The sequence below is a fragment of the Novosphingobium sp. 1529 genome, from assembly GCF_040544855.1.
In the GTDB taxonomy this organism is placed as follows: domain Bacteria; phylum Pseudomonadota; class Alphaproteobacteria; order Sphingomonadales; family Sphingomonadaceae; genus Novosphingobium; species Novosphingobium capsulatum.
In genome coordinates, this window is sequence record NZ_JBEPKW010000004.1 from 1 (window position 1) to 57,671 (window position 57,671).

The following is a 57,671-nucleotide window of genomic DNA, read 5'->3' on the forward strand; positions in this document are numbered from 1 at the left end:
GTGAAAACACCGTCGATGACGCGCCACTGCATCATGCCGCCAGCGAACAATCAAAACCGATCAGACCGGAACAGCGACCTCATGAATAAGACGGGTTAGAACTTTCCCCAGCAAACTGGAATGCCAAAACCTTCTCCCTGCCGCCTTTATATCCAATCGTATGGACACACACCTCACGACGACGATCTTGATAGACGCAAATAACCTGCTGGCGCTTATGCATAGCTGCGAGAATAGTTGAATAGCTTGCGCTCGGCATTTTCATTTCCGATCATGTTAAAACATTGTCGTAAATTACCGCAACAATGCGTTACAAGCTATCTTGGATTACGGTAAATTAGAACTATACCGTCCCAAATTTAGACAAGCGGCGATTAAGAAGTGGCCGAGATTTAAATCAGCCCAAGCGCCAGTCCCAGCCGAGCGGGTCGCCATCCATCGCGTCCACGCCCTGGGCCGCCAGTTCGTCGCGCAGCGTGTCGCTGCGGGCGAAGTCCTTGGCGGCGCGGGCTTCGTGGCGGGCAGCGATGCGCTGCGCGATCTCGTCCTCAGTGATCGTAGCCGCCTTGGGGCGCAGGCGCAGGGCGGTGCGATCGAGCGTGAGCAGGTTGAGGCCCAGCACCGCGTCAAACGCGGCGATCGCCGCCAGCTTGAGCGCCGGATCGATCTTCTTGAGCGCCACCGCCTCGTCCAGCACGGTAAGCGCCACGGCGGTGTTGAGATCGTCGCTGATCGCGGCGTCGAAACGCTCGACCAGCGGCGCCAGCTTGGCATGGCTGCGCCAGGCGCTGGTATCGACGCCTTCTTCCGCACGCTCTTTGAGCTGGACCACGGCCATGACCATGCGCTTCAACCGCGTCAGCGCCGCGCCCAGGCCTTCCCAGGAAAATTCCAGCTCGCTGCGATAATGCGCCTGAAGGCACATCAGGCGATAGGCGAGCGGGTGATAGCCCTTGTCGATCAAGAGTTGCAGGCGCAGGAACTCGCCCGAAGACTTGCTCATCTTGCCCGAGCGTTCGACCAGGAAATTGTTGTGCATCCACATGCGCGCGCCCGAATTGGCCGGGTCAGCCAGGCTGCCGGCGCAGCAGAACGCCTGGTTTTGCGCGATTTCGTTGGGATGGTGGATCTCGCGGTGGTCGATCCCGCCGGTGTGGATGTCGAACGGAAAGCCCAGCAGCTTGCCCGACATGACCGAGCATTCCAGGTGCCATCCCGGCGCACCGCGGCCCCACGGGCTGTCCCATTCCATCTGGCGCGTCTCGCCCGGCGGGGTCTTGCGCCAGATCGCGAAATCGGCCTGGTGGCGCTTGCCCTCGACCTGCTCGATCCGCCCCTCGCCCTCGTCAGTCGCGGCGCGGGCGAGCTTGCCATAATCGGCCACGGTGGAGACATCGAAATAGAGCCCGCCGGGCAGTTCGTAGCAGTGCTTGTCGGCAATGCTTTGGGCAAATTCGATCATCGCCGGCACATAATCGGTGGCGATCGACCAGTGCGCCGGCTGGCGAATGCCCAGCGCGTCGATATCGGCCCAATAGGCCTGGGTATAATGGCGCGCGATATCCCAGATCGATTGCGCATTGGCCCGCGCGGCCTTTTCCAGCTTGTCTTCGCCGGCGTCGGCATCGTCGGTCAGGTGGCCCACGTCGGTGATGTTGATGACGTGGGTGAGCGCATAGCCCTTCCACGACAGCGTGCGGCCCAGCACATCGGCAAAGACATAGGCGCGCATGTTGCCGATGTGGGGATAGTTATAGACCGTCGGCCCGCAGGAATAGACCCGCGCTTCGCCAGGATGGACCGGCACGAACGGTTCGAGCGCGCGGGTAAGGCTGTTGAACAGCATGAGCGGGGCGGATTGGTCGGTCATGCCGCGCGCTTTGCCCCGCGTGGGGGTGTGCGGTCAAGGTTGGGGGTGGGCCATTCCTCTCCCCATCCTCTTCAGAGGAGGGGGTCGGGGCGTGGTGGATGCCCGGCGCCAGGGTTCGCACCACCCCCAACCCCCTCCTCTAAAGAGGATGGGGCTTTACACCCTGCTAAACCCGTTCGGGCTGAGCCTGTCGAAGCCCCGCTCCTACCGAACGCTCAATCCACCTCGAACAGGTCGGCCAGCTGTTCCACGATCGTGCCGCCCAGTTGCTCCACGTCCATGATCGTCACGGCGCGGCGGTAATAGCGGGTCACGTCATGGCCGATGCCGATGGCGACCAGTTGTACCGGGCTCTGCTTTTCGATCCAGTCGATCACCCGGCGCAGGTGCTGTTCCAGATAGCCGGCGTGGTTGACCGACAGCGTGCTGTCATCCACCGGCGCGCCATCGGAAATCACCATCAGGATGCGGCGATCCTCCTGCCGGGCGAGCATGCGGGTGTGCGCCCAGAGCAGCGCCTCGCCGTCGATGTTTTCCTTGAGCAGGCCTTCGCGCATCATCAGGCCCAGGTTCTTGCGCGCGCGGCGCCAGGGCTCGTCAGCCTTCTTGTAAACAATGTGGCGCAAGTCGTTGAGACGGCCGGGATGCGCCGGCTTGCCACCGGCCAGCCACGCCTCGCGCGATTGGCCGCCCTTCCAGGCGCGAGTGGTAAAGCCGAGCACTTCAGTCTTCACCCCGCAGCGTTCCAGCGTGCGCGCCAGGATATCGGCGCTGATCGCCGCGATCGAGATCGGCCGCCCGCGCATCGAGCCGGAATTGTCGATCAGCAAGGTCACGACGGTGTCCTTGAACTCGACTTCGCGCTCGATCTTGTACGACAGCGAATGGCCCGGCGCGATCACCACGCGGGCCAGCCGCGCGGCATCGAGCAGGCCTTCCTCCTGGTCGAAATCCCAGCTGCGGTTCTGCGCGGCCATCAGGCGCCGTTGCAGGCGGTTGGCCAGGCGCGTCACCACGCTTTGCAGCCCCTTCATCTGGTTGTCGAGGTAGGCGCGCAAACGCGTCAGCTCTTCCTCGTCGCACAGGTCGGTAGCGGCGATCACCTCGTCGAAACGGGTGGTATAGGTCTTGTAGTCAAAATCCTCGGGCAGGTCGGTCCACGGACGGTTGGGCCGGGTGGGCAGCATGCCCTCCTCGCCCTCGTCGGCCATGTCGGCGTCGGCGGCATCATCGGGGCGATCGGCCTCTTCCTGCTGATCGCCATCGCCCTCCCCGTCCGAGGTATCGCCGGCCTGCTCGACCGGTTGCTGGTCATCCGCGCTGGACTCGGACTCTTCGGGCTTTTCGGTGCCGTCGTCCTGTTCGTCCTCGCTGTCCTCGTCCTCGTTCTCGTTCTGCTCAGGCGCAGCGGCCTGGGTCAGATCGAGATGGCCGAGCATCGAGAGCGCCAGCTTCTGGAATGCCTTCTGGTCTTCCAGGCTGCCGGCAAGGTTTGCCATGTCGTCGCCGGCCTTGGCCTCGATCCAGCTGCGCACCATGTCGGTGCCGAGCTTGGCCAGCGCCGGGATCGGCGCTCCGGTGAGCTTTTCGCGCAGCAGCAGCGAAAGGGCGGTGGGCAGCGGCACTTCTTCGGGCTTGGTCGCGCGGCTGATCGGATCGGCGCTGACCCGCTGCGCGGTCAGGGCATCGAGATTGCCGCGCATGCCCTGATAGCCATCAGAGCCGAGCACCTCGTAACGCACCCGCTCCACCGCATCATAGCAGGCACGAGCGAGCATTTCCGCCGGCGCGCCGGCATTGTGCAGCGCATCGTTGTGATAGCGCAGGCGCAGGGCCATGGAGTCGGCGGCACCACGCGCCTGGGCCACCTGCTCTGCCGGCAAGGCGCGGCCGGGCATGGGCACGCGCATCAGCTTGCCGGTCTGGCTGGCCTGGTCCGATGTCCATGCCACTTCCACTTCGGGCTGTTCCGCAAGGGCGCGGGACGTGCCGGTGAGAACGGAGCGGAAGGTATCGAGCGGGGATTCGGCAGCCAAGAATCAATCCAGTTTTGCAAATTGCGCCCCGGCCACAGCGACCGGGGCGCGTGTCTTCATCAACCGATAGATTGGCCGGTCTTGGCCCAATCCGCAAGGAACCCTTCGATGCCCTTTTCGGTCAGGACATGCTTGAACAGGCCCTTGATCACCGCCGGCGGCGCGGTGATCACGTCGGCGCCGATGCGCGCGCTTTCCAGAATGTGGATGCCATGGCGGATCGAGGCGACGAGGATTTCGGTCTCGTAGGCATAGTTGTCATAGATCAGGCGGATGTCGCGGATCAGGTCCATGCCGTCAAAGCCGTTGTCATCGTGGCGGCCGACGAAGGGCGAAACGAACGTGGCGCCAGCCTTGGCCGCAAGCAGCGCCTGGTTGGCCGAGAAGCACAGCGTGACGTTGACCATGGTGCCATCGGCGGTCAGCTTCTTGCAGGTCTTGAGACCGTCGATCGTCAGCGGCACCTTGATGCACACGTTGTCGGCGATCTTGCGCAGGATTTCGGCCTCGCGCATCATCCCGGCGTGATCGAGCGCGACCACTTCGGCCGACACCGGCCCGTGGGTGAGGTGGCAGATTTCCTTCGTCACCTCGATGAAGTCGCGGCCCGACTTGGCGATCAGGCTCGGGTTGGTGGTCACGCCATCGAGAAGCCCGGTGGCGGCCAGATCGGCGATTTCGGCGGTATCGGCCGTGTCGACAAAGAACTTCATGAGGGATTGTCCTGCGCAAGGGTTATGATTTGATAATGGCGTTAACACCATAACGGCGAATCTGGCGCGGGCTATAGGGCAGCCCCATCGCGCTGTCAGGCCTGCTTGTGCGCCATACCCCGATCAACGTTGGCGCAAAGGCCGCGTTCCCCATTTGCCCCATGCGTTAGGCGGCGTGGACAAATTCCACAACGCCACGGTTGCCCTATAAAAGGCCCTGGCGAGGCGTGAGGACGAAGCCAGAGTGGGCCTCTTGCAAGGCCGAGCAACGCTGCCAGGGCCTTTTATAGGGCAACCCCTGCGGGGCTGGACCAAAAACCGCCATTTCCGCGTCGGCTCGTCGCGCAATATTCCCGATATTACGCTTCCTCGCCTCCTCGAACTGGCGGTTTTTGCCTCCAGCCGTGTCGATGTGGAATTTGTCCACGCCGCCTAAGCTGCCTATATGCACGGGGTGATGAGCCAGCCCCCGCCGCGCAGCCAATCCCGCCGCATCCGTTGCGTGGTGTTCAACGCCGCGCTGGGGCCGCTCGACTACAAGGTGCCCGCACATCTCGATGTGGTGCCGGGCCAGGTGGTGGTCTGCCCGCTGGGGCCGCGCCAGATTCTGGGCGTGGTATGGGAAGAAGACCGCCTGCCCAGTGCCGACGTGCCCGAACACAAGCTGCGCCCGATCCTGGGCGTGGTGCCGGTGCCGCCGCTCGGCGCGCCCCTGCGCCGCCTGATCGAATGGTGCGCTGATTACTACATGGCCCCGCTTTCGGCCGTGGCGCGCATGGCGCTGTCGAGCACGGCGGCGCTGCAAGGCGGCAGCACGGTGACCGAATACCGCCTGTCCGGGCGCGAGCCGGGCCGGCTGACACCGCAGCGCGCGCAGGCGATGGACCTGCTGATCGACCAGCAGGCGACGATCCGCGAACTGGCCGAAATTGCCGAGGTTTCCGACGGCGTGCTGCGCGGCATGGTCAATGCCGGCCTGCTCGAACCCGTCACGGTCGATGCCGATCGCCCCTACCCCGCCGCCGATCCGCGCCATGCCGTGCCGGAATTGACCCCCACCCAGGCGCAAGTCGCCGGGCGGCTGGTAGAGGCCGTGGCGGCGCGGCGCTTTGTCACGTTCCTGCTCGACGGGGTGACCGGATCGGGCAAGACCGAGACCTATGCCGAGGCGATTGCCGCCGCGCTGGAACAGGGCCGCCAGGTGCTGGTGCTGCTGCCCGAAATCGCGCTGACGCAAAGTTTCCTGGCCCGGTTCGAGGCGCGCTTTGGCGTGGAGCCGGTCACCTGGCATTCCTCGCTCAAATCATCGGAACGGCGCCGCGCCTGGCGCGCCGTGGCGCAGGGCCGCGCGCAAGTGGTGGTCGGCGCCCGCTCGGCGCTGTTCCTGCCCTTTGCCGCGCTGGGCCTGATCGTGGTGGACGAAGCGCACGAGGTTTCGTTCAAGCAGGACGATGGCGTGCGCTACAACGCGCGCGATGTGGCGGTAATGCGCGGACATTTCGAAAGCATCCCGGTGGTGCTGGCCAGCGCCACCCCCGCGCTGGAAAGCCTGCATATGGCCGCCAGCGGGCGCTATGAACGGCTGGTGCTGCCCAGCCGGTTCGGCGGCGCTGGCCTGCCCGATATCCGCATTCTCGACTTGCGCGAGCAGGCGCCGGAACGCGGCCACTGGCTCGCCCCGCCGCTGGTGGAGGGCCTGCGCGAGCGCCTGGCCAAGGGCGAGCAGAGCCTGCTGTTCCTCAACCGGCGCGGCTATGCCCCGCTCACGCTGTGCCGCACCTGCGGCTATCGCTTCCAGTGCCCCAATTGCTCGGCCTGGCTGGTCGAACACCGCCTGTCGCAGCGCCTCGCCTGCCATCATTGCGGGCACGAGGTGCCTACGCCCCGCGCCTGCCCCGAATGCGGCGAACCCGATTGCCTGGTCGCCTGCGGCCCGGGGGTGGAGCGCATTGCCGATGAAGTGGCCACGATCCTGCCCGAGGCACGCGTGGCCCTTGTCACTTCGGACACGTTGACGAGTGCGGCCAAAGCGGCCGAATTCGTGGCCCAGGCAGAGAACAAGGCCATCGACGTGATCGTGGGAACGCAACTGGTAACAAAGGGCTATCACTTCCCCGACCTGACCCTGGTGGGGGTGGTCGATGCCGACATGGGCCTGGAAGGGGGCGACTTGCGCGCGGCCGAGCGCACCTATCAACAGGTGGCGCAGGTTGCCGGGCGCGCCGGTCGCGGGGAAAAGCCTGGTGAGGTGCTGATCCAGACGCGCCATCCCGATGCCCCGGTGATCGCCGCGCTGGCCAGCGGCGATCGCGACGCGTTCTATGCCGCCGAAACCGAGGCCAGGCGCGAGGCCCACGCCCCGCCGTTCGGCCGCTGGGCCGCGATCATCGTGTCGAGCGAGGACGAGGCCGAAGCGCGCGACGCGGCCCGCGCCATCGGCGGCACCGCGCCGCGCCTCGACGACGTGATGATTCTGGGCCCCGCGCCCGCCCCGCTATCGCTGCTGCGCGGGCGCTATCGCTATCGCCTGCTGGTCAATGCCCGCCGGTCGAGCGAGGTGCAAAAGGTGATCCGCCAGTGGCTGGAGCCGTTCCGCTTTCCCCAAGGGGTAAGGGTGGCGGTGGATATCGATCCCTACAGTTTCGTTTGAGCGGTCATGAGTAGCGGCCCCGTCCTTGTCCCCGTGCTGGGGGACCAGCTTTCCCATGGCCTGTCGAGCCTGGCTGATCGCACGCCCCAGGATACCATAGTGCTGATGATGGAGGTGTGGGACGAGACGCAATATGTGCGCCACCACAAGGCCAAGATCGCGCTGATCTTTTCGGCGATGCGCCATTTCGCCCAGGAACTGCGCGATAACGGCTTTACCGTCGATTACGTGAAACTGGATGATCCCGGCAACACCGGCAGTTTCACCGCCGAGGTGCAGCGCGCGATCCGGCGCCATGCCCCGCGCGGCGTGCAGATCACCGAGCCGGGCGAATGGCGCGTGCGCGAAATGATCACCGCCTGGCGCGATACGCTGGGCGTGCGGCTGCGCGTGCTGCCCGATACCCGCTTTGTCTGCCCGCTGCCTGATTTCTTCCAGTGGGCGGCGGGCCGCAAGCAATGGCGCATGGAGTATTTCTATCGCGAGATGCGCCGCAAGACCGGCCTGTTGATGGACGGCGACAAGCCGGCGGGCGGCAAATGGAACTTCGACGCGGAAAACCGCGGCGGCCCCGACGCGGAGTGCCGCCCGCCGGCCGTCTCGCACTTTGCCCCCGATGCCATCACGCAAGAGGTGATCGCCCTGGTCGAGGCGCGCTTTGCCGGGCATTTCGGCAGCCTCGATCACTTTGCCTGGCCGGTTACGGCGGCGCAGGCCGCCCATGCCTTTGACCGGTTCCTGAAAACGCGGCTGCCGCTGTTCGGCCGCTATCAGGATGCGATGATGGCGGGCACCGACACGATGTATCACGCCGTGATCAGCCCGGCGCTCAACATCGGGCTGATCGATCCGGTGGAGATGTGCCGCCGCGCCGAGACCGAATGGCGCGAGGGCCGCGCCCCGATCGAGGCGGTGGAAGGCTTCATCCGCCAGGTCATCGGCTGGCGCGAATATGTGCGCGGCATCTATTGGCTGACCATGCCCGACCTGAGCGAGGCCAACCAGCTGGGCGCCACGCGGCCCCTGCCCGAATTCTGGTGGACCGGCGAAACCGACATGGCCTGCGTGGCCGATTGCGTGCGCGCCACGCACAAGAATGCCTATGCCCACCATATCCAGCGGCTGATGGTCATGGGCAATTTCGCGCTGCTCGCCGGGCTGTCGCCGCAGGACGTGGCCGACTGGTTCCTGGTGGTTTACGCCGATGCCTTTGAATGGGTGGAACTGCCCAACGTGGCCGGCATGGCGCTGTTCGCCGATGGCGGCAAGCTGGCGTCGAAACCCTATGCCGCCAGCGGCGCCTATATCGACCGGATGAGCAACTATTGTGGCGACTGCCGCTATGACGTGAAGCGCAAGGTGGGCGAAGGCGCCTGCCCGTTCAATGCGCTCTATTGGGATTTCCTCGCCCGCAACGCGGAACGCCTTGCCGGCAACCCGCGCCTCGCCAACCCCTACGCCACCTGGCGACGCATGAGCGCCGACAAGCAGGCCGAATACCGCGACAGCGCGGCGGCCTTTCTAGAAACGCTGGAGCCGGCGAAGAAAGGTTGGGCGCGCGCCTAAGGTGCGGCGCCGAACAATTCCTGCGCGACGTGCCCGGTTGTCATGCCTAAGATCGCGCTGCTGCGCTGGCATGGGGGCCAGGTTGCCGCGTGAGGGAGTACAAGCATGACAAAAGCGCTGTTGCTGGGCGGTGCGCTACTGCTGCTGGGATGTGGCAGCACAGGCGTTCTGGCGCGCCCGGCAAATGCCGATGGTGTTCCACCCGGCGCGCAGGCGCTGATCCGCCATTTCCACATGGAAAACATCCCGCACGAAGGGCCCTGGTTCATCCAGACCTTCAAAAGCAAGGATGAAGTCGGCGGCGCCCTCGCTGATCGCTATCCCGGCACGCGCTGGGCTTATACCGCAACCTATCTGATCCTCACCCAGCGTGACTTTTCCGCCATGCACCGGCTCGCCACCGACGAGATGTGGCACTTCTACGGCGGCAATCCGGCCCAGTTGCTGCTGCTCTACCCCGATGGCCATGGCGAGGTCAAAATCTGGGGCAGCAATGTTCTGGCGGGCCAGGAGCCGCAGATCCTGGTGCCGCGCGGCACCTGGATGGGGGCGATCCCGATCGGCGCGCCCCGCAGCGCCTACAGTTTTGGCGCCAACACCCTGGCGCCCGGCTTTGAATATGCCGATTATGAGGCCGGAAAGCGGGCCGATCTCTTGGTGCGATACCCGGCATTTGCCAAACAGATCAAAAGGCTGACGCGTGACGATAGCCCCGGCAAAAGCGCAGCCGAAGCGCCGGCGCCTGCCACCCCCGCCGCAAATCCGGTGTCGTTACAGGAACTGGTAGGCCGCACCGCGCCGCAGCACGCAGACCAGATCAGCGCGGCCCGCTTTGTCATCGCCGCTGGACGCGCCATGCCCAGCATGATGACCAAGGAAGGGCACGAAGTGATGTTCGTCACCAGTGGCGAAGGCAGCGTCCAGATCGGCAGTGCCGTGCAACCTCTCAAAACCGGCTCGGTGGTCTATCTACCGCCACAGGTGCCGCACCGCATTACGGCCACCTCGCGCCTCACGTTCTATGTGGCGGCCACGCCGGCCTGGCGCCCCGCCGATACGGTGATCCTCGCCCCTTAAGACCGCTCCCGCTCCAGCAGCTGGCGCTTGATCTCCAGGCCATAGGCATAGCCGCCGAGGGTGCCGTCCGATCGCACCACGCGGTGGCAGGGGATCAGCACGGCCACGTTGTTGGCGCCGTTGGCACTGCCCGTGGCGCGCACCGCGCCGGGCTTGCCCACGGCGGCGGCGATCTGGGCATAGCTGCGGGTTTCGCCCGGCGGGATCGCCTGCAACTGCCGCCACACCGCCTCTTGAAAGGCGGTGCCAGCCACGTCGAGCGGGATGTGGTCGGCCCGCCCCGGCACTTCCACGGCATCGACCACGGCATCGAGCAGCGCGGCAAAATCCGCCCCGCCCGCGATCAGCGTCGCCTTGGGAAAGCGCGCGCGCAGGGCTTCCTCCTCTTCGCCAAACGACAGCCGGCACACGCCCTTGTCGGTGGCGGCCACCAGCATCGGCCCAAGCGAGGTGCTCACTTGCGCCCACCGGATCGTCACACCCGCCCCGCCATTGCGCCAGGCCGATGGCGCCATGCCCAGCCGGTCGCTTTCGGCATAAAAGCGCGAGGGCGCGCCATAGCCGGCCTCGTGGATCGCCTCGGTCACGCTATCGGCACCGGCCAAGACATCGCCCATGCGCCGCTGGCGCAGCGCGCGGGCATAGGCGGCCGGGGAAAGCCCGGTGTGGCGGGTGAACAGCTTCTGGAAATGGGCGGGGGAATAGCCGGCCTGCGCCGCCAGGGCAGCGAGCGTGGGCGCGGCCTCGGTCGCCTTGATCGCGGCGATCGCCCCGGCCACGGCAGCCGCATCGCGCGCCAGGTCATCGGGCCGGCAACGCAGGCAGGCGCGCAGCCCGGCCGCGCGTGCATCGGCGCCATCGGCAAAGAAGCGCACGTTGCCCCGCGCCGGATGGCGCGCCGGGCACGATGGCCGGCAATAGATCCCGGTGGTCAGTACGCCGGTGACAAACACCCCGTCCCACGCCCGGTCGCGCGCCAACACGGCCTGCCAGCAGGCCTGGGGATCGAGTGTCTGGGTGGTGGTCATGGCCAGTCCTGTGATTTTTCCTGTGCCCTTCATGCCATCCTTGCCGCCCTCGCGCATCCCGCGCCTTGCGATCAAAGCAAATCCCGGCAATGACCTGCGCCATGTTGCGCCGCCTCATCGCCTCGCTCATCGTTGCCCTAGTCCTGGTGCCGGCCCTGCCGGCGCTGGCCGATCCGGCCGACATCGCCGCCGCCAGCCGGGGCGTCGTCCGTGTCGTGATCGTCCAGACCGAAGGGCGCAGTTCCACCATGATCGGCCATGGCAGCGGCTTTGCCGTCACGCCCGAATATGTCGTCACCAATGCCCACGTGGTAGAGGCGCTGCGCCAGGACGACACCCTGATCGCCGGCATCGTGCCGCCGCAGGGGCGCGGCGGCTATGAAGCGCGCGTCGTCGCCTATTCCCCGCGCAATGACCTGGCCCTGCTCAAGATCCAGGGCGGCGGCCGGCTCGCGCCGCTTTCGCTCTATGCCGGGCAAGTGAGCGATGGCGCCGACGTCAGCGCGGTGGGCTATCCCGGCAACGTCGATCTGGCGCAGGGGCTGTCGCTGTCGGACTTGGTCAGCCCCCAGGCGGCGGTAAAGACGCGCGGCTATGTCTCGGCGGGGCGCAGTTCCAAGGAATTCGACACGATCCTGCATACGGCGCCGATCGGCGCGGGCAATTCGGGCGGTCCGCTGCTCGATGCCTGCGGCCGCGTCGTCGGGGTCAACTCGTTCGGCACGGTCAGCGACAACAGCACCGATTCGGCGTTCTATTTCGCCATCTCGATGCGGGAGCTGTCACGCTTCCTGCAGCAGAACAATGTCCAGGCCCACGCCAGCGACCTGCCCTGCACCTCCATCGCCGATCTCGACCGGGCCGACAGCGAACGCGCTGCCAGCGACCAGGCGCGCCAGGCCGCGCAGAACGAAGCGCGCCAGAATGCCCACGCCCGCGCCCTGGAAACCGCGCGCCGCCAGGCCGAGATCGAGATCTTGACCCAGCGCGACAACGGCATGGCGATTGCCGTGCTGCTGCTGGTGGCAACGCTGGGCGCAGGCGGCGCGGCGTTCATCTATGCCCAGCGCCAGAATGCCAATGCCACGCGCATCGCCGGCGGCAGCGCGCTGGTGCTGCTGCTGGGCACCGTGGCGGCCTGGGCACTGCGGCCCAGCCTGCTGTCGATCGACAACCGCGCGCAGGATATCGTGGCCGCCGCCAGCGGCACGCCCGATGCCCTGGCGAGCACGGCGGCCGGCGGCAAAGCCGCTACCGGCAAGTTCATCTGCGTGCTCGATCCCCAGCGCAGCCGCGTGACCGTGTCAGACATCACCGATGTGCCGATCACCTGGAGCCAGGACGGCTGCATGAACCAGCGCAGCCAATATGGCCTGGCCGCCGATGGCTGGTCGCGCGTGCTGGTGCCCAATGGCGAGGATACCATCGCGGTTACCCACTTCGATCCCGACAGCCGCAGCTATACCGTCGAACGCTTCCTCATGGGCCTCGATGCCATGAATCAGGCGCGCGATGCCCGGCAAAAGGTGGTGGCCCCGGCCTGCGGCGCCGGAGAGGCCGAAGCCCGCCGCTTTGGCGACACCCAACAAGCGATCCGCGCACTGCTGCCCGCAGAACCCAACGAACGCATGCGCTACAACTGCCAGCCAGTTCCCTGATCGTTGGGCATCTCTCCCCCTCCTCTTCAGAGGAGGGGGTCGGGGGGTGGTGGAAGGTTAGCGCAAGGCTTCCCACCCCCCCAGCCCCGCCTCCCCCGAATCACCCTCCCCGGCTCAACCCGCCTTTCCCCGCCTCGCCGTCCCACGCCTGAGACGTTTCGACACGCTGATACGCATACGTTTGCGCCTCCATTAACAGGGGCTGCCAACTGGTGACTTGTCATATGGCGGTGACGTTGCTAGGCGCGCCGGGACTGCGGGCCGTCACGTGCATTTTTTGCGCGTCATGCGCCTTGCTTGAAATCCTTGGACGAAGGGGACTGAGGCGCGTGGAGATTTCCAGCGGCATCACGGCCAGCCTGGCGGGGCGTTATGCTTCCGCACTTTATGAGCTGGCAAATGAACAGGGCCTGGTTGCGGCCGTGGAAGGCGATCTTGAGCGCCTGGCTGACGCCCTGCGCGAATCGGCTGATTTCGCCGCGCTGATCCGCAATCCGCAGGTCGCCCGCGAAGACGCCGCCCGTGCGATCGCCGCCGTTGGCCAGGTGCTGGGCGTTTCGCCCCTCACCGCCAACTTCCTGGGCGTGATCGCTGGCAACCGCCGCCTGTCCGCCCTGCCCGATGTGGCGCGCGCCTATGCCGCGATTGCTGCAGCTGCCCGCAACGAAGTGACTGCCCATGTCACCAGCGCGCATCCGCTCGACGACGGCCAGATCGCTGCGCTGTCGGAAAAGCTCGCTGCCCGCGCCGGCAAGTCGATCAAGCTCAAGACTGCGGTCGATCCCGAGATTCTCGGCGGGCTGGTCGTCAAGATCGGCAGCCAGATGATCGACAGCTCGATCCGCACCCGTCTCAATTCGCTCGCCCAGGCCATGAAGGGCTGAAGCCAAAAAGTTTGCACGAAAGGCTGAACGATGGAAATCCGCGCCGCTGAAATCTCTAAGGTCATCAAGGACCAGATCGCCAGCTTCGGCACCGAGGCCCAGGTCTCGGAAGTCGGCTCCGTGCTGTCGGTCGGCGACGGCATCGCCCGCATCCACGGGCTGGATCAGGTCCAGGCCGGCGAAATGGTCGAATTCGCCAACGGCATCAAGGGCATGGCCCTCAACCTCGAAGCCGACTACGTCGGCGTCGTGATCTTCGGCTCTGACGCCGAGATCAAGGAAGGCGACACCGTCAAGCGCACCGGCACGATCGTGGACGTTCCGATCGGCAAGGGTCTGCTGGGCCGCGTGGTCGACGCGCTGGGCAACCCGATCGATGGCAAGGGCCCGATCGAATACACCGAGCGCCGCCGCGTCGAAGTCAAGGCTCCCGGCATCATCCCGCGCAAGTCGGTGCACGAACCCGTGCAGACCGGCCTCAAGGCGATCGACGCCCTGGTGCCCGTGGGCCGTGGCCAGCGCGAGCTGATCATCGGTGACCGCCAGACCGGCAAGACCGCTGTCGCGATCGACACCTTCATCAACCAGAAGGCCGTCAACGCCGGTTCGGACGAAGGCAAGAAGCTCTACTGCATCTATGTCGCGATCGGTCAGAAGCGCTCGACCGTGGCCCAGATCGTGCGCCAGCTCGAAGAAAACGGCGCGATGGAATACACCATCGTCGTGGCCGCCACCGCTTCGGAACCGGCCCCGCTGCAGTACCTGGCGCCCTACACCGGCTGCACCATGGGTGAATTCTTCCGCGACAACGGCATGCATGCCGTGATCGTGTACGATGACCTTTCCAAGCAGGCCGTCGCCTATCGTCAGATGTCGCTGCTGCTGCGTCGCCCGCCGGGCCGCGAAGCCTATCCGGGTGACGTGTTCTACCTGCACAGCCGCCTGCTCGAACGCGCCGCCAAGATGAACGACGACAACGGCGCCGGTTCGCTGACCGCCCTGCCGATCATCGAAACCCAGGCTGGTGACGTGTCGGCCTACATCCCGACCAACGTGATCTCGATCACCGACGGCCAGATCTTCCTGGAAACCGGGTTGTTCTACCAGGGCATCCGTCCGGCCATCAACGTCGGCCTCTCGGTGTCGCGCGTGGGCTCCTCGGCCCAGACCAAGGCGATGAAGAAGGTGGCCGGCTCGATCAAGCTGGAACTGGCGCAGTATCGCGAAATGGCGGCTTTCGCCCAGTTCGGGTCTGACCTCGATGCCTCGACGCAGAAGCTGCTCAACCGCGGTGCGCGCCTGACCGAGCTGCTCAAGCAGCCGCAGTTCTCGCCGCAGGGCTTTGAAGAGCAGACCTGCGTGATCTTTGCCGGTACCCAGGGCTACCTCGACGCCGTGCCGGTCGACCAGGTCACCGAATACGAAGCCGAACTCTTGAGCTTCCTGCGCACGCAGAAGGCCGACCTGCTCGCCGAAATCCGCGACACCAAGGATCTGGGCGACGGCGCCAAGGCCAAGCTCAAGGAAGCGCTCGACGCTTTCGCCAAGCAGTTCGCCTGATAACGCATGATTCATCCCCCCGGTGGGCCAGCACGGCCAGCCGGGGGAGATGAAGTGGAGATAGACGAGTGGCCTCGCTCAAGGAACTCAAGCTGCGGATCAACTCGGTCAAGTCGACCCAGAAGATCACCAAGGCCAAGCAGATGGTCGCCGCGGCCAAGCTGCGCAAGGCGCAGGCCGCTGCCGAGGCCGCGCGCCCCTATGCCGGCCGCCTCGCCGGTGTCATGGCCAGCCTCGCCAGCAAGGTGCAGGTTGGTGAAGGCAGCCCCAAGCTGCTGGCCGGCAATGGCAAGGACCAGGTTCACCTGCTGGTCGTCGCCAATTCCGATCGCGGCCTATGCGGCGCGTTCAACGCCAACATCGTCAAGGCCGCCAAGGCCAAGGCGCAGGAACTGCTTGCCCAGGGCAAGACGGTGAAGTTCTACCTCGTCGGCCGCAAGGGCCGCGCCCCGATCCGGCGCGATTATCCCAGCGCGATTGCCGGTGGGTTCGACACCACCGTGGTGCGCGAGGCCGGCTTTGCCGAAGCGGAAAAGATCGCCAACGAACTGCTGGCCATGTACGAGGCCGGCCAGTTCGACGTGGCGCACCTGATCTATTCCAAGTTCCGCAGCGCGCTGGTGCAGATCCCCACCACCCAGCAGATCATCCCCGTGCCGGCCCCGACCGTGGCCGTTGCCAACGATGGCGGCGCCGTGGTCGATTACGAACCCGACGAGGAAGCGATCCTCGCTGACCTGCTGCCGCGCTACCTGCGCGTCCAGCTGTTCGGGGCGCTGATCGAGAACATGGCCAGCGAACAGGGCGCCTCGATGACCGCGATGGACAATGCCACGCGCAACGCCGGCGAGCTGATCAAGAAGCTGACCATCCAATACAACCGCAGCCGCCAGGCCGCGATCACCACCGAACTCATCGAAATCATCGCCGGCGCCGAAGCGCTTTGACGACGACCCAGCAGGCAAGGAAAGACTAGAATGGCAACCGCACCTGTCATCACATCGACCGGCAAGATCAGCCAGGTCATCGGCGCCGTCGTCGACGTTCAATTCGACGGCGAACTGCCGGCCATCCTCTCGGCTCTCGAAACCAGCAACAACGGCAACCGCCTGGTGCTGGAAGTGGCGCAGCACCTGGGTGAAAACACCGTGCGCACCATCGCCATGGACTCGACCGAAGGCCTCACCCGTGGCCAGGCCGTGACCAGCACCGGCGCGCAGATCTCGGTGCCGGTCGGTCCCAAGACGCTTGGCCGCATTCTCAACGTGGTGGGTGATCCCATCGACGAACGCGGCCCGGTGGGCGCAACCCAGTTCGCCCCCATCCACGCCAAGGCTCCCGAATTCATCGACCAGTCGACCGAAGCGGCGATCCTGGTCACCGGCATCAAGGTGATCGACCTGCTCGCGCCTTATGCCAAGGGCGGCAAGATCGGCCTGTTCGGCGGCGCTGGCGTTGGCAAGACCGTGCTGATCCAGGAACTGATCAACAACATCGCCAAGGGCCACGGCGGCGTGTCGGTTTTTGCCGGCGTGGGTGAACGCACCCGCGAAGGCAACGACCTCTATCACGAATTCCTCGACGCTGGCGTTATCGCCAAGGACGCCGATGGCAACGCCACCTCGGAAGGTTCCAAGGTTGCGCTGGTCTATGGCCAGATGAACGAACCGCCGGGCGCCCGCGCTCGCGTCGCGCTGTCGGGCCTGACCATGGCCGAATACTTCCGCGACCAGGAAGGCCAGGACGTGCTGTTCTTCGTGGACAACATCTTCCGCTTCACCCAGGCCGGTTCGGAAGTGTCGGCACTGCTAGGCCGCATTCCCTCGGCCGTGGGTTACCAGCCCACCCTGTCGACCGACATGGGCGCGCTGCAGGAACGCATCACCTCGACCAACAAGGGTTCGATCACCTCGGTCCAGGCGATCTACGTGCCGGCCGACGACTTGACCGACCCTGCTCCGGCCACCTCGTTCGCCCACCTCGACGCCACCACCACGCTGAACCGCGCGATCTCGGAACTCGGCATCTACCCGGCCGTGGACCCGCTCGACTCGACCAGCCGCGTGCTCGAACCGCGCATCGTTGGTGCCGAGCACTACGAAACCGCGCGCCGCGTCCAGGAAACCCTGCAGAAGTACAAGTCGCTGCAGGACATCATCGCCATCCTGGGCATGGACGAACTGTCGGAAGAAGATAAGCTGACCGTGGCCCGCGCCCGCAAGATCCAGCGCTTCCTTTCGCAGCCGTTCCACGTGGCCGAAGTGTTCACCGGCATCCCGGGCAAGTTCGTCCAGCTCGAAGACACCGTCCGCTCGTTCAAGGCGGTGGTTGACGGCGAATACGATCACCTGCCCGAAGCCGCGTTCTACATGGTCGGCGGCATCGACGAAGCCGTTGAAAAGGCCAAGAAGCTGGCTGCCGAAGCCTGATCTTGACCATCCTCCCCTCCCGCACGCGGGAGGGGTCGGGGGAGGGCCTGTAGGGGCGCCCTCCTTCGGAACCGGCAAACAGCCCCTCCCCCAGCCCCTCCCGCCCGCGGTAGGGGCGTGTAGAGACGGCCCATGCTCCACTTTGAACTCGTCACCCCGGCCCGCCTCGTCCGCTCGGAAGCGGTGTGGCAGGTTGTCGTTCCCGGCACCGAAGGCGAATTCGGCGTTCTCGAAGGCCACGCGCCGTTCATGTCCACGGTCAAGGACGGCACGATCAAGGTCTATCGCACGCAGGGCGGCCAGCCGGAAGAAATCCGCGTGCAAGGCGGCTTTGCCGAAGTGAACGCCAAGGGCCTCACGGTTCTGGCCGAGCACGTCGAAGGCTGACACACGCATCCCATGGATGTGCAAACGGGCCGGTGCCTTTGGGGCGCCGGCCCGTTTTGCGTTTCAGGCGTGCAGCTTGGCAAACATGTCGGCAAAGGTCAGCCGGGTGTCGAGCCAGTCATAGACGCGCATGGGCCGCCCATCCGGCCGGGGCAGGTAGGCACCCTGGCCATCCAGCCGCGGCGTGGGCGCCAGGTGATAGCGGCACGATGCAGTGTCTGGCTCGAACGCGCTCTGTAGTGCCGTCAGCGTCACCAGCGGGCTATCGCCCAGGGCATAGGTCTCGCCAAGATTGAGCCCCATTGGCACGACGGCCCGGCGCGTCCGCGCCAGTTGTGCCACCAGCCACGCGCCGACCGGGCCACTTTGCCCCAGCAGGCGCAGTTCGGCCAGACTGACCAGCATCTGGCGATAGGCATTGCGCGGCACCTGCCAGATGGGAATGGCGCTTTCGCCAAACACGTACTGCGCCGCTGCCGGATCGATGGTGAAGTTGTATTCCGGTTGTGCCCCGCCCGGCGGCGGCGCGACGCCCGCGTGCTCGCTCCCCCCGATCCACACCAGAGTCATATGCTGGGCAATGCGCGGCTCGGCCCGCAACGCGGCGGCCAGATCGGTCAGCCCGGCGCCGGCCGTGTAGAACAACGGCGTCTTGGTATCGCTGCGCATTGCTTCCGCCACGATGGCGGCAACCGCCTGCGCCGAATCACGCCGATCGGCCCGTCCCAGAGCTCCTTCGGCACCACGCACTACGGGCACGCGCCCGGTGATGCCCATCACGTCGAGCAATTCACGCGCCTTGGCCGCAGCCTTGTCGGCCTGATGCCCATCGTCGGGCTCGGCGTCCTGGGGCGAATGCAGGTGCGACCCGACGATGAGGCGCACGTCGGCCGAAGGGCTGCGCAGCGCATGGGCCAGCGCGAACAGGCCGTCGGGATCGCCCGCCAAGTCATTGTCCACGATCACCCGCATGCGCGGCGGCGAATCGGGCAAGATTTCCTCGGCACGAGCCACAAGCGGGAACATCGGCAGGGCGGAGAGGCCCAACAAGGCGGCGCGGCGCGATAGGATCATCGGGCAATCACAGCACTTAGGGCAAAGTTGTCAACCAAGCGGCGCGCGCCAAGTTCGATAGGCACACGAACTTTTTTACAAATTCACGTTTGTGAACTTTTCAACAGAGTGAATTTAGGGCATGGAATGTGACGACAAAGCCCGAGGGAGAGATACCTGTCATGACCCAGAACCTGGCCAACGTGATTGGCGCGCAAGCCAACCTGGTCGATTTCCTGCGCAACCAGCAGGTCGGCCCCAATGTCTATCCCGGCGTGCCGGCGGAATATTCCAACTGGCGGGCCGAGCAGTGGGCCTGGGGCCACACCGCGGTGCTCTATAACCAGTCTTACCACATGGTGGACCTGGCCGTGCGTGGGCCCGACGCGTTCAAGATGCTGGAATACCTGGGCATCAACACTTTCAAGAACTTCCAGCCCGATCGCGCCAAGCAGTTCGTGCCGGTCACCCCCGATGGCTATGTCATCGGCGACGTGATCCTGTTCTACCTGGACGAGAACGAGTTCAACCTGGTTGGCCGCGCCCCCACGATCGAGTGGGTGGAATACCATGCCGCCACCGGCAACTGGAACGTCACAGTAGAGCGCGACGAGCGCTGGGCGATGCGCAACGATGGCAAGCGCAACAGCTATCGCTTCCAGATCCAGGGCCCCAACGCGATGAAGATCATCGAAAAGGCCACGGGCAAGACCCCGCCCGAACTCAAGTTCTTCCACATGACGCGCATGACCATCGGCGGCAAGGACGTGCGCGCGCTGCGCCATGGCATGGCCGGCCAGCCGGGATTTGAACTGTTCGGCCCGTGGGAAGACTATGGCGCGGTGCACGCGGCGCTGGTCGAAGCCGGCAAGGAATTCGGCATGGCCCTGGTCGGCGGCCGCGCCTATTCGTCCAACACGCTGGAATCGGGCTGGATCCCCTCCCCCCTGCCGGCAATCTACACCGGCGAGGCGCTGGCGCCCTATCGCGAGTGGCTCTCGGCCAATTCCTATGAAGCCAAGTGCTCGGTCGGCGGCAGCTATGTGCCCGAAACCGTCGAAGGCTATTACACCACGCCGTGGGACCTGGGCTATGGCCCGTTCGTCAAGTTCGACCACGATTTCATCGGCCGCGCCGCGCTGGAAAAGATGCACGCCGCCGGCAACCACCGCACCAAGGTGACCCTGGCGCTCGACAACGAAGACGTGATGCGCGTGCAGTCTTCGGCGCTGAGCAAGGGCGATCGCGCCAAGTTCATGGAATATCCCAGCGCGGTCTATGCCATGCATCCGTTCGACCAGGTGCTCAAGGACGGGCAGCGGGTCGGCCTGTCGACCTGGATCGGCTATTCGGCCAACGAGGGCAAGTTCCTGACCCTGGCGATGATGGACAAGGGCCACGAAACCATCGGCGGCGAAGTCAGCCTGCTGTGGGGCGAGCCCAACGGCGGCACCACCAAGCCCACCGTAGAGCCGCACGTGCAGACCGAAATCAAGGCCGTGGTCAGCCCCGTGCCCTATTCCGAAGTGGCGCGCGACGCCTATGCCGAGGGCTGGCGCACGCAGAAGTAAGCGCGAGGGAGCGATCCCTGGCGTGGGCGCCGGCCTCCACCCGACGGAGGCCGGCGCTTTCTTTTTGGGCGGAGATTTTGTTTGCCTTGCTAACAATTCATGGCATGATCGCAGCAACCAAGGAGAGGATGCCGCCATGGCACAAGACAACAAGATCACGTTCTACGACCTGGCCATATCCACCGGCGCCACGATCAGTCCGTTCGTCTGGGCCACCAAATATGCCCTGAAACACAAGGGCTTTGATCTTGATGTCGTGCCCGGCGGGTTCACTGGCATCCTCGAGCGCACCGGCGGCAAGACCGAGCGCCTGCCCGCGATCGTCGACGATGGCACCTGGGTGCTCGATAGCTGGGGCATCGTCGAATACCTCGATGCGACTTATCCCGATCGGCCGCTGCTGATCCCGCATGAAAGCGTGGCGGCCACGCTCAAGGCGCTGGACCACTGGTTCTGGGGTGCTGCCGTCGGCCCGTGGATGCGCTGCTTCTGCGCCGACTACCGCGACCTGTCGCTGCCGCAGGATCACGAATACATCACCCATTCGCGCGAAAAGATGCTGGGCCGCAAGCTGGAAGAAATCCAGGCCGGCCGCGAAGACCGCCTGGCCGGCATTTCCGCCGCGCTGGAGCCGCTGCGCTCTGCCCTGGGGCAGCACGCCTGGCTGGGCGGCAGCAGCCCCAACTATGCCGATTACCGCATCCTGGGCGGCTTCCTGTTCACCGCCTCGGTATGCAAGACCCCGGTGCTGGCCAACGATGATCCGCTGCGCGATTGGCTCGATCGCTGCCTCGATCTCTATGGTGGCCTGGGCCGCCATCCCGGCCTGTTCCCGCTGTTCGGCCTGGTGGAGCGCGAGGGCGACGTGCCGGCGTTCACCCGCCAGGGCGGGCTTGGCGGCATCTACAAGCGCAACACTGGCCCAGCTTCCACCCAGGCGGAAACGCAGAAGATCACGCAAGGCATGAAGCAGCCGGCCTAACGCTTGCGCTTCGTCCCCCGGGTCATCAGGTCTGGCTTGGGGGGCGGGCGCCATCCGGGCGGCGGGGTCATGGCTTGCTGGCTGGTGCCCAGCCCCATCGCGCCGGGCGCCTGGCGGTTGATCCCGGTGGTGTCAGACCGGGCCGCTTCGTCGGCACTGGCACCGCCCCGCATCAGAATGATGATATCGCGCAGTCGCCGCGCTTCCTCGAAATCGAGCGCGGCCACGGCGGCTTCCATCTGCGCGGTGAGGGTCTGAATCGTTTCGGCCATGATGCGACAATGCGCGAGCGGCGCGGAAAGTGCCATCCCGGCCGCGCGCACCGGCCAAAGGGCAACTGGCCGGGGTTGGTCGGGTGTGCCAGTGTGGGTTGTGTTAGGTTTCGCACCACCCCCACCCCCCTCCTCTGAAGAAGAGGGGGCTTTGACGGGCTTCTCCCCCTCCTCTTCAGAGGAGGGGGTCGGGGGGTGGTGTGAGGCCAAGCACAACGCCCAAGGGAAACCGCCCGCCATGCGCCTGCCATTGCTCCTCGCCACTGCCATGTTCTTCGCCAGCCCGGCCCATGCCTATGACGTGGCGGAAAAATCGATCGACGTGCTGCGGGCCGATCTCGATGCCGGGCGCGTGACCTCGGCCGAGTTGGTCACTGCCTATGAGGCGCGCATTGCCCGGTTCGATCCCACGCTGCATGCGGTGATCGCGCTCAATCCCCAGGCGCTGGAGCAGGCGCGCCAGGCCGATGCCGCGCGGCGGGGGCATGCCACGCATCTGCCGCTCGAAGGCATTCCCATCCTGATCAAGGACAATATCGAAAGCGCCGGTCCCGTGGCCACCACGGCGGGCAGCCTGGCGCTGGCCGGCAATGTCACCGGCCGCGATGCGCCGCTGGTGGCGCGGCTGCGCGCGGCGGGCGCGATCATCCTGGGCAAGACCAACCTGTCGGAATGGGCCAATATCCGCTCCAACCATTCGATCAGCGGCTGGAGCGCCACGGGCGGCCAGGCGCGCAATCCCTATGATCCGCGCCGCAGCACCTGCGGATCGAGCGCCGGCTCTGGCGCGGCAGCAGCGGCCAGTTTCGCAGCGGCGGCGGTGGGCACCGAAACCGATGGCTCGATCACCTGCCCTTCGGCCATCAATGGCCTGGTCGGGTTCAAGCCCACGGTGGGCCTGGTCTCGCGCACCCATGTCGTGCCGATCAGCCACAGCCAGGATACCCCCGGCCCGATGGCCCGCAGCGTGCGCGATGCGGCGCTGCTGCTGGGCGGCATGGCCGGCAGCGACCCGGCCGATCCCGCCACGGCGCGGGCCGACAGCCTGGGCCACGATTTCACCCGTGGCCTCACGCCCGATGCCCTGAAAGGCGCACGCATCGGCGTGATGCGCTTTGCCGCCGGGTTCCATCCCGAAACCGATGCCCTGTTCGAGCGCGCGCTGGCCACGCTGCGCGCCGCCGGCGCCACGCTGGTGGAGATCAAGGCGCCGCCGCCCGCCACCGATGGCGTGGGGGAGCGCGAACAGCTGGTGCTCTCCACCGAACTCAAGGCCGATATGGCCACCTACCTCGCCTCCACCGATCCGGCCAAAGTGCCCAGCCGCACGCTGGCTGACCTGATCGCGTTCAACCGCGCGCATGCGGCGCAGGCACTGACGCTGTTCGGCCAGGACTATTTCGAAGAGGCGGACAAGACCAAGGGCCTGGCCGATCCCGCCTATATCAAGGCGGCGGCCGAAGCGAAGGCCAAGGCCGGCCCCGAAGGGATCGACCGCATGCTGGCCGACAACCACGTGACCGCGCTGGTCGCCCCCACGCTCGGCCCGGCCTGGCTGATCGACCCGGTGCTGAAAGACAATTTCGTCGGCGGCGGCGCGGGCGGCCTGGCGGCGGTGGCCGGCTATCCCCACCTGACCGTGCCGATGGGCGCCGTGTCCGGGCTGCCCGTGGGCCTGTCGATCGTGGGCACGGCGTGGGACGATGCGCGGCTGCTCGCCTATGGCTATGCCTTTGAACAGGCCGCCCACGCCCGCCAGGCGCCGGTGCTGCCGCCGCGCTGAGGAACGGCGCGCACGCAGGCACGTTGCCCCGGTAACAACAGGGGCACAGCATGAGAGCATGGATCATTGCCGCCGTGGCGCTCGCCGCCACGCCGGCCGCCGCACAGGATACCGGCACGCCCGATGAAGTGGCGCAGGACAGCACGCACCACCCCACGCTGCGCGACCTGTGCAGCGATCGGCCGGGCCTTAACACCCCGGCCTGCACGGTCGATCCCGGCCGGCTGCAGGTGGAAGTGGGCCTGGGCGACTGGACGCTGGACCGCCAGGCCGACCAGCGCACCGACACCATCACCAGCGGCGACGTGCTGCTGCGCTATGGCGTAACCCCCACCACCGAACTGCGGCTGGGCTGGACGGCATTCGGCCACGTGCGCACCCGCGATATCCCCACCGGCAGCATCGACACCGCGCAGGGCGTGGGCGACGTGACGCTGGGCGTGAAGCAGAACCTGCGCCATCCCGCCGAAGGCAAGACCGGCCTTGCCATCGCGGCGCTGCCGTTCGTCACGCTCCCCACCGGCCATGCCGAAGTGGGCGCGGGCGACTGGAGCGCCGGGCTGATCGTGCCGACCAGCTACAAGATCAACGACACGGTCTCGCTGGAACTCTCCCCCGAAGTGGACGCAGCGGTGAACGAACGCGGCCAGGGCCACCACCTCGCCTATGGCACGGCGATGGGCGTGCAGGTGCACCTGTCCAAGACCGTCCGCCTGACTCCGGAACTGCAATTCCTGCGCGACCAGGACCCGGAACACCACGCGACGATGAGCCGCGCGGCGCTATCGTTCGACGTGCAGCCGGCGAAGATGCTGCAACTGGACGTGCAGGCGGTGGCGGGGTTGAACAGGGATACGCCGGATGTGGAGCTGGCGTTTGGGGTTACGCGGAAGTTTTAGAGGGGGGCCGTGGGCCACCACGGTCGATAACCTGAGGTAAATTTAATCCCGTTAACGCTGATCTGAAACGATCGAGCCTTTGGATGCTCAGTTGTGTGGCATCCACGGGCAACGCGGTGCTCAAAGCAGCCTGTTCGCAGCAAGCTTCCATTTAATGGGAGAATGTGTCAGCTTCCGCCTAGCCAACGGGGGACGAGGGATGAAGATAACGAAATTCGTCATCAAAAATTTCAAAGGCATTGCCAACACTACTATCAACGTTTGCGATGATACGCCGGGAAACGTGTCTACATTGATAGGCTTAAACGAAAGCGGAAAGACGACAATTCTCGAAGCTATTTCTCACTTTGTAACAGAAGATAAAGACACAGCAGGCCTTGTTCGAACAGTAACAAAAAAGTCTGACCTCCAAGACCTTATACCTAAGGATCGAAAGGCAGCGTTTACTGGATCTACTTCCATTATAGGTAGCGTAATACTGGAAGAATCTGATGTAACAAATTTGGAAAATTTCTTTTTGTCCAATTATGAATTGGTTCTGGATACACAAAAATTAAGAAGAAATATTTTAATCGAGAGATCCTATAAGTTTTTAGATTCCACGCTTGAGGAAACAAACACCTATTGGACTATTTCATTTTCCCTGAAAACAAAAAGAGCAAAAAAATACAACTTGTACCGTGGTTACGCTGGTGAGTCCAAAGAATATCGTACTATCTGGTTGGCTGCTGTCGACTTCTTGAGAAATCGCACTCCTAAAATTGTTTATTTTCCTACTTTTCTTTTTGATTTTCCAGACAGGATATACCTTAAAGGAGAAAATTCTGAAATAAATTCTTATTACAAACAGGTAATTCAGGATGTTTTGGACAGTCAAGGTGATGGTCTGGACGTCCAGAAACACATAATTGACAGAATTGACAAAGCAAAAAGCGAGCATCCAAATATAGCAACCTTTTTTTCATATTTTTTTCAAAGGGACGAGAAGAAGCAAATAGACGCTGTACTACAAAAAGCTTCAAATGAAATGAGTAACGTTATTTTTGGGTCGTGGAATCAGATACTTAGTCGGAATATAACCGGAAAGAGAGTTCAGATCGACTGGCTTCTAGACGGCGATAAATCAAATGCGCCCTATCTCGAAATTTCCATAGTTGACGGACAGTCGAAATACAGCCTGTCCGAAAGATCTCTTGGATTTCGTTGGTTTTTTTCTTTTTTATTATTTACAGAATTTCGTAGAAATAGAAATAACTCGACTCCAACTTTATTTTTATTTGACGAACCAGCTGCCAATCTACATTCTAAAGCTCAAATAAAGCTTCTGGAAAGCTTTTCCCGAATCGCAAAGGGTACTACGCATATTATATATTCTACTCATTCTCATTACATGGTAAATCCCTTGTGGCTGGAAAAGGCCTATATAGTCGAAAATAAAGCCACAGATTATGACAATGAAGATGATGTAGACGCTTTTTCAATTCGAAAGACAGACATAAAAGCAACAAAATACAAAACATTTGTAGGATCAAATCCGACGAAAACGACCTATTTTCAGCCAGTGTTAGACGCTCTTGAAGTACCATTTAGCCCCTTAATTGGGGCTTCAAAGGCATTAATTGTCGAAGGAAAGAATGACTATTTCCCCATAGTTTTTTTGAGACAAAAATTAACAGGGTCAGCCTGCCCTCAGATTTTTCCGGCTAACGGCGCTGGAAGCGCAGGACCACTTGTAAGCCTGTTTAGGGGTTGGGGAATCGATTTCCGCATTCTACTAGACGATGACAAGGCTGGAAAGGCGGGCAAAAAGGCATACATTAACGACTATTTTTTACGAGATAGTGAGGTAGTCACAATTGGAGATTTGTCTCCAACATTAAGCGGTCAAACCTTTGAGGCCGTCTATAAGAATGATACCATCAATGCTGTTATTTCTATGTTCTCAATTGAAGCTCCCAAAAAAAGAGATTTTTCTCTCTTTTTCCAAGATTTAATTGTGAGTAATAATGATATAGATCTTAAAGATACGCTAATCGCCTTTGAGCCGATATCTAAATGGATTGATGAAGAATTTTTATAGACCAAAAATAGGTTAATCTTTTTTCTACTCAAATGTATTTTACAGATATTTAAAGAAAATTCTGCGCTATTTTCGGGAATATCGACCTCTACTTATTATTAGCGGACGCGACTTGGCTATTTTCAATTACCACCCTCACCCCACCGCCCCAGCCGCCCGCTTGAGCGCGCTCCGCACCCGCGCCGCCAGCGCTTCGTCGAAGCGCACTTCCGGTACGGCCACGCTCAGCACGCCGACCATCTGGCCGTTGCTCAGCACCGGCACGGCGGTGCCGCAGATGCCCAGGGTGGCTTCGTGGCAGGCGGTGCTGATGCCCTCTTCGCGGATGCGGGCGAGGTCGGCGCGCAGGTCTTCGTCGCGGATGCGGGTGTGTTCGGTCATGGGCAGGCGCGTGCTTTCGGCGAAGTAGCGGTGCAGGTCTGCGTCTGACAACCAAGCGAGGATGACTTTGCCCGCCGCCAGGCAGTGCAGCGGGCGGCGCGCGCCCGGTTCGATGGCATAGCGCAGGGTCTGGTCGCTCGCTTCAGTGACCACGGCTTCCACTTCCCAGCCGACGCGGACCATGAAGCTGGCGGTTTCGTTGAGCTCCACCTTGAGCGCGCGGACCAGCGGGGCCATGCGGTCAGCCAGGGGCAGCGCCGCCGGGGCGACGCGCAGCCGCTCCAGCCCGGGGCCGGGCAGATAGCGCCGCCCTTCCCGCGCCAGGTATTGCCGCTCCACCAGCGTGGCGAGCAGGTAGGACAGGCTCGACACCGGAATGCCCAGCGCCAGGGCCACATCCTGCGCCACCACGCCGCCGGCATGGGCCACGACGAATTCGATCACGTCGAGCGTGCGCAGCGCCGATTTGACCGGGGCAGAGGTTGACGGGGCAGAGGCCATGGGTGTGGTGGTCCTTTGTTCGGGGCGGCTTTGGCGTTTGCGCTTGGCTTCGCACCACCCCCCAACCCCCTCCTCTGAAGAGGAGGGGGCTTTTTGTTTTTGGTTAGGGTTGGAAGAGGAGGGTGCCGCGTCTTTCGGAAAAGCGCCAGCCTTGGGGGGTGCGCACGAAGCGATCGTGGAACGAGCCGACCAGCGGCGCGGGCGCGCCGGTGAACAGCAGCATGGCACTGGTGCCGCGCGCGCTGTCGGCGCTTTCCACGTCGATCACCACGTTGCTGCACACGTGCCGGGTGGTGCGCGGCGGGCGCGCGCGGAAGGCGGCGAGGATCGCGTCTTGCCCCACGATCGGCGCATCGGGCGCGGTCGGCCGCGTCATCAGGCCGTCGGGGGCATAGAGCGCGGCGGCCTCTTCCCAGCGCGCCTCGTCGTTAAGATTGGCGTAGAGCGCGATGAGGCGGGCGCAATCGGCCTCGATCGCGCGGCGCTCGTCCTCGGTCAGCGCGCCACTCACACCCCCGCTCACAGGCGGGCCCCGGCGATATCGGCGCCCTCGCGCAGGGACTTGAGCTTGCGCCAGGTGACGATCGGATCGATCTTGCCATAGCCGGCAAAGGTGCCGAAGCCGCAATCGGTGCTGGCCACCACGCGATCGGGGCCGACGATGGCGGCAAACCGCTCGATGCGCTGGGCCACCAGTTCGGGATGCTCGACATAGTTGGAACAGGTGTCGATCAGGCCGGGCGCCAGCACCTTGGTGTCGGGCACCTTGGCATCGGCCCAGACTTTCCATTCATGCTCGTGGCGGGGATTGGCCGCCTCGAACAGCACGGTGGAGGGCCGCGCCTTGAGGACGATATCGATCACCCGTTCAAGCGGGATATCGTGATCGTGCGGGCCTTCGTAATTGCCCCAGCACACGTGCATGCGCATCTTTTCGGGCGGAATGTTGGCCGTGGCGGCATTCAGCGCCTCGACATTGGCGGCGGCCACTTTCAGGAAATCCGCCTCGCTCATGTCCTGGTAGCCGGTGTGGCGCGACATGGCGAGATCGGGGCAGTCGAGTTGCAGGAAGAACCCGGCGTTGACGATCGTCTCGTATTCCTCGCGCATGGCATCGGCGAGGTCGGCCAGATAGGCTTCGTGGCTGGGATAGTGGCGGTTGACTTGGAACGCGGTGATCAGGCCCGGCGAGGCCGCGTTCATGAAGCCCTGCGTGGCCGGCCCACCATGGGCGTCGAGTGCGGCGCGGAAGCGGCGGATATCGTCATGCAGCGGTTCGAGCGTGACCAGCTTGACCGGCCCGATGCACGAGGCGCGCACGAATTCCTGGGAACCCATGATCGCCGAAAGCTTCTTGGCCAGGCCCGGCACTTCGGCCAGGTCAGCCGCCGGCTTGCGATCGATGTGCCCGCCAAAGCCCGACAGCCGCTCGATCATGTAGGTGGAATAGCCCACCTTGCCCAGTTCGCCATCGCTGACGATCGACACGCCCGCGTCCACCTGGTGGCGTACGGCATCCTTCACTGCCGCGCCGACCTTGGCATCGAAATCGGCGGCGTCATAAGGCTTGCCGGCATCGCGGGCGAGCAGCAGCGGCGTGAGTTCCTCGCCCCGCGGCAGGCTGCCGACATGGGTGGTCTTGATATGGGCCACGGGGCCTCTCCCTTGCGCTATTTCACGGTTGTGAAGATTTCATAGCGGCTCACCCACGCCTTGCAAGGCCGATTGCGTGGCGCCGGCCCGATCCTGCGCCGGGCGGCGGCCGGTGAGGCGCAAGTAGAAGCGCGAGAAATAGGATGGATCTTCAAAGCCCAGCTCGGCGGCCACCTGCGCGGCGGTGGCGTTGGTATAGCGCAGCAGGCGATGCGCCTCGCGCGCCAGGCGGCGGTGGACCACGTCCATGGGGGAACAGCCCAGCCGCGCCGCGGTGAGGCGCGAGAGCGTGCGCGGCGTGGTGCCGAGCGCGCTGGCATAGAACGCCAGGTCGCGATGGCTGCGAAAGTGCACCTCTACCAGTTGGGCAAAGCGATCGAGCCGCGTGTCGGGCGCCGGGCCAGCATCGGGCGCGCCTTGCGCCACGCAGCGCGCCAGGGTTTCGGCCATGGCCAAAAGCAGCGGATCGCCGGTGGTGTGATCGGCTTGAAGGGCGAGCATTTCGGCCGCGAGCCAGGCCGCGCGGCGCGCCGGCGCCCCCTCGAGCGGGACGGCCTGCCCCTGGGTCAGCGCGCGGCGCAGCGGATCGGCCGGCGCCGGCGCGCGGGCGAGGAAATCGGCGCCGAGGGTGACGACATGGCCCACCACATCGGCGGCAAAGCGGAAGCCGTGCACCACGCCGGCCGGCACGATCACCGCCAAGGGACCGGCCAGGGCCTGTTCCACCCCGTCAAACGTGATCCGCGCCTGTCCGCTGTGCACCAGCAGCACTTGCACGAAATCGGCATGGCGATGGGGCCGGATTTCCCAATCGTGCAAGGAAGAGCGCGCAGCAATGGTTTCGATATGGGCAAATCCGGCGGCGATCCCACCCTGCTGCTCGCCGTGCTGCTCACCGTAAAGGGCATAGCTGGGAATGCGCAGGCTGATCATCGCTTGTCCTGAAAGTGCCATCTTATGTCAGCCCCATGCATTCCCGCAAGGCTCTGCCGATGTCAAGAAAGCAGGGCACGGCAGCCCCGCCCGATGGGCCGCCACGGGAGAGACACGCGCGATGAAAACCCAAGTTGCGATCATTGGTGCCGGCCCCGCCGGGCTGTTGCTGGGCCACCTGCTGCGTGCCGAAGGCATCGAATGCGTGGTGGTGGAACGCCAGACCGGTGACTATGTGCTGGGCCGCATTCGCGCCGGCGTGCTGGAAGCGATCACCGTCAACCTGATGGAGCGGCTGGGCCTGGATGCCCGGCTCAAGGCCGAGGGCCTGGTGGAAGAAGGCTTCAACCTGGCCGATGGCGAGCGCCTGATCCGCATCGACGTGGCCAACCTCACGGGCCAGACCGTCACCGTCTATGGCCAGACCGAAGTGACGCGCGACCTGATGGATGCCGCGCCCGAACGCGGGTTGCCGGTACTCTATGGCGCCAGCAACGTGGCGGTGCACGCGATCGAGAGCGATACGCCCTACCTCACCTTCACCCACGACGGCCGCGAACAGCGCCTGGACGCACGCTTCATCGTTGGCTGCGATGGTTTCCATGGCCCCTCGCGCAAGGCCATTCCCGCCAGCGTGGCGCGCGAATACGAGCGGGTCTATCCGTTCGGCTGGCTGGGCATCCTGGCCGACGTGCCGCCGTGCAACCACGAGCTGATCTATGCCAACCACGAGCGCGGCTTTGCCTTGGCCTCGATGCGCAGCTACACCCGCAGCCGCTATTACGTGGACGTGCCGCTGACCGAAAAGATCGAGGACTGGAGCGACGCGCGCATCTGGGACGAGCTCGCCATTCGCCTGGGCCCCGATGCCGCCGCGCAGATGACGCGCGGCCCCTCAATCGAAAAGTCGATCGCGCCGCTGCGCTCCTATGTGTTCGAACCCATGCGCCATGGCAACCTGCTGTTGTGCGGCGATGCCGCGCACATCGTGCCACCCACCGGTGCCAAGGGCCTGAACCTGGCGGCGAGCGACGTGCACTATGCCGCGCAGGCCCTGAGCGGCTTTTTCAAGCACAACGATGCCGATGCGATCGCCGGCTATTCGGCCAAGGCGCTGGCGCGGGTGTGGAAATCGGAACGCTTCAGCTGGTCCTTGACCAAGCTGATGCACCGCTTCCCCGAAGACGGCCCGTTCGAGCGGGCGATGCAGGTGGCCGAGCTGGACTATATCTCCACCAGCCGCGCCGCGCAGACCAGCATTGCCGAAAACTATGTAGGCCTGCCGGTCTGACCGAGGTTCCGACGCGGGGTGGCTGGCCTCTCTCCGCCACCCTGCGCCGGACAAACATGACCATCGCGACACGAATTTTCCCCGGAATGTGACAGATCGCCGCCTATCGTCACAAGGCCGTCACATACCATGGACACAAGGCCACTGTTGTTTCCCCCCAACAGGCAGGCCCATGCGCCAGATCGACATTCTGCTGACCAACCCGCTGGACGGCGGCCTTGACCCCTTTGCCCATGGCGATCTCAAGGTGGTGTTTCACCCCTGGCATGGCTCGGGCCCCCTGCCCCTGCTCGACGGGCGGCCTTGGGCGTTCGTCGACTGGCTGCTGCCCGAGCTTTCTGGCCTGGAACTGTGCCGCCGCCTGCGCGCCGACATGCAGACCGAAGCCGCCCATGTGACCATGGTGCTGGAAGAAGACGATGCCGAGGCCAAGCGCCGCGCGCTCCGGGCCGGGGCGGATGACTATATCCTCGGCCCGATCGACCGCGGCACCGTGCTGGATCGCGTGCTGTCGGTGCAGTTGCCCGAACGCGAGGCCGTGGCCCGCACGCTGCGTCTGGGCGAACTGAGCCTGGACCTGACGGCCTTGCAGGCGCGGTGGAAGGACAAGGCGATTGCCCTGATGCCCAATGAACTGCGCCTGCTGCGCTATCTGATGGAACAGCCGGGCCAGGTGTTTTCGCGCCAGCAGCTGATTGCCGCGCTGGGCAAGCAGGGCCAGCCGATCGACGAGCGCACCGTGGATGCCTGGGTCAGCCGCCTGCGCCGGGCGCTGCGCGATGCCGGCGCGGGCTATCCGCTGCGCACCGTGCGCGCATTGGGATATGTGCTGGACAAGCCGTGATGGTCGGGGGCTTTGCCGCCGGTGAGCGAGGGAGGTTTCTGTAATCTCGCTTCCGTTCGGGCTGAGCTTGTCGAAGCCCTTTGCCGGCGGGCGCAGGGCTGGTGGCCTTCGACAGGCTCAGGCCGAACGGAGGATTGGGCAACCTTCCCCTCGACCCGTTCGGGCTGAGCTTGTCGAAGCCCTGGGCAGCACAGCGCTTGGCTTCACACCACCCCCAACCCCCTCCTCTGAAGAGGAGGGGGCTTTTTTTGCGGGGCTTGGCTTAGAACTTTGCGCCGGCGCGGATGCCGATCGTGCGCGGCTGGTTGGGCACGACATAGGTGCGCTGGGTGCAGGAACCGCACTCGGCAAATCGTGCCAGATCGCCGCGCTTGTCGAACACGTTGGTGGCGAAGAGTTCGAGTGAATACTTGTCCCAATCGCTGCCCAGCGCGAGATTGACTTGCGTGAAGGCATTGATCCGGCCGAGTGACGCGGCCGGGCTGTAGGTGTCGGTCGTGCCGCCGATGTACGACAGGCTGCGAATGTCAGCTGCGGACGAGCTTTGGTAGGTTGCGTTGGCTTGTCCGTAAACCTTCGCCGCACCAACCGGCGTGGTGTAGCGCAGGGTGCTGACCAGCTTCCACTGCGGCGTGATCGGCAAGCGGGTGCCAGCAGTGGCAGAGACCGCATCGGGCCGGCCGTCAGGCAAGACATCCTTGCACTGGTACGTGGGATCATCACCCAGGCACAGGTTCTTGCGCGTCTTGGCGTCGGTATAGGCGCCGCCGAAGTTGAACGAGAAGCCGCCCTTGACCACGTTGGCATCGAATTCCACGCCGCGAATGCGGGCGTCGGGGCCGTTGTGGATTTCGGTGAAGCTGTTGGCGCCGAGGTACGAGAACTGGAAGTTCTTCCAGTTCTGCTGATAGACCGCCATGTTGAAGCGCAGCAGGCCATCGAACAGCGTGGTCTTGAGACCCAGCTCGAAGTTGGTCAGGTAATCAGGCTTGTAAGACGCGACGTCAGCCCGGCGGTTGATGCCGCCGGGGCGGAACCCGCGCGAAACCGTGGCATAGGCGGTGACATTGCGGTCGGGCTTCCACGTCAGGTTGAAGCGGTAGGTGCCGCCATCGCCCTTGGCGCGCTTGGGCACGACCGAGCCGTTCACGTAATCGCCCAGGTTGGTGCACGGGCTGCCGCCCACCGCCGGCGGCAGCAGGGTGATGTTGGTTTCCCCAGCCAGCTGGGCATTGCGCAGGGTGAGGCCATCGGAGGTGTAGCAGCCCGCCACGCCAGTTTGGGTGGAGCCGGCAGCGTTGGGCGGCGGATTGTTGGGCGTGCCAGGGAACGGATAGTTGGGGCCAAACTGGTAATAAGCCGGGTTGCGACCGAAACCGAAGAACCCGATCAGCGAGTTGTCATACTTGAAATAACGGCCACCGGCCGTTGCGGTCAGGTTCGGGAGAATGTCGTAGCTGAGTTCCCCGAACGCCGCATAGTCCTTGTCGACGCGATGCTGTTGCGTCAGCCACAGCGTGCCGGGCTTGCCGTTGACCGAAAGCAGATCGGCCAGGCCGTCAACCTTGTAGTCCTGGTGGATCAGGTTCGACTGCCGCTGATAGAACAGGCCGCCCACGAACCGCAGCGGCTCGCTGCTGGGCGAGGCGATGCGCAGTTCCTGGCTCATCTTCTTGAAGTGATCCTGGCCGATCACCTGCTGGATCGGCTTGATCTGGTTGCCGGCGTTGTCCTTGTAATAGAAGTAGCCGGCGATGCCGCCCGAACTGGAATAGAGCGAGTCATAGGCTTCGGCGTAGTCGGTGTAGTCGCTGGACGAGAACGTCTTGCGATCGAGATAGGCACCGGCATAGGTGAGATCCCAGCTGCCGATCTTACCTTCGATGGTGAGCGAGGCCTGGGCAAAGATATCGCGGCGGTATTCGGGCAGGAAATGCTGCACCTGAAGATCGCCCAGCGAGGTATCATAGCCATAGGAACCGTGGCTGCGCGTGTCCTGGTACATCAGGCCGGGCGTGACGGTCCAGTTGTCGTCAAGATCGACCTTGAGCAGGGCGCGGCCGCCCGAAATCTCGGTGTCGTTATAGTTCTTCTTGACGAACTGGTTGTTGTTGATGGTGATGCCACCGGGCTGCGGCACGAAGCTGCGCGTGCCGGGCACGTTGTCGATAAAGCCGGCATCCTTTTCATAGAAGCCGACAATGCGCAGCGCGGCCTTCTGCGACAGCGGGATGTTGACCATCCCTTCCACCTTGCCGCCGGTGCCGCCCTTGTGGACCTTGTTCAGTTCCACATCCATGCGGCCGTAATAGCCCGAGGTATCGGGCTTGTTGGTGATGATGCGGATCGTGCCGGCTTCCGACGAAGCGCCATAAAGCGTGCCCTGCGGGCCGGCGAGGCTTTCGATGCGGGCAATGTCGTAGACATGCACGTCAAGGTTGCCGCCGATCGTGGTGACCGGCTGCTCATCGAGATAGACGCCGACCGACGGCAGCGAGCCCGAGTGGTTGCCATCCCCGCCCGAGGCGACGCCGCGCATGTAGATGATGTTGGTGCCTGGCGTGCCCGCGCTTTGCGCGACGACGGTGGGCAGTTGCTGGGTATAGCCGTTGAAGTTCGAGACGTTGAGCTGGTCAAGCTTTTGCGTGCCCAGGGCCTGGATCGAGATCGGCACGTTCTGCAGGTTTTCCGACCGCTTTTGCGCGGTAACGATGATCACGTTGCCACCGCCCTGATCAGCCGCCGCCTGTGGCGCGGCATCCTGCGCCATCGCGATGCTGGCCGGCGCCAGAAGCGCGGTGGTGGTCATCAGCAGAAAACGCGGGAAACCCGCCGTGGCAATACGCATGCTTAACCCACCCTGTTGCAATTCTTGTGCGTTGGGTGTGCGCTGCGACACGATCGTGCGTCAAGCGGTTACAAACTCCACCAATCGATCACAGATGACCGTGGCAGTTTTGCAACGCATTGCCGGTTTCAGACATAAGTTTGCGGCGCGTCAGGATAGGCATCGAGCACCGGCCCCAGCGCGGCCTTGAGCGGATCGAGCCACGGCTCGAACGGCTGCCAGGCCTGCGTGCCTTCGCGGAAGATCGGCTGGCGCACTTGTTCGGAACTGGGGGTGCGCACGGCGCGCTCGGTCTGGTAGAAGGCCAGGCAAGCCGGCTCGAACGGCAGGCAGCAGGCATCGAGCAGCGCGCGCACCTGCGCCTCGGTGTCATCGACCATGCGTTCATAGATCACGCGATGCACGGTGCCGGGCTGCACCGCATCGACATGGGCCATGAGCCGCACGTAATCGGCGTAATAGCGGCCCATGTCCGCCAGATCGTACGAGAAACCCTGCCCCCGCGCGAAATGCTGCTTGAAGTTGGAAAAGCAGCAACCGAGCGGATGACGGCGCGCATCGATGATCCGCGCGCGCGGCAGGATCAGGCGGATCAACGGCACGTGCACCCAGTTGTTGGGCATCTTGTCGATGAACAGGGGCCGGTCGGTGTGGCGCTGGATGCGCGTGGTGTGCAGATAGCTTTCGCCCATCGCGCGCAGTTCTTCGGGCGCCAAGGTGGCAAGGCCGGCGGGATAATCTGCCACCTTGCGCGCCAATTGCGCGATATCGGGCAGTTCGCTGGTGCCCTCCACCTGGCTGTGGCTGGCCAGGATCTGTTCGACCAGGGTAGAGCCGGCGCGCGGCATGCCCAGGATGAAGATCGGATCGGGCGCATCGCACCCGGCCCCGGCGCGCGCGGCAAACAGGTCTGGCGTGGCCGTGGCGATCATCGCATCGACGGTCGCGGTGGTTTCATCGGCCTTGTAGGGAATGCGGCGGCGGCGCAGCGCATTGCCCGCAGCATAGTGGGCAAAGGCATCGGACGCCTGCTTGCGATCTTCGAACGCCTTGCCCAGCGCGAAATCGAGGTGCCAGCGATCTTCGGCATCGAGCGCGGGATCGGCGAGCGCCTGCTGCATCGCGGCAATATCAGCGTCATCAAACCGCACGGTCTTGAGATTGGCGAGGCTCCACCACGCCTCCCCCAGCCCCGGCATCAGCGCCAGGGCACGGCGATAGGCGGCGATGCCATCGGCCTGGCGGCCAACGGTCTTGAGCATGTGGCCATAGCTCATCCACACACGCGGCTGGTCGGGCGCTTCGGCCAGCACGCGTTCGTAGAGCGCGAGCGCGGCATCGAACGCGCCGATGCGGCCATTGGCGGCGGCAGCGAGATTGGCATGGCCGAGGTTTTCCGGGTCTTCCTGCGTCACTTGCGCAAGTTGGTCCAGCGCCTCTGCCGCGCGGTTGGTGCGGTAGAGCACCAGCGCCAGGTTGGCGCGCGCCGGGGTGAACGCCGGGTCCAGCTCGATCGCGCGGCGCAGCAGATTTTCCGCATCGGCATAGCGGCCGATGCGGCCGGCCAGTTCGGCAAACAGCCGGATCGCGCGCACATCGAAGGGATCATCCTTGAGCAGCGCGCGCAGCAGCGGTTCTGCCCGGGGCAGGTCATTGGCGTTCATCGCTGCGGCGGCAGCGACAAGGCGCGGATCATAGGCGGGGCGCGGGGCCAAGGTCACGGTGCTCATCAGACCGCACAACAAACATGGTGACGCCGCGCGATCAAGCGTTAGTCTCTGTTGCTACCAGACCCCGGAGGATTTTACGGCGTGAACGAGAAAGCAAAACGTGGTCTTGGTTTCTGGATGACGCTGGCCCTGGTGGTGGGCAACCTGATCGGTTCGGGGATTTACCTGCTGCCGGCAACGCTGGCCCCGCTGGGCGCCAACCAGCTGGCTGGATGGATGGTCACGATTGGCGGATCGCTGTGCATGGCCACGGTCTTTGCCCGCCTTTCCGCCCGCCAGCCGCTGCCGGGCGGGCCGTTTGCCTATGTCATGCAGCAATTCGGGCCGGGCGCGGGTTTTGCCGCAGCCTGGGCCTATTGGACGATGCTGTGGGCGGGCAACGGCGCGGTGGCGGTGGCGGTGGTGTCGAACCTCAGCCTGCTGGTGCCGTGGTTGAGCCACACCCCCGGCGCCCCGGCGGCCGTCGCAGTGGGCGCGGTATGGCTGCTGACGGCGGTCAACATTCGCGGGGTGCGCGGCGCGGGCGATGTGCAGGTGATCACCACGGTGCTCAAGCTCGTGCCGCTGGTCGGGCTGATCGGCCTGGCGCTATGGCTGTTCGCCACCGGCACGCCGCATGTGGCGCAGCCGCCCGTGCCGCTATCCCCCACGCTCATTGCCAGTGCGGCAGGCCTCACCTTCTGGGGCTTCCTCGGGCTGGAATCGGCCACCGTGCCATCGGACAAGGTGGAGAACGCCGGCAGCGTGGTGCCGCGCGCCACCTTGTGGGGCGTGGCGCTGGCCGGCGCGGTGTACCTGGGCATCGCACTGGCGTTCCAGGCCTATATGCCACAGGGCGCGGCGGCCGCCTCCCCCTCGCCCGTCGCGGAATTCCTGGGCCGGCGGCTGGGCGGCGATATTTCGGGCGTAGTGGCGATCTTTGCCGCGATCAGCGCGTTCGGCACGCTCAATGGCTTTATCCTGGTCCAGGGCGAAGTTCCCTGGGCCATGGCGCGCGACGGGCTGTTTCCCGCCTGGTTCGGCAAGGAAACCAAGGCCGGGACGCCGATAAACGCGCATCTGGTGTCGTCGGGCCTGCTGACGGTGATCACGCTGCTCAACTATGGCCGCGACATGGGCAACCTGTTCACCTTCATCGCCTCGATCAGCCTGGCGGCGGGCATGCTGACCTATATCGCCACGATGGCCTCGGCGATGCGCCTGCTGCGCGATGAACCCTGGGTGGTAGTGCTGGCCGTGCTGGCCGCAGCATTCAACGTCTGGGCGCTGTGGGGCCTGGGGCTGGAAGCGATTGCCTATGGCCTGGTGCTGGTGGCGCTGGGGCTGCCGGTCTACCTGGCGGTGCGGTGGCGGAAGGGTAAGATGGCGTCAGCCGGGGCTTGATGAGGGGTCCTACTTTTCAATGATTTGCGCGAGACATCTCACCACCCCCAACCCCCTCCTCTGAAGAGGAGGGGGCCTTTTTGTTGCGCGCTTACCGGTGCAGCATTTTCCATAGCAGCGAGCGGTCGCGGATGATTTCGGCCGCAGCATTGTGGCCCGGTGCGCCGGTCACGCCGCCGCCCGGGTGCGTGCCCGATCCGCACATGTAGAGGCCCTTGATCGGGGCGCGATAATCGCCGTGGCCCAGCACCGGGCGCGCGGCCCACAGCTGTTCCAGGCTCATGCGGCCGTGGAAGATATCGCCGCCGATCAGGCCGAACTTGCGCTCCAGATCGAGCGGCGAGTGAATCTGGCGAGCGATCACCGCGTTCTTGAAGTTGGGCGCGTGTTCGGTGATCGTGTTGATCACGTGATCGGCCACGTCCTCGCGCACATCGTCCCAGCTGCGGCCATCGGGCAGTTGCGGGCTGAACTGCTGGCAGAACAGGCTGGCGACATGGGCGCCTTCGGGGGCAAGGGTCTTGTCCACCGTGCTGGGGATCTTGATTTCGACGATCGGCTTTTTCGACCAGCCGTGCACGCGCGCATCGTCATAGGCCTGGTCCATATAGTCCATGCCCGGCGCGATGATGATGCCGGCGGTGTGGTGTTCAGCCTGCTGCTTGCCCGGCAGCACGGTGAAATCGGGCAGTTCCGACAGCGCCACGTTCATGCGGAACGTGCCCGAGCCGGTCTTGTACCCGTCCATGGCGCGGGCAAAATCGGGCGCCAGGTCGCTGCGATCGACCAACTGGCGATAGAGCAGCGCGGGGCCGACGTTGGCGGCCACGATCGGGGCATAAAGCTCATCGCCGCCCGCCAGCTTGACCCCGGCGGCCTTGCCGTTGTTGATCAGAACCTTGTCGACCGGGCTTTCCAGGCTGATTTCCACCCCGGCGAGCGCGCAGGCCTTCGCCATGGCCTGGGTAATCGCGCCCATGCCGCCCACCGCGTGGCCCCAGGCGCCGAGCTTGCCGTTAACCTCGCCAAACACGTGGTGGAGCAGGACATAGGCCGAGCCGGGCGTGGACACGCCGGCAAAGTTGCCGACCACGGCATCGAAACCGAAGGCGGACTTGACGTGATCATCCTCGAACCAGCTGTCGAGGAAATCGCGGGCGGAACGCGTGAAGATATTGAGCAGGTCGCGCTGCGCCACCACGTCCATCTTGGCCAAGGGCCAGCCCTGCTTGGCAGCAGCGGCCAAGGCGTGCAGCCCGCCACCGACATTGGGCGGGCATTTCAGCGAGAGATCGCGCAGCACCTGTGCGACCTTTTCCAGCGCAGCATCGTAATGCGGATAGGCCGCAGCATCCTTTTGGGAAAAGCGCGCGAACTCCGCCTGGGTGCGCTCGGCACCGCCGCCCAGCTTGAGATAGGTATCGGGAAACGGGAAGAAGTTGCTGATCTGGCGTTCGAGCACGCGATAGCCGTGATCGGCCAGCTTCATGTCGGCAATCACCTGCGGGCGCAGCAGGCTGACGGTGTAGCTGGCGGTGGAATTGCGGAAGCCAGGATGAAATTCCTCGGTCACGCAGGCGCCGCCAACAATGTCGCGCCGCTCCAGCACGCGCACTTTCATGCCGGCCTTGGCGAGGTAGAATGCACAGACCAGGCCGTTGTGGCCGCCGCCGATGATCAGGGCGTCGTAGCGGTTGCTCATCGTGTGGGCTCCTTCGTGGGATCAAAAGATACTGTTATTGATGGCATCGTCACCCCGGACTTGATCCGGGGTCCAGCTGGAATGCTGGCACAGCGCCGGAAAAGAAGCGGGACCCCGGATCAAGTCCGGGGTGACGACGAAAAGGTTTAGCGCTTGCTCCACCCTGCGGCGGGCTGATGATGCAGCCGTGCCTCGGGGATCAGGGTGCGAATCTTGCGGGCAAAGCTGCGCAGGCACACTTCGCTGCGGCCGATCGGGCCGGCGCCATAGCGGGCCGATTGCATGCCCTGCTGCACGTTGGTGATCAGCCAGGTATCCTCGGCATTGACCACGCGGTTGATCCGCCAGTTGGCATAGCGCACCAGCTTCATCGTGCGCCGCTGTTCGGGCGGGGTTTCGCTGTCGGGCAAGGCGAAGACCATTTCGCGCAAGGTGCAGGTGGTTGGCGATGTCGGCAGCCACTGCATGAAATCGACCTGATCGGCATAGATGTCGAACGCCATGTTGGGCCACAGCTTGTAATAGAGCCAGCGCCGCTGCGCCACATCGGGCAGATGCGGCACGCGCGGCAGGTGCGTCTGATAGAACCGCTCCCAGAAATGCGGACTGGGCGCATCGACCAGATCGCCCTTCATGCGATCGACCCAGGGCTCTGCCGAAATCTCGTAGGATTTACCGAAGATGCGCGAGAGACCGTCGTGCGCCACGGGAATGTGCAGGTTGTCGGAATAGTTATCGCCGACGTTCTTCCAGTTCACGGCGCGGCTGCGTTCGCGCACATCGCCCATTCGGCGCATGTCGGCCAGGCGATAGGGCGCCACTTCCGCCTCGTAGGGCGCCATCATCTCGGCCACCGAGGGGAAGCCACGATCCTCCAGCCGCACGAAGACAAAGCCGTGCCACATTTCCAGGTCGACTGGCACCAGCCCGTTCTGCGCCAGATCGAGCGCGGGATAATCGCGCTTCATCGGCACGCCAGTCAGCCGCCCATCGGTTTCATAGGTCCAGGCGTGATAGGGGCACACCAGCTTGCGCGCGCAGCCCGCCGCGCCGTCGACCAGGCGCATCGCGCGGTGGCGGCACAGGTTGTGGAACGCGCGGATGGCACCGTCCTCGCCGCGCACGACGATGACGTTCTCGCCGCAATAGGCCAGGCTGCGCCAGGCGCCCGGCTGGTCCAGATCGCTGGCGTGGCACACGATCTGCCATGAGGGGCGGATGATCCGGTCCATCTCCAGCGCGGCAAATTCGGGATCGCGATAGATCCAGCCCGGCAGGCTCCAATCGGCATCGGGATCGGGCGCGGCGCCGTCACCGGCGCATTGCGCCATGGTCAAATGGCGGTGTTCATCAAGGGCAAGATCGGCCATGGGTGACTCCCCGCGTGATTTCTTATTGAACGATCGTACAACAACCATCGGGAAGTGCAAGATGCAAGGTGCCGATCCCCGGCCTGGGCGCGTTCCGCGTGCCGCCACCCCCGCCCGTGCCGCCGCCACAGATCGCGCGCTGCCACGCCGGGCCGAACCCGATGCGCGCCGCCACAGCCTGATCGAGGCGGCGATGCGCGTGCTGGCCCGCGCCGGGGCCAATGGCGCCAGCGTGCGCGCGATTGCACAGGAGGCTGGCGTATCGCCTGGGCTGGTGGGACACTATTTCAGCGGGATCGATGCGCTGATCGCCGAAACCTATACCCATGTGGATGCCATGGTGACGCAGGCACTCAATGCGGCGGTGGCGGCCGCGCCCAGCGATCCACGCGCCCAGCTTGAGGCATTCGTCACCGCCAGCTTTACCGCGCCGATTGCCCAGCCGGCGCTGCTGGCCACGTGGATCGCGTTCTGGAGCCTGGTGACCAGCCAGCCACAGATCGCCCGCCAGCACGACGAGCAATATGCCGGCTATCGCGCCCGGCTAGAGCAGTTGCTGCGCGCCGCCGGGGTGGCCGAGGGTGACTTGCGCCACGCCGCCATTGCGGTGACGGCGTTGGTGGACGGGTTGTGGCTGGAGCTGTGCCTGTCGCCGCAGTGCTTTTCGAGCGAGGAAGCCGGGGCGATTGCGCGGCGGTTTCTGGGCACGGTGTGTGGGCCGGTGAAGGAATAATTTCACACGAAGTCACGAAGATACGCGATCCTTTGTGGCTTTGTGGCTTCGTGTGGGAATTTTTGAATAACAACGGCCGGAATTTACAAATATTCCCGTCACCCCGGACTTGATCCGGGGTCCCGCTTAGTGTCGCGTCCCAAGTCCTCACCAAAGCACGCTAAGTTGCTGAATCAATCTGGCAGTTCGTCTAGTTTGCTGCCGCCGAGGAAGATTGCGGATCAATGCCTGCTGCGTTGCTATTATCGCCACCCTGCGCTTGTCTTTCCAAACTTGCAGGACGCGAGGGGAACTGAATGCCCGATAGGTAGGTTGCCCGCCGTTGAGCAACACACGGCGCATCGCCCGAATTTGTGAAATGTGGCGCTGCGCGAACCAATGCGCCTGCGGGCTGTGGCACTTCATAAGTCGCGCGTAGCTCGCTTGCCGGCTTGACCGGTATTCTTTCCACCTGGGGTCTTGTTCGCGCAACGTCCGGCTCATGTAAATCTTCCTGAGCTACCTCGTTGACAGCTACAGTAGCGCTCTCGCTCCACCACCCCCAACCCCCTCCTCTGAAGAGGAGGGGGCTTTTTGGTCAGATGTTTACTTCGATAGGTCGGTGAACAGGCTGGTGAAGTAGACGATGCCCGGCGCGACGTTGGACAGGGGCACGCGTTCATTCAGGCCGTGGGCGAATTCTTCGCTGTCCTTGATCAGCACGGGGCTGGCGCCATAGGCATCGATACCGTTGACGCGATACCACATCGAGTCCGAGGCGCCCGAGGCCTGGGCCGGGATCACGGCGATGCCGGGATAAGCGAGGTGAATGGCCTTGTTCGCCGCATTGACGAAATCGGGGCGCATCGGGCTGGCCGGTGACGGGGTGGAGCCTTCGGTCACGTCGCTGAACTTGACCACCGGCATGTTAGCCACCTTGGCCAGTTCGGCCATGATGTCTTCGCGCTTGTGGCCGGGGAAGATGCGGCAGTTGATGTTGGCCGTGGCGCGCTGCGGCAGCGCGTTCAAGGCGTGGCCGCCGTTGACCATGGTGGGCACGCAGGTGGTTTCGATGCGGCCAATGAATTCGGGCAAGGACCGCAGCGTGGCGATGGCATCGGCATCGGTGGGGTCGGCCGCGAACGAACGCATCGCGCCGGCAACCTTGGGATCAGGCGTGATCTTGGCGGCGCTTTCGAAGAACGCCTTGGTCAGCGGGCTCTGTTCCGGGGTGAAGTGATAGGCGCCGATATTGACCAGCGCCTGGCTGAGCTGGACAATCGCATTGTCCTTGCGCGGGGCCGAGCTGTGGCCGCCGGGGTTGGTCACTTCCAGCTGGAAATCGGCATAGTTCTTTTCCGCGCCGTCCCAGGTCCAGGCCAGCGGCTTCCCGGTATCTTCGGCCAGCATGCCGCCACCACCATCGACGTTGATGACCAGGCCCGCCTGCCCCTTGAGCCGTTCGGCAATCAGGCGGCTGGTCTTCATCGTGGTTTCTTCATCGCCCGAAAAGGCGATCACGATCGTGCGCTTGGGCTTGTAGCCCTTGTGGCGCATCTCGATAAGCGTGGAGACCGCAAGCGCGGCGTTGAACTTCATGTCGAGCGCGCCGCGCCCGAACAGATAGCCGTTTTCAACCACCGGCACGAAAGGATCGCGCTGCCAATCGGCGCGCTTGGCCTCGACCACGTCCATGTGGCCCGACAGCACCAGCGGCTTGAGGCTGGGATCGCTGCCTTTCCAGGTGGCGATGAGATAGGCGGTATCGTCAACCGGGACGATATCGATGTCGGACGGCGCCCAGCCGGCCTTGACCAGCGCATCGCGATAGAGTGCCGCCACCTTGGGCGTTTCATTGCCCGGCCCCTGGACCGAGCGCATGGCGATGCTTTGCTTGGACAGCTCGAGAGTCTGGGCTTCGGCCTCGGCATGGGAATTGCCGGCGGCCAGCGCGGGCGTGCTGGCAAGCGCCACGGCGGCAACGCTCAGAATGGCAGGCGAAACCAGGTGCAACGTCAGTTTCATGTGGGGGGCACTCCTTCTGGGCGCGGAACCTGATACCGATCGGTTTCGCACACAACCTTTTTTGCGATGCCAGATGTGCAAAACCCCGGCGCCCATGGGGCACCGGGGCTTGCGCCTGCCGCAGCAGAGTGTGGATCAGTCCTTGACCTTGGACGTATCGAACGTGCCGAGACCTGGCTTGAAGCTCTTTTCATCGAGGAACTGGCGCGTGGCTTCCTTGCGGGCGGCCACGCCACCATAGCTGTGCAGCGCTTCCTGGGCGCGGATCAGATAGTCTTCGGCATTTTCATAGGTCATGTCGATCATGCGACGCACGGCCCACTTGGTGGCGCGCAGGGCATGGCCGTCCTTCTTGAGCAGCGCCTCGGCAATCTCGGTCACGCGGGCCTTGAGCTGGGCGTGGGGCACGGATTCGGTCACCAGCCCTTGCGCCGCCGCCTGCGGACCGGTGAGGTTTTCACCCATCATGGCGTGATAGATCGCCTTGCGCAGCGGCATGAGATCAGCCGCCACCTTGGACGCGCCGCCGCCCGGCAGGATGCCCCAGTTGATTTCCGACAGGCCGAACTGCGCATCGTCGGAAGCGACGGCGATATCGCACGCATAGAGCGGGCCATAGCCGCCGCCAAAGCACCAGCCGTTGACCATGGCGATCGTGGGCTTTTCATACCAGCGCAGGCGGTTCCACCAGCGATAGGCTTCGCGCTGCGACTTGCGGATCGCCCACAGGCCCTGCGCTTCGGTTTCGCGGAAGTATTCCTTGAGATCCATGCCGGCCGACCAGGCATCGCCCTCGCCCGACAGCACCAGCACGCCCACGTCGTCGCGGAATTCGAGTTCCTCGATCACCTTGAGCATCTGGCGGTTGAGCTTGGGGCTCATGCAGTTGCGCTTTTCCGGGCGATTGAAACGCACCCAGGCGATGCGGTTCTCGATCGTGACGGCAACGGTATCCTCTTCCGCGCGAACGGCCTGTTCGTCTGCCATGCTCTTGTCCTTTCTGGTTATGTTTCGGAAATATGGGAAATTTGAATTTCTCACTTCGTCACCCCGGACTTGATCCGGGGTCCCGCTTTGCTGGTCGCAAGGAAAGAAGCGGGATCCCGGGTCAAGCCCGGGATGACGAGGGGATAGAACGGTTAAATCGGGAAGTGGCCGGGCTGGGTTTCCATGGTGATCCAGCGCAGTTCGGTGAAGCTGTCGATGCCGGCCTTGCCGCCAAAGCGGCCGTAGCCCGAGGCGCCGACGCCGCCGAAGGGCATCTGCGCTTCATCGTGCACGGTGGGGCCGTTGACGTGGCAGATGCCCGAATGGATCTGGCGTGCCACGCGCAGGCCGCGCGCGGTATCGCGGGTGAATACCGCGGCCGAGAGGCCATATTCGCTGTCGTTGGCCAGTTCGATGGCGTGCGCTTCATCGCGGGCATGGATAACGCCGACCACCGGGCCGAAGCTTTCATCGCGGAACAGCTTCATGTCCTGCGTCACGCCATCGACGACATGGGCGGGCATCAGCACGTTGTGCGTGGTGTCGCCACCGGCCAGCAGCGTGGCGCCATGATCGAGCGCATCCTGCACCAGGCTTTGGCAGTGGGCCACGGTCTTGGCATCGACCACCGCGCCGAGCGGGGTCTTGCCCTCGCGCGGGTCACCCACGGCCAGGGTTTCGACCTTGGCCTTGAAGCGCTGGGCAAATTCGGCGGCGACGGCCTCGACCACGATGATCCGCTCGGTGCTCATGCAGATCTGGCCCTGGTTCATGAAGGCGCCGAACGCGGCGGCCTTGACCGCTTCATCCAGATCAGCATCTTCCAGCACGATCAGGGGCGCCTTGCCGCCCAGTTCGAGCAGGCAGGGCTTGAGATGGCCGGCCGCGCGCGTGGCGATGATCTTGCCCACGGCGGTGGAGCCGGTGAAGTTGATACGCTTGACCTGCGGCGCATCGATCAGCGCGCCAACCACGGCGCCGGCATCGGCCGGGGCATTGGTGACGACCTGCACCACGCCTTCGGGGAAGCCGGCCTCGGCAAAGGCCTCGATAATCAGGGCGTGGGTGCGCGGGCACTGTTCCGATGCCTTGAGGATCACGGCGTTGCCACAGGCAAGCGGCACGGCGATGGCGCGCACGCCCAGGATGATCGGCGCGTTCCACGGGGCGATGCCCAGGATCGTGCCGACCGGTTCGCGCAGCGCCATGGCCAGGCAGCCGGGCTTGTCGGACGGGATCACTTCGCCAGCGATCTGCGTGGTAAGGGCCGCCGCTTCGCGGACCATGCTGGCCGCCAGGCCCAGGTTGAACAGCGCCCAGCCCTTGGTCGCGCCGATTTCGCCCATCATCGCCTCGACAAAGGCATCGGCGCGCGCTTCGAGCGCGCTGGCCGCCTTCATCAGCACGGCGCGGCGGGCGTTGGGGCCCAGTGCAGCCCACGCGGGAAAGGCAGCGGCCGCCTTCGCCGTGATCGCGGGAATGTCGGCCGCCTGCATGGCCTGCGCCGAGGAGGCCACCGTACCATCAAGGGGATTGCGCCGTTCGAACTGCATCGTGAGTCTCCCAATTATGTTATGGTTTATAGCAATCATCCCGAGAGCCTGCAACACGGGACTGTCATCCGTGGCCAAGGCGTGCCCGAAAGGGTAAGCCCGCACCCTGTCATTTCGCCTAGGCGAACGGGCTTAGCAGTTTGCATATTGCGCATCGCCACCAACCGGTTGCAGATGTTTCAATCAGGTTTTTTCGTTTATTTCCATAATTTTGACCCCTATCCATTGTTCCATGGGAGAAACAGCGTTTCCTGCAAGCGCATTAACAATTGCATTCAATGCAACTGTATACCAAATTTTCGCACTTGCGCTTTTGCGCTGCGGCAGACAAAAGGGACGGGCCTTTCAGGCATCCTCTCCCAAACTATCCAAGGGCCGCCCATCTGGTGCGGCCTTTTTTTTGGCCTGCTGATGGCAGCGTATTGTTCCTAGGATCAATGGCGCGCGGCCGGGCAAGCGACCATCGTGGCGAGGCCGAGCCGGGGGGCATGTGGCAGCAAAGCCGCATGGTTCAGGCCCAAGCCGAAAAAGATAACGAACGCGGATGACGGCGCCATGCGGCCCGATCATAAGGGCGACCGGCCCTGGACCGTCACGAGAGGATAAAGCCAAGTGCACGTGAGAGTTGCAAAATCCCGTTCCGTTCTGTTGGCGTCGCTTGCGCCTGCCGCGCTGGTTTCGGCCGCACTCGGGCAGGCCCTGCCGAGTGCAGCCTGGGCCGCCGAGGCACCTGATGCGGGTGATGGCGGCGCGACGATCGTGGTGACGGGTGAAGGCCTGGCGCAGAGCCCGGCGGCTCCGGCTTATGATACCCAGACCATCTCCGCCGCGCAGCTTCAGGCTACGGCATCGGGGCGAATCGATGATGCGCTGCTCTCGGCCGCCGGCGTGCAACAGTTTCGCCGGTCAGACAGCCGCGCGTCCAACCCTTCGGCGCAGGGCATCACGCTGCGCGCGCTGGGTGGCAATGCCACCAGCCGCACGCTGGTGCTGCTCGATGGCGTACCGATGGCCGATCCGTTCTTCGGCTATATCCCGATGACCGCGATCGATCCCGAACGGCTCGCGAGCGTGCGCGTGCAGCGCGGCGGCGGATCGGGCGCATTCGGCGCCGGCGCGGTGGCCGGCACCGTGGACATGACCAGCGCTGGGGCGCAGAGCCTGGGCCTGCTCAATGCGCAGGGCATGGTCGATGATCGGGGTGAGACCTCGCTTTCGGCAGCGCTTGCCCCCACGCTCGGCCAGGGCTTTGCCGTCGTCACCGGCCGGTGGGACCGGGGCCAGGGGTTCTGGACCACGCCGGAAAGCCAGCGCGTGCCGGCCAGCGTGCGGGCGCGCTATGACAGTTGGTCAACCGGCGTGCGCGCCGTGGCGCCCTTGACGCCGGACGTCGAATTGCAGGCCCGCGTCGCTGCATTCGAGGACAACCGCACGCTGCGCTTTGCCGGCGCCGACAATGGTATCAGCGGGCAGGACGCCAGCCTGCGCCTGGTTGGCCGTGGGGCGTGGCAGTTCGATGCGCTGGCCTATGTCCAGACGCGCGATTTCCACGCCGTGACGGTCAGCTCCACCAGCTTCAAGAAGACGCTGGACCAATATGCCACGCCATCCACTGGCCTGGGCGGCAAGCTCGAACTGCGGCCGCCGGTCGGTGGTGGCCACGTGCTCAAGCTCGGCACCGACTGGCGCCGGGCCGAAGGCGAGACCAAGGAAAATGCGCTGTCGGCGGCAACCGGCCTGGTCACGGCACGGCGCCGTGCCGGCGGGCACACCGACGACGTCGGCTTTTTCATCGAGGACGACTGGACGCTGGGGCCGCTGGTGCTGACCGCCGGCGGGCGCGCCGATCGCTGGGCGATCACCCAGGGCCATTATGAGGAGCGCAACGCCGCCGGCACGGTGACCACCACATCGGCCACCGATCCGGCCGTTGCCGCGCGCAGCGGCTGGCAGGGCAGCTGGCGCGCTGGCGCGGTGCTCAATGCCGCATCATGGGCGGCGCTGCGCGGCGCGGCCTATACCGGGCTGCGCCTGCCCACGCTCAACGAGCTGTATCGTTCGTTCACGCTGGCCGCCCCCAATGGCAATGGCGGCGTGTCGCTGACCACCACCCAGCGCAATCCCACGTTGAAGAACGAGCGCCTGCTGGGCTTTGAAGTAGGCATCGACCTGACCCCGGCCAAGGGCGTGATGCTGTCGGTCACCGCGTTCGACAACAAGGTGAAGGATGCGATCGCCAACGTGACGCTGTCGTCCACCGGCAATACCACGGTGCGCCAGCGCCAGAACGTGGCGGCCGTGCATGCGCGCGGGGTGGAACTGGGCGCCGAGGTGACTGCAGGCACGGTGTCATTCAACGGCAGCCTGGCCTGGACCGACGCCAAGGTTGAGGCGCCGGGCACCGCGCTCGATGGCATGCGCCCGGCGCAGACGCCGCGCATTGCCGCCAGCGGCACGCTCGCCTGGCACCCCGCCCCGCGCTGGACCGGGGCGCTGACCCTGCGCCATGTTGGCCTGGCCTATGAAGACGATCTGCAAACCGCGCCGCTGCGCGCGGCCACCACGCTCGATGCCTTTGCCCAGGTCCCGCTGACCAGCTGGGCCAGCCTGGTGCTGCGCGGCGAAAACCTGTTCGATACCACGATCGTCACGCGCAATTCGGGCGGCACGATCGATATCGGCACGCCGCGCACGCTGTGGGCCGGCCTGCGAATTGGGATGCGGTAAGCGCGCCGGGCCAGCGCTTTCACGAAAGGCCCTTCGACAGGCTCGGGGCGAACGGGGTTCTGGACTATCAGACCGTTCAGGCTGAGCCTGTCGCAGCCCGGCTGCTGCACATCCAGCCTGCAATCGTATTCTATCCTGCGACGGGCAGACACATGCAGGATTTGCGCCTAGCGTTCCAGCCGTGGGCAGACGCGCAAGGGCAGCGCGCACGGCCTTGGGGGATGGGCTTTTGCACCGGGCGATCATACGCAAGACCAGGGCCGCAGGCGGCCATGACGAAGGCCTGTGGGCCGGCGCGATTTCCACCAATCTGGTGACGGGCAAAACTCTGCGCTTGTCGGCGGGGGCAAGGCTGGCTTACCCCTGGCAACGGGAGGTCGCAGCCGGTGCATGCCAGGCTGCGGCAACAAGCCGCTGGCCGGGGGCCGCGTGTCGCAAGGGGGCGGCGCCGGATCTGCGTGACACGGGGGCAGGAGCCACAGGAAGGCCGGGATAACCGGCCTGGTCCATGTTGCGCCCGCAAGCGCGCAGCACGGCACGGCCCAAGCAGGTGGAGCAATAGCCATGAGCCTCGAAATCACGTCCAAGGTTGCCGAGATCGACGCCCACATCATCGATGTGCTGCGGCACCGCGTGGGCAAGGATGAACGGGCCGCCAAGCCCCACGACTGGTACACCGCCACCTGCCTGGCGCTGCGCGACGTGATCATCGATCGCTGGATGGAATCCACCCGCAAGACCTATGACCAGGGCGGCAAGCGGGTTTACTATCTCAGCCTGGAATTCCTCATCGGCCGGCTGCTGCGCGACGCGCTGTCGAACCTGGGCCTGACGCGCGAAATGGAAAAGGCGCTGGCCAGCCATGGTTTTGACCTGGCCGCGCTGGAAGAGCTGGAACCCGATGCGGCGCTGGGCAACGGCGGCCTGGGCCGCCTGGCTGCCTGCTTCATGGAAAGCCTGGCGAGCCTGGACATTGCCGCCTACGGTTATGGCATCCGCTATGTGAACGGCATGTTCCGCCAGCGCATCGACGATGGCTGGCAGGTGGAACTGCCCGAAACCTGGCTGAGCCACGGCAACCCGTGGGAGTTCGATCGCCGCGAAAGCGCCTATATGATCGGCTTTGGCGGCGAGGTGATCGACAACGGCGACGGCGTGGAATGGCGCCCGCACGAAAAGGTCGAGGCAAGCGCCGTCGATACGCCGGTGGTGGGCTACAAGGGCAAGCGGGTGAACACCCTGCGCCTGTGGACGGCCAACCCGCTCGATCCCATCCGCCTGGATGCGTTCAACGCCGGTGACCACGCTGGCGCGCTGGCCGAGCAGGTGCGCGCCGATGCCCTGGTGCGCGTGCTCTATCCGGCCGACAGCACGCCGGCCGGCCAGGAACTGCGCCTGCGCCAGGAATACTTCTTCACCTCCGCCTCCATCCAGGACATCGTGCGCCGCCACGCGCAATACCATGGCGACGTGCGCACCCTGCCCGACAAGGCCGCGATCCAGCTCAACGACACGCACCCCAGCGTGGCCGTGGCCGAGCTGATGCGCATCCTGGTGGATATGTACGGGCTTGAGTTCAACGAGGCCTGGGAAGTGACCAAGCGCACGGTGGGCTATACCAACCACACCCTGCTGCCCGAAGCGCTGGAAAGCTGGCCGCTGCCGCTGTTCGAACGCCTGCTGCCGCGCCACATGCAGATCATCTATGCGATCAACAGCCGCGTGCTGCGCGAGGCGCGCAAGGCGGGACTGGACGACCGCGCGATCGCCGCGATCAGCCTGATCGACGAGGGCGGCGAGCGGCGCGTGCGCATGGCCAACCTGGCCTTCGTGGGCGCGCATTCGATCAACGGCGTGGCCGCGCTGCATACCGAGCTGATGAAGACCACGGTGTTTGCCGATCTTCACGCCCTTTATCCCACGCGCATCAACAACAAGACCAACGGCGTCACCCCGCGCCGCTGGTTGCAGCAGTGCAACCCGCGGCTGGTGGGCGTGATCAAGGACGCAATCGGCGATGCGTTCCTCGACGATGCCGAAAAGCTGTCCGATCTCAACGCGATGGCCGATGACGCGCAGCTTGGCGAACGCATTGCCGAGGTAAAGCGCGCCAACAAGGTGGCGCTGGCCGGGCACATCAAGCAGCTTACCGGCGTCAGGATCGATCCCGATGCCCTGTTCGACGTGCAGATCAAGCGCATCCACGAATACAAGCGCCAACTGCTCAACCTGATCGAAACAGTCGCGCTCTATGATCAAATTCGCAGCCACCCGGAACGCGACTGGACCCCGCGCGTAAAGATCTTTGGGGGCAAGGCGGCGTCGAGCTATCACAACGCCAAGCTGGTCATCAAACTGGCCAACGACATTGCCCGCCGCGTCAACTCCGATCCTTCGGTCGGGGGCCTGCTCAAGGTGGTGTTCGTGCCCAACTACAACGTGACCCTGGCCGAACGCATCATCCCTGCCGCCGATCTTTCGGAACAGATTTCCACGGCCGGGATGGAAGCATCGGGCACCGGCAACATGAAGTTCGCGCTTAACGGCGCGCTCACGATCGGCACGCTCGATGGCGCCAACATCGAGATCAAGGACCGCGTGGGCGATGACAACATCGTGATCTTCGGCAAGACCGCCGAGGAAGTGGCGGCGATCCGCGCCGATGGCTATAACCCGCGCGCCGTGATCGAGGGTAGCCGCGAGTTGCAGCAGGCGATCTCGGCCATTGCCAGCGGCGTGTTCTCGCCCGACGATCCGCACCGCTATGCCGGGCTGATGGGCGGGCTCTATGACAGCGACTGGTTTCTGGTCGCGGCCGATTTCGACGCCTATCACGCCGCGCAGCGCGGGGTCGACGCACGCTGGGCCAACCAGCCGGCGTGGCGCGCCAGCGCCATCCGCAACATTGCCAACGTGGGCTGGTTCTCGTCAGATCGCACGATCGGCGAATATGCCCGCGACATCTGGGGAGTGTGACATCCTGAGCCTGCACCCCCCGGCCGAGGCGATTACGGCGCTGCTTGACGGCACCCATGCCGATCCGTTTTCCCTGCTGGGGGTGCATCCCGGCCCGCAAGGTGCCTTTGCCCGCACCATTTTGCCTGGCGCCGAACGGGCAGAAGCGTTCGCCCTTAACGGCACGCCGCTGGGCGTTCTTAAACGTGTCGATCCGCGCGGCCTGTTCGAAGGGCCGGTGGCCGGGCCGCCGCAGCCAGTGCGCTATGCCTGTCAGGCCGGCCAACATAGCTGGCAGGTGACTGACCCCTATTCGTTCGGGCCGGTACTGGGCCCGGTCGATGATTTCCTGATCGGCCAGGGCACCCACCACCGCCTGTTCGACAAGTTGGGCGCCCACGTGATCGACCACGAAGGCGCGCGCGGCGTGCATTTTGCCGTCTGGGCGCCCAATGCCCGGCTGGTGAGCGTGGTGGGCGATTTCAACGATTGGGACGGCGCCCGCCACCCGATGCGCCGCCGCAGCGACACGGGGATCTGGGAACTGTTCCTGCCCGACATCGGCGGCGGGCGGCCCTACAAGTATCGCATCGTGGCAAGCGACGGCACGGTGCAGCCCTACAAGGCCGATCCCTATGCCCTGGCGGCAGAACTGCGACCGCACACAGCCTCGATCACACTCGACGCCCCGCCCCACGCCTGGGGCGATGCCGAACATCGCGCGTTCTGGGAGAAAGCCGATCCGCGCCGCCAGCCGATCTCGATCTATGAGGTCCATGCCGGATCGTGGCGCAAGCCCGGTGACGGGCGCGAATTCTATAGCTGGGACGAGCTGGCCGACCAGTTGATCCCCTATGCCGTCGACATGGGCTTTACCCATATCGAGTTCCTGCCGGTGTCAGAGCATCCCTATGACCCGAGCTGGGGCTATCAGACCACCGGGCTCTATGCCCCGTCGGCCCGGTTTGGCGAGCCGATGGGCTTTGCCCGCTTTGTCGATGGCGCCCACCGCGCCGGGCTGGGCGTGCTGATCGATTGGGTGCCGGCGCATTTTCCCACCGACGCGCATGGCCTGTCGCGGTTCGATGGCACCGCGCTCTATGAACATGAAGACCCGCGCCAGGGGTTCCACCCCGATTGGAACACCGCGATCTACAATTTTGGCCGGCGCGAGGTGCGCGATTTTCTGATCAACAATGCGCTGTTCTGGGCCGAACGCTATCATGTCGATGGGCTGCGCGTGGATGCTGTCGCCTCGATGCTGTACCGCGATTATTCGCGCAAGAGCGGCGAATGGATTCCCAATGCCCAGGGCGGGCGCGAGAACTGGGAAGCGGTGGATTTCCTGCGGGCGATGAACCAGGCGGTCTATGGCACCTGCCCCGGCGTGATGACCATGGCCGAGGAATCGACCAGTTGGCCCGGCGTCACCCAGCCCGCGCTGGACGAAGGCGAGCGGCCCAGCAGCCTGGGCTTCGGCTTCAAGTGGAACATGGGCTTCATGAACGATACCCTGCGCTATATGGCGCGCGACCCGGTGCACCGCCGCTATCACCACAACGAGATCACCTTCGGCCTGGTCTATGCCTTTACCGAAAACTTCGTGCTGCCGATCAGCCATGACGAAGTGGTGCACGGCAAGGGCAGCATGCTGGGCAAGATGGCCGGCGATGACTGGCACAAGTTTGCCAACCTGCGCGCCTATTACGGGATGATGTGGGGCTATCCCGGCAAGAAGCTGTTGTTCATGGGCCAGGAATTTGCCCAGCGCCGCGAATGGAGCGAGGCGCGCGCGCTCGATTGGGACATGCTCGACCATGCTCCCCACGCCGGCATGCAGGCCTGGGTGCGCGATCTGAACCGCGCCTATGCCGCCCTCCCCGCGCTGCACGCACGCGATTGCGAGGGCGAAGGGTTTGAATGGCTGGTGGTGGACGATGCGCTGGCCAGCGTGTTTGCCTGGGTGCGCCGCGCGCCCGGCCATGCCCCAGTGGTGTTGGTGTGCAACATGACGCCCGCCTTGCACGACCATTATCGCCTGCCCCTGCCGCACGACGGGGAATGGCGCGAAGTGCTCAACTCTGACGCAGCGCACTATGGCGGCAGCGGCCAGGGCAATGCCGGAAAGATCGTGGCGGAAGACGGGGCGGCGTTTGTCATCCTGCCGCCGCTTTCAACGATGATGTTTGAATGTCAGATCAAGGCCGAATGAACGGCCAGGAGGAACGGATGCGCAAAACCTATGGGCAACCCCTGGCTCGCGATGCCATGGCCTATGTCCTGGCTGGCGGACGCGGCAGCCGGTTGAAGGAACTGACCGACAACCGCGCCAAGCCGGCCGTCTATTTCGGCGGGGTAAGCCGGATCATCGACTTTGCCCTGTCGAACGCGATCAATTCGGGCATTCGCCGCATCGGCGTGGCGACGCAATACAAGGCGCACTCGCTGATCCGGCACATGAACCGCGCGTGGAACTTCATGCGCCCGGAACGCAACGAAAGCTTTGACATCCTGCCCGCCTCGCAGCGCATTTCCGAGCTGCTGTGGTATGAAGGCACGGCCGACGCGGTCTATCAGAACATCGACATCATCCAGGCCCATGCGCCCAAGCACATGGTGATCCTGGCGGGCGACCACATCTACAAGATGGACTACGAATTGATGCTGCAGCAGCACGTCAATTCGGGGGCCGATGTGACCGTGGGCTGCCTGGTGGTGCCCAAGGCCGAGGCGACCGGCTTTGGCGTGATGGGCGTGGACGAAGACAGCGTGATCACCAGCTTTGTCGAAAAGCCGGCCAATCCGCCGACCATCCCGGGCGACCCGGACCATGCCCTGGCATCGATGGGTATCTATGTGTTCGAAACCGAATTCCTGTTCGACCAGTTGCGCCGCGATGCGGCAACGCCGGGATCGAACCGCGATTTCGGCGGCGATATCATCCCCTACATCGTCAAGCACGGCAAGGCGGTGGCCCACCGCTTCAGCAACAGCTGCATCCGCGCGGCCGACGAGATCGAGGAATACTGGCGCGACGTGGGCACGCTCGACGCCTATTTCGAGGCCAACCTCGACCTGACCGACACGGTACCCAAGCTCAACATGTACGATCGCGAGTGGCCGATCTGGACCGACCAGATCATCGCTGCCCCGGCCAAGTTCGTGCACGACGAGGAAGGCCGGCGCGGCATGGCGATTTCCTCGCTGATCAGCCAGGATTGCATCGTTTCGGGCGCGTTGGCCAAGCGCAGCCTGCTGTTCACCGGGGTCAAGATGGGGTCATTCTCCAGCGTGGAGGAAGGCGTGATTCTGCCCTATTGCAACATCGGCCGCGGTGCCAAGCTTAGCCGGGTGATCCTGGATTCGGGCGTGCGCATTCCCGAAGGGCTGGTGGTGGGCGAAGATCCCGAACTGGACGCGCGGCGGTTTCGCCGCACCGACAACGGTGTCTGCCTGATCACCAAGGCGATGATCGACAAGCTGGTTTAGCGCCAACCACCGTAACACAACCTGTCGTCGCCCCGGACTTGATCCGGGGCCCCGCTTCTTTCCGCTTGTTCCGCCAAAGGCCGCAAGCTGGACCCCGGACCAAGTTCGGGGTGACGAAGGAGAGGAACAAAGATGGCTTGAGACCGGCTGGCTGGCCGGGGAGACTGGAATGACCTTGCGCGTTCTTTCCATCGCATCCGAAGCGGTGCCACTGATCAAGACCGGGGGGCTGGCCGATGTGGCCGGCGCCCTGCCCGATGCGGTGGCGCCGCATGGCGTGGCGATGACCACGATCCTGCCGGGCTATCCCGCCGTGACCAAGGCGCTGGGCAAGGCCAAAGCGATCCACCAGTGGGACAGCCTGCTGGGCGAGCCGGCCCGGCTGCTGGCGGGCAAGCTGGGCAGCCATCCGCTGCTGGTGGTCGACAGTCCCAACCTGTTTGCCCGCGACGGCGGCCCCTATGCCGATCTCGCCGGGCGCGACTGGGGTGACAATTGGCGCCGCTTTGCCGCGTTTGGCCGCGCGGCCGCCGATGTCGCCGGCGGCGCGGTGAAGGGCTTGGGCTTCGATCTGGCCCATGCCCACGATTGGCAGGCGGCGATGGCGCCAGCCTATATGCGCTTTGCCCCCGCCGGCACGGCGATCCCCTCGGTCATGACCATCCACAACATGGCGTTCCAGGGCTATTACGGCGCCGATATCTTTGCCCTGCTGGGGCTGCCATCGTGGGCCTGGGCGATCGACGGGGTGGAATACCACGGCGGCGTGGGCTTTTTGAAAGCCGGGCTGGAAAGCGCCAGCGCGATCACCACGGTCAGCCCGACCTATGCCCGCGAAATCCGCGATCCTGCCTTTGGCATGGGGCTGGAAGGCCTGATCGCTACCAAGGGCGATCGTGTGCACGGCATCGTCAACGGCATCGATCCGGCGGTGTGGAACCCTGAAACCGACCAGCACCTGCTGCAGACCTATTCCTGGCGCTCGCTCGCCCGGCGTGCCGCCAACAAGCGCGCGCTGGAGCGGGAGTTTCATCTGGAACAGGGCGATGGGCCGCTATTCGTGTGCGTCACCCGGCTGACCTGGCAGAAGGGCATCGACGTGCTGCTGGAAGTGATCGACCATCTGGTTGGCCTGGGCGGACGGCTGGCGCTGCTCGGCGCGGGCGACCCCGCGATGGAGGCCGGCCTGCATGCTGCCGCTGCGCGCCATCCCGGGCGGGTCGCCTTGCGCATCGGCTATGACGAGGCGCTGTCGCACCGCATGCAGGGCGGCGGCGACGCGATCCTGGTGCCCAGCCGGTTCGAACCTTGCGGCCTCACGCAGCTCTATGGCCTGGCCTATGGCTGCGTGCCGGTGGTGGCGCATACCGGGGGCCTGGCCGATACCGTGGTGGATGCCAACCTGGCGGCGATCAACGGCCAGGCGGCCACCGGGGTGACGTTCCACGGTGTCACCTATCCTTCTTTCGCAGATGCGATAACGCGCACGATTGCCCTTTATGGGCAGCGTGATGTCTGGACGCAGATGCAGCGAACAGGCATGAAGACGGACTTTTCATGGAAGCGCAGCGGGCAGGCCTATGCCGCGCTCTATCGCCAACTTGCGGGGGCAGAATGACGATCACCACCCACCAGACCACGCCCTATGCCGGGCAGAAGCCAGGCACCTCGGGCCTGCGCAAGAAAGTGCGCGTGTTCGCCCAGCCAGGCTATGCCGAAAACTTCATCCAGGCGGTATTCGACGTGGTGGAGCGCGCGCCCGGCAGCACCTTGGTGATCGGTGGCGACGGGCGCTACCACAACCGCACGGTGATCCAGCAGGCGATCCGCATGGCGGCGGCCAATGGCTATGGCCAGGTGCTGGTCGGCCAGGGCGGCATCCTGTCCACCCCGGCGGCAAGCAACGTGATCCGTCGCTATCAGGCGAGCGGCGGCCTGATCCTTTCGGCCAGCCACAACCCCGGCGGGCCGGACGAGGATTTCGGCATCAAGTACAACATAGCCAATGGCGGACCGGCGCCCGAAGGCGTGACCGAGGCGATCTATGCCCGCACGCAGACGATCGACCGCTGGCTGGCGGTGGATGCCG

At 64.6% G+C, this 57,671-nt stretch carries 41 protein-coding genes (1 of these 41 running past the window's edge); 24 read left to right on the forward strand and 17 right to left on the reverse strand.

The window, feature by feature from the left end; genetic code table 11:
- Nucleotides 1-397 precede the first annotated feature (397 nt).
- From cysS to fsa, 3 genes are all read right to left on the reverse strand, one after another.
- On the reverse strand, nucleotides 398-1,870 hold the full coding sequence (gene cysS / locus ABIC78_RS10405; protein ID WP_354489502.1) for a cysteine--tRNA ligase: 1,473 nt from the start codon (nucleotides 1,868-1,870) through the stop codon (nucleotides 398-400).
- Between the two features lie 215 nt (nucleotides 1,871-2,085).
- A complete protein-coding gene (gene cobT, locus ABIC78_RS10410) occupies nucleotides 2,086-3,906 on the reverse strand; it encodes a cobaltochelatase subunit CobT (RefSeq protein ID WP_354489504.1) in 1,821 nt (606 codons plus the stop codon).
- 59 nt (nucleotides 3,907-3,965) lie between these two features.
- Entirely contained in the window at nucleotides 3,966-4,619 is a 654-nt protein-coding gene (fsa, locus tag ABIC78_RS10415; protein WP_022676824.1) for a fructose-6-phosphate aldolase, read from the reverse strand.
- 457 nt (nucleotides 4,620-5,076) lie between these two features.
- Between fsa and ABIC78_RS10420 the strand changes: the two genes are divergently transcribed.
- From ABIC78_RS10420 to ABIC78_RS10430, 3 genes are all read left to right on the forward strand, one after another.
- Nucleotides 5,077-7,269 (forward strand): primosomal protein N', encoded by a 2,193-nt coding sequence (locus ABIC78_RS10420; RefSeq protein ID WP_171796260.1) that lies wholly within the window; start codon nucleotides 5,077-5,079, stop codon nucleotides 7,267-7,269.
- 6 nt (nucleotides 7,270-7,275) lie between these two features.
- Nucleotides 7,276-8,835: a cryptochrome/photolyase family protein gene (locus tag ABIC78_RS10425; RefSeq protein WP_354489507.1), complete on the forward strand. Its 1,560-nt coding sequence runs from the start codon at nucleotides 7,276-7,278 to the stop codon at nucleotides 8,833-8,835.
- A 105-nt stretch (nucleotides 8,836-8,940) separates the two neighbouring features.
- Entirely contained in the window at nucleotides 8,941-9,912 is a 972-nt protein-coding gene (locus ABIC78_RS10430) for a cupin domain-containing protein (RefSeq protein ID WP_354489509.1), read from the forward strand.
- On the opposite strand, the gene ABIC78_RS10435 is transcribed toward ABIC78_RS10430, so the two are convergent.
- A complete protein-coding gene (locus tag ABIC78_RS10435; protein WP_354489511.1) occupies nucleotides 9,909-10,940 on the reverse strand; it encodes a bifunctional transcriptional activator/DNA repair enzyme AdaA in 1,032 nt (343 codons plus the stop codon). The two genes, ABIC78_RS10430 and ABIC78_RS10435, sit on opposite strands and share 4 nt — an antisense overlap.
- Nucleotides 10,941-11,041: 101 nt before the next feature.
- On the opposite strand from ABIC78_RS10435, the gene ABIC78_RS10440 reads away from it, so the two are divergent.
- The 6 genes from ABIC78_RS10440 (at nucleotide 11,042) to ABIC78_RS10465 (ending at nucleotide 17,858) form a co-directional block, all read left to right on the forward strand.
- Nucleotides 11,042-12,598, forward strand: coding sequence for a S1C family serine protease (locus tag ABIC78_RS10440; RefSeq protein WP_354489513.1), 1,557 nt, complete (start codon nucleotides 11,042-11,044; stop codon nucleotides 12,596-12,598).
- A 329-nt stretch (nucleotides 12,599-12,927) separates the two neighbouring features.
- Entirely contained in the window at nucleotides 12,928-13,482 is a 555-nt protein-coding gene (locus ABIC78_RS10445) for a F0F1 ATP synthase subunit delta (RefSeq protein WP_022676819.1), read from the forward strand.
- Nucleotides 13,483-13,512: 30 nt separating this feature from the next.
- Entirely contained in the window at nucleotides 13,513-15,042 is a 1,530-nt protein-coding gene (atpA, locus tag ABIC78_RS10450) for a F0F1 ATP synthase subunit alpha (protein ID WP_354489515.1), read from the forward strand.
- A gap of 68 nt (nucleotides 15,043-15,110) precedes the next feature.
- On the forward strand, nucleotides 15,111-15,989 hold the full coding sequence (locus tag ABIC78_RS10455; protein ID WP_022676817.1) for a F0F1 ATP synthase subunit gamma: 879 nt from the start codon (nucleotides 15,111-15,113) through the stop codon (nucleotides 15,987-15,989).
- Nucleotides 15,990-16,019: 30 nt separating this feature from the next.
- Complete coding sequence (gene atpD / locus ABIC78_RS10460) at nucleotides 16,020-17,471, forward strand: F0F1 ATP synthase subunit beta (protein WP_354489517.1); 1,452 nt, start codon at nucleotides 16,020-16,022, stop codon at nucleotides 17,469-17,471.
- A 132-nt stretch (nucleotides 17,472-17,603) separates the two neighbouring features.
- Nucleotides 17,604-17,858 carry an ATP synthase F1 subunit epsilon gene (locus ABIC78_RS10465; RefSeq protein ID WP_022676815.1) on the forward strand — a complete coding sequence of 85 codons (255 nt, stop codon included), beginning with the start codon at nucleotides 17,604-17,606 and terminating at the stop codon, nucleotides 17,856-17,858.
- A 63-nt stretch (nucleotides 17,859-17,921) separates the two neighbouring features.
- Here the strand turns inward: ABIC78_RS10465 and ABIC78_RS10470 are convergent, their stop codons facing one another.
- The gene (locus ABIC78_RS10470) at nucleotides 17,922-18,932 is read right to left on the reverse strand and encodes a nucleoside hydrolase (protein WP_354489518.1); all 1,011 of its coding nucleotides are present in this window, start codon (nucleotides 18,930-18,932) and stop codon (nucleotides 17,922-17,924) included.
- Between the two features lie 161 nt (nucleotides 18,933-19,093).
- On the opposite strand from ABIC78_RS10470, the gene desA reads away from it, so the two are divergent.
- Nucleotides 19,094-20,482: a syringate O-demethylase gene (desA, locus tag ABIC78_RS10475; RefSeq protein WP_179562820.1), complete on the forward strand. Its 1,389-nt coding sequence runs from the start codon at nucleotides 19,094-19,096 to the stop codon at nucleotides 20,480-20,482.
- 136 nt (nucleotides 20,483-20,618) lie between these two features.
- Nucleotides 20,619-21,464 carry a beta-etherase gene (locus ABIC78_RS10480; protein WP_354489519.1) on the forward strand — a complete coding sequence of 282 codons (846 nt, stop codon included), beginning with the start codon at nucleotides 20,619-20,621 and terminating at the stop codon, nucleotides 21,462-21,464.
- Here ABIC78_RS10480 and ABIC78_RS10485 read toward each other — a convergent pair.
- Nucleotides 21,461-21,736: a UvrB/UvrC motif-containing protein gene (locus ABIC78_RS10485; RefSeq protein WP_054131977.1), complete on the reverse strand. Its 276-nt coding sequence runs from the start codon at nucleotides 21,734-21,736 to the stop codon at nucleotides 21,461-21,463. The two genes, ABIC78_RS10480 and ABIC78_RS10485, sit on opposite strands and share 4 nt — an antisense overlap.
- 238 nt (nucleotides 21,737-21,974) lie before the next feature.
- Here ABIC78_RS10485 and ABIC78_RS10490 point away from each other — a divergent pair, with 238 nt between their 5' ends.
- The 3 genes from ABIC78_RS10490 to ABIC78_RS10500 all read left to right on the forward strand — a co-directional run bounded on the left by ABIC78_RS10490 (nucleotide 21,975) and on the right by ABIC78_RS10500 (nucleotide 26,498).
- The gene (locus ABIC78_RS10490) at nucleotides 21,975-23,519 is read left to right on the forward strand and encodes an amidase (RefSeq protein WP_354489520.1); all 1,545 of its coding nucleotides are present in this window, start codon (nucleotides 21,975-21,977) and stop codon (nucleotides 23,517-23,519) included.
- Between the two features lie 50 nt (nucleotides 23,520-23,569).
- The gene (locus tag ABIC78_RS10495) at nucleotides 23,570-24,418 is read left to right on the forward strand and encodes a transporter (RefSeq protein WP_354489522.1); all 849 of its coding nucleotides are present in this window, start codon (nucleotides 23,570-23,572) and stop codon (nucleotides 24,416-24,418) included.
- A 79-nt stretch (nucleotides 24,419-24,497) separates the two neighbouring features.
- Nucleotides 24,498-26,498, forward strand: coding sequence for an ATP-dependent nuclease (locus ABIC78_RS10500; protein WP_354489523.1), 2,001 nt, complete (start codon nucleotides 24,498-24,500; stop codon nucleotides 26,496-26,498).
- Nucleotides 26,499-26,633: 135 nt separating this feature from the next.
- Here the strand turns inward: ABIC78_RS10500 and ABIC78_RS10505 are convergent, their stop codons facing one another.
- The 4 genes from ABIC78_RS10505 to ABIC78_RS10520 all read right to left on the reverse strand — a co-directional run bounded on the left by ABIC78_RS10505 (nucleotide 26,634) and on the right by ABIC78_RS10520 (nucleotide 29,987).
- Nucleotides 26,634-27,380: an IclR family transcriptional regulator gene (locus ABIC78_RS10505; RefSeq protein WP_354489525.1), complete on the reverse strand. Its 747-nt coding sequence runs from the start codon at nucleotides 27,378-27,380 to the stop codon at nucleotides 26,634-26,636.
- A 103-nt stretch (nucleotides 27,381-27,483) separates the two neighbouring features.
- On the reverse strand, nucleotides 27,484-27,903 hold the full coding sequence (locus ABIC78_RS10510) for a nuclear transport factor 2 family protein (protein ID WP_354489527.1): 420 nt from the start codon (nucleotides 27,901-27,903) through the stop codon (nucleotides 27,484-27,486).
- The gene (locus ABIC78_RS10515; RefSeq protein WP_354489529.1) at nucleotides 27,900-29,033 is read right to left on the reverse strand and encodes a cobalamin-independent methionine synthase II family protein; all 1,134 of its coding nucleotides are present in this window, start codon (nucleotides 29,031-29,033) and stop codon (nucleotides 27,900-27,902) included. The genes ABIC78_RS10510 and ABIC78_RS10515 overlap by 4 nt, the downstream gene beginning before the upstream one ends.
- A gap of 39 nt (nucleotides 29,034-29,072) precedes the next feature.
- Nucleotides 29,073-29,987, reverse strand: a complete 915-nt coding sequence (locus ABIC78_RS10520) for a helix-turn-helix domain-containing protein (protein WP_354489531.1) — start codon at nucleotides 29,985-29,987, stop codon at nucleotides 29,073-29,075.
- 100 nt (nucleotides 29,988-30,087) lie between these two features.
- Here ABIC78_RS10520 and pobA point away from each other — a divergent pair, with 100 nt between their 5' ends.
- Together pobA and ABIC78_RS10530 are read left to right on the forward strand one after the other, a co-directional pair.
- A complete protein-coding gene (gene pobA / locus ABIC78_RS10525; RefSeq protein WP_354489533.1) occupies nucleotides 30,088-31,257 on the forward strand; it encodes a 4-hydroxybenzoate 3-monooxygenase in 1,170 nt (389 codons plus the stop codon).
- Between the two features lie 172 nt (nucleotides 31,258-31,429).
- A complete protein-coding gene (locus ABIC78_RS10530; protein WP_022677389.1) occupies nucleotides 31,430-32,101 on the forward strand; it encodes a response regulator transcription factor in 672 nt (223 codons plus the stop codon).
- 262 nt (nucleotides 32,102-32,363) lie between these two features.
- Here the strand turns inward: ABIC78_RS10530 and ABIC78_RS10535 are convergent, their stop codons facing one another.
- Nucleotides 32,364-34,949, reverse strand: coding sequence for a TonB-dependent receptor (locus tag ABIC78_RS10535; RefSeq protein ID WP_354489535.1), 2,586 nt, complete (start codon nucleotides 34,947-34,949; stop codon nucleotides 32,364-32,366).
- 128 nt (nucleotides 34,950-35,077) lie between these two features.
- Nucleotides 35,078-36,679, reverse strand: coding sequence for a tetratricopeptide repeat-containing sulfotransferase family protein (locus ABIC78_RS10540; protein WP_354489537.1), 1,602 nt, complete (start codon nucleotides 36,677-36,679; stop codon nucleotides 35,078-35,080).
- Between the two features lie 81 nt (nucleotides 36,680-36,760).
- Here ABIC78_RS10540 and ABIC78_RS10545 point away from each other — a divergent pair, with 81 nt between their 5' ends.
- Nucleotides 36,761-38,062: an APC family permease gene (locus ABIC78_RS10545; RefSeq protein ID WP_354489539.1), complete on the forward strand. Its 1,302-nt coding sequence runs from the start codon at nucleotides 36,761-36,763 to the stop codon at nucleotides 38,060-38,062.
- Nucleotides 38,063-38,153: 91 nt separating this feature from the next.
- Here the strand turns inward: ABIC78_RS10545 and ABIC78_RS10550 are convergent, their stop codons facing one another.
- Nucleotides 38,154-39,764, reverse strand: coding sequence for a phytoene desaturase family protein (locus tag ABIC78_RS10550; protein WP_354489541.1), 1,611 nt, complete (start codon nucleotides 39,762-39,764; stop codon nucleotides 38,154-38,156).
- Nucleotides 39,765-39,910: 146 nt separating this feature from the next.
- Nucleotides 39,911-41,095: an aromatic ring-hydroxylating oxygenase subunit alpha gene (locus ABIC78_RS10555; RefSeq protein ID WP_502915675.1), complete on the reverse strand. Its 1,185-nt coding sequence runs from the start codon at nucleotides 41,093-41,095 to the stop codon at nucleotides 39,911-39,913.
- A gap of 100 nt (nucleotides 41,096-41,195) precedes the next feature.
- On the opposite strand from ABIC78_RS10555, the gene betI reads away from it, so the two are divergent.
- Nucleotides 41,196-41,867 carry a transcriptional regulator BetI gene (gene betI / locus ABIC78_RS10560; RefSeq protein ID WP_169041253.1) on the forward strand — a complete coding sequence of 224 codons (672 nt, stop codon included), beginning with the start codon at nucleotides 41,196-41,198 and terminating at the stop codon, nucleotides 41,865-41,867.
- Between the two features lie 585 nt (nucleotides 41,868-42,452).
- Here betI and ABIC78_RS10565 read toward each other — a convergent pair.
- From ABIC78_RS10565 to ABIC78_RS10575, 3 genes are all read right to left on the reverse strand, one after another.
- Nucleotides 42,453-43,871, reverse strand: coding sequence for a M20/M25/M40 family metallo-hydrolase (locus tag ABIC78_RS10565; protein ID WP_354489545.1), 1,419 nt, complete (start codon nucleotides 43,869-43,871; stop codon nucleotides 42,453-42,455).
- A 135-nt stretch (nucleotides 43,872-44,006) separates the two neighbouring features.
- The gene (locus ABIC78_RS10570) at nucleotides 44,007-44,858 is read right to left on the reverse strand and encodes a p-hydroxycinnamoyl CoA hydratase/lyase (RefSeq protein WP_022677381.1); all 852 of its coding nucleotides are present in this window, start codon (nucleotides 44,856-44,858) and stop codon (nucleotides 44,007-44,009) included.
- Between the two features lie 152 nt (nucleotides 44,859-45,010).
- A complete protein-coding gene (locus tag ABIC78_RS10575; protein ID WP_354489547.1) occupies nucleotides 45,011-46,411 on the reverse strand; it encodes an aldehyde dehydrogenase in 1,401 nt (466 codons plus the stop codon).
- Nucleotides 46,412-47,059: 648 nt separating this feature from the next.
- Between ABIC78_RS10575 and ABIC78_RS10580 the strand changes: the two genes are divergently transcribed.
- The 6 genes from ABIC78_RS10580 to ABIC78_RS10605 form a co-directional block, all read left to right on the forward strand.
- Nucleotides 47,060-49,138: a TonB-dependent receptor plug domain-containing protein gene (locus ABIC78_RS10580; RefSeq protein ID WP_354489549.1), complete on the forward strand. Its 2,079-nt coding sequence runs from the start codon at nucleotides 47,060-47,062 to the stop codon at nucleotides 49,136-49,138.
- A 564-nt stretch (nucleotides 49,139-49,702) separates the two neighbouring features.
- Nucleotides 49,703-52,114, forward strand: a complete 2,412-nt coding sequence (locus ABIC78_RS10585) for a glycogen/starch/alpha-glucan phosphorylase (protein ID WP_354489551.1) — start codon at nucleotides 49,703-49,705, stop codon at nucleotides 52,112-52,114.
- A gap of 10 nt (nucleotides 52,115-52,124) precedes the next feature.
- Complete coding sequence (gene glgB, locus ABIC78_RS10590) at nucleotides 52,125-54,305, forward strand: 1,4-alpha-glucan branching protein GlgB (protein WP_354489803.1); 2,181 nt, start codon at nucleotides 52,125-52,127, stop codon at nucleotides 54,303-54,305.
- Between the two features lie 17 nt (nucleotides 54,306-54,322).
- Nucleotides 54,323-55,582, forward strand: coding sequence for a glucose-1-phosphate adenylyltransferase (gene glgC / locus ABIC78_RS10595; RefSeq protein WP_084390706.1), 1,260 nt, complete (start codon nucleotides 54,323-54,325; stop codon nucleotides 55,580-55,582).
- Between the two features lie 169 nt (nucleotides 55,583-55,751).
- Nucleotides 55,752-57,200 (forward strand): glycogen synthase GlgA, encoded by a 1,449-nt coding sequence (glgA, locus tag ABIC78_RS10600; protein WP_354489553.1) that lies wholly within the window; start codon nucleotides 55,752-55,754, stop codon nucleotides 57,198-57,200.
- Nucleotides 57,197-57,671 carry the 5' portion of an alpha-D-glucose phosphate-specific phosphoglucomutase gene (locus ABIC78_RS10605; protein ID WP_354489555.1) on the forward strand. The gene runs 1,157 nt beyond the window's last position, so only the first 475 of its 1,632 coding nucleotides appear in the window; it begins with the start codon at nucleotides 57,197-57,199; its stop codon lies off the right edge, out of view. Before glgA ends, ABIC78_RS10605 begins: the two co-directional genes overlap by 4 nt.

Coding starts and splice junctions, on each gene's coding strand:
- cysS (WP_354489502.1), bottom strand. CDS start 1,870: ATGACCGACCAATCCGCCCCGCTCATGCTGTTCAACAGCCTTACCCGC.
- fsa (WP_022676824.1), bottom strand. CDS start 4,619: ATGAAGTTCTTTGTCGACACGGCCGATACCGCCGAAATCGCCGATCTG.
- ABIC78_RS10420 (WP_171796260.1), top strand. CDS start 5,077: ATGAGCCAGCCCCCGCCGCGCAGCCAATCCCGCCGCATCCGTTGCGTG.
- ABIC78_RS10425 (WP_354489507.1), top strand. CDS start 7,276: ATGAGTAGCGGCCCCGTCCTTGTCCCCGTGCTGGGGGACCAGCTTTCC.
- ABIC78_RS10430 (WP_354489509.1), top strand. CDS start 8,941: ATGACAAAAGCGCTGTTGCTGGGCGGTGCGCTACTGCTGCTGGGATGT.
- ABIC78_RS10435 (WP_354489511.1), bottom strand. CDS start 10,940: ATGACCACCACCCAGACACTCGATCCCCAGGCCTGCTGGCAGGCCGTG.
- ABIC78_RS10440 (WP_354489513.1), top strand. CDS start 11,042: ATGTTGCGCCGCCTCATCGCCTCGCTCATCGTTGCCCTAGTCCTGGTG.
- atpA (WP_354489515.1), top strand. CDS start 13,513: ATGGAAATCCGCGCCGCTGAAATCTCTAAGGTCATCAAGGACCAGATC.
- atpD (WP_354489517.1), top strand. CDS start 16,020: ATGGCAACCGCACCTGTCATCACATCGACCGGCAAGATCAGCCAGGTC.
- ABIC78_RS10465 (WP_022676815.1), top strand. CDS start 17,604: ATGCTCCACTTTGAACTCGTCACCCCGGCCCGCCTCGTCCGCTCGGAA.
- ABIC78_RS10470 (WP_354489518.1), bottom strand. CDS start 18,932: ATGATCCTATCGCGCCGCGCCGCCTTGTTGGGCCTCTCCGCCCTGCCG.
- desA (WP_179562820.1), top strand. CDS start 19,094: ATGACCCAGAACCTGGCCAACGTGATTGGCGCGCAAGCCAACCTGGTC.
- ABIC78_RS10480 (WP_354489519.1), top strand. CDS start 20,619: ATGGCACAAGACAACAAGATCACGTTCTACGACCTGGCCATATCCACC.
- ABIC78_RS10485 (WP_054131977.1), bottom strand. CDS start 21,736: ATGGCCGAAACGATTCAGACCCTCACCGCGCAGATGGAAGCCGCCGTG.
- ABIC78_RS10490 (WP_354489520.1), top strand. CDS start 21,975: ATGCGCCTGCCATTGCTCCTCGCCACTGCCATGTTCTTCGCCAGCCCG.
- ABIC78_RS10495 (WP_354489522.1), top strand. CDS start 23,570: ATGAGAGCATGGATCATTGCCGCCGTGGCGCTCGCCGCCACGCCGGCC.
- ABIC78_RS10505 (WP_354489525.1), bottom strand. CDS start 27,380: ATGGCCTCTGCCCCGTCAACCTCTGCCCCGGTCAAATCGGCGCTGCGC.
- ABIC78_RS10520 (WP_354489531.1), bottom strand. CDS start 29,987: ATGGCACTTTCAGGACAAGCGATGATCAGCCTGCGCATTCCCAGCTAT.
- pobA (WP_354489533.1), top strand. CDS start 30,088: ATGAAAACCCAAGTTGCGATCATTGGTGCCGGCCCCGCCGGGCTGTTG.
- ABIC78_RS10530 (WP_022677389.1), top strand. CDS start 31,430: ATGCGCCAGATCGACATTCTGCTGACCAACCCGCTGGACGGCGGCCTT.
- ABIC78_RS10535 (WP_354489535.1), bottom strand. CDS start 34,949: ATGCGTATTGCCACGGCGGGTTTCCCGCGTTTTCTGCTGATGACCACC.
- ABIC78_RS10540 (WP_354489537.1), bottom strand. CDS start 36,679: ATGAGCACCGTGACCTTGGCCCCGCGCCCCGCCTATGATCCGCGCCTT.
- ABIC78_RS10550 (WP_354489541.1), bottom strand. CDS start 39,764: ATGAGCAACCGCTACGACGCCCTGATCATCGGCGGCGGCCACAACGGC.
- ABIC78_RS10555 (WP_502915675.1), bottom strand. CDS start 41,095: ATGGCGCAATGCGCCGGTGACGGCGCCGCGCCCGATCCCGATGCCGAT.
- betI (WP_169041253.1), top strand. CDS start 41,196: ATGCAAGGTGCCGATCCCCGGCCTGGGCGCGTTCCGCGTGCCGCCACC.
- ABIC78_RS10565 (WP_354489545.1), bottom strand. CDS start 43,871: ATGAAACTGACGTTGCACCTGGTTTCGCCTGCCATTCTGAGCGTTGCC.
- ABIC78_RS10570 (WP_022677381.1), bottom strand. CDS start 44,858: ATGGCAGACGAACAGGCCGTTCGCGCGGAAGAGGATACCGTTGCCGTC.
- ABIC78_RS10575 (WP_354489547.1), bottom strand. CDS start 46,411: ATGCAGTTCGAACGGCGCAATCCCCTTGATGGTACGGTGGCCTCCTCG.
- ABIC78_RS10585 (WP_354489551.1), top strand. CDS start 49,703: ATGAGCCTCGAAATCACGTCCAAGGTTGCCGAGATCGACGCCCACATC.
- glgC (WP_084390706.1), top strand. CDS start 54,323: ATGCGCAAAACCTATGGGCAACCCCTGGCTCGCGATGCCATGGCCTAT.
- glgA (WP_354489553.1), top strand. CDS start 55,752: ATGACCTTGCGCGTTCTTTCCATCGCATCCGAAGCGGTGCCACTGATC.